Source organism: Psychrobacter sp. Ps1, from assembly GCF_022129425.1.
GTDB lineage: Bacteria > Pseudomonadota > Gammaproteobacteria > Pseudomonadales > Moraxellaceae > Psychrobacter.
The window spans coordinates 1-51,405 of the sequence record NZ_JADQAN010000022.1; the positions used below are offsets into that span (position 1 = coordinate 1).

Sequence of the window (51,405 nt, forward strand, 5' to 3'; positions counted from 1 at the left end):
ATGCTTTGTACTCAACAAAAAACTTGGTAATCCGCCTCTTCAGTTTGATTTGCTTATTTCAAGTTGAGAGTGGGGTAGTAATTATCAAAGTGCAATGTTTGACCTCGTAAACCTTTCATTCCTCACCTTCCTTTACCAAAAGTATGTAAAAGTCGTTTTGATAAAAACCACAAAAAAGCAGACGATGGTTGTAACGGTCTGGTTTTTATTGAACGATAAGTACTTCAACAATAAATAATTTAACGATCAGTCATATTGGCGATATTTGAGGCATATAGGGAGTAGGGTATGAATGTTTTGATTAGTGGTGGTTCAGGGTTTTTGGGAAGTGCTTTTAGTCGAGAGCTAATGGCACGATATCGCGCGCAGAATAAAGACGTGACGATTACTTGGTTAACTCGTGATAGCAGTCAACCACATCCCGATGATATCAATATGATGACTTATGACGAGCTTGCGATGTCTGATATGAGCTTTGATGTCATATTGAATTTGGCAGGTGCTGGGATTGCTGACTCTCGTTGGAGCGATGATCGTAAAGAGCAGTTGATGGCGAGCCGTATCAAACCTACTCAGTCGATATTGGATGTTATCGCACGTGCTAGTACCAAACCCAAGTTACTGGTGAGCGGATCAGCGATTGGCTGGTATGGCACGCAGGGCGACAAGCCACTGACTGAAAACAGCGATTATGAGACGGATTTTGCTCATACACTATGTGATGAATGGGAGCAATTAGCGCTTAAAGCGACCGAACACGATGTTCCTGTGGCTATCGTCAGAACAGGGGTGGTTATTCATCCTGAGGGCGGAATGGTGGCTAAATTATTACTACCCTTTAAATTTGGTGTCGGTGGACAGTTGGGTGATGGACAACAAATCATGAGCTGGATTAGCCGTGAAGATTGGGTTAGTGCGGTCATCTTTATTATTGAGCAGCAGCTTAAACTTACTAAAGAATCAGACGTTAATCACATTGAAAGCTTAGCCCAAGACAATGCGCCTATTAATGATAGCACTATTAAGACTGCAAACAGTACCGCAAATAATACAAATGCAGTCGTATATAACCTTACTGCTCCGAATCCTGTGACCAATCATACTTTTACCAAAGCACTTGGCTCATGGCTACATCGCCCAACCTTTTTTACTTTACCAGAGTTTTTGCTTAAGCTGATGTTTGGCGAAATGTCGACCTTACTTATCGATGGTCAAAAGGTGCTGCCACAAGCGCTATTGGATGCAGGTTATTCGTTCAAACACTCGACACTCCAGCAAGCATTAGGAAGTCAGAAATAGTTATATAGCAGTTGTTTCATGTGAAACATTAGAGTTTATTTTCTGATAATCACTTATCAAACCGTATTTATGTCTAAGGGCAGTCCATGCGTTACGCATTTTTCTTCACTATCTTTTTGCTATTACAGCTGTTCAGTCTGGGTACAGTATTAAGTATACAGTGGTGGCTCCAGCCTTGGATGACGCCAACATTGCAAACGACGATATGGGTCAGTGTATTTATTATTACTAATGCTCTACTAGTATTGAGCGTAAAAAGAGCATTTGCCAACAGTTATCGTTGGATTAGTGGGTGGATGCTAATCATGCACTTTATGATACTGACGGCGTTGGCAGTGAGTCTATTTTACGGAGGGTATCTGCTAGTAGTTGCTTTATCAGGTAGTACGTTGCACCAATCGAATGAGATGGCTATAGGGCTAAGAGTACTAGCACTATTCCTATTTATCGGACTATTTATTTATTCGTTATATAGTGCCTATGCTCCTGTTATACGCAAGCTGTCTATTAATATAGATAAACCTTTAACCAAGCCGCTACGCATTGCAGTCGCTAGTGACTTGCACATAGGCCGATTATTTGGTGTAAAAGCCATAGATAGATTGCAACAACTTATGATTCGCTCTGGTGCAGATATGCTGCTGATGCCAGGGGATATTATGGATGATAATACAGAGGCCTTTAATGAATATCATATGGAGCAAAACCTAGCAGAATTGTGCAGTAGTCTGCCACGTGGTGTCTATGCGACATTGGGTAATCATGATTTGTATGGTCATGAGCGACCTATTAGCGAAGCGCTGCAAAATGCAGGTATACAATTGTTAAACGATGAGGTGCTCTGTATCGAGCATGAGGGTCAACCAGTATGGTTAGTTGGACGTTTTGATAATCATAAACGTCAACGTGTAGCAACTACCGATCTGCTGACGCAAGTAGATACGTCGCAGCCAGTGATATTGTTAGACCATAGACCGAGTGATATAGATAATCACAGTCAATTACCTATAGATTTACAAGTCTCGGGACATACCCACAACGGTCAAGTATTCCCCGCTAATTTCATCGTCAATGCTATTAATAGATTAGGCTATGGCTATGAGCAGATTGGTAAAGGACACTTTGTCGTGTCCTCTGGCTATGGTTTTTGGGGCATTCCCTTTCGATTGGGATCGCGCTCAGAGATTTGGTTGATTACGCTATCTGGTAATACCAATTAATCAGTTATACAAATCATTAATTAGCTGGCTAACTAAATAACTAACGGTTTATGCAGCTAACTGGGATTGTGTATTGATGATTTCACGTACAAAGCTGCTAAAGCCATGAATAATATTGCTTGTCTCTTGTCCAAGACCTTGATGAACACTCATAAAGTGTATAAAGCCATGCGGTGCTCCAAGCACAGTATAGGTCTCTACAGCAACGCCATAACCTCTCAGCTGCTTTGCATAAGCAAATGCCTCGTCACGTAATACATCGAGCTCAGAAGCTACAATGTAAGTTGGGCAAACTTTACTATTATCACCCAGCATAGGTGAGTTCAGTATATGTAGACGAGGCAGCGGACTATTTTCCAAACAAGCAGCATCAAATACTGCTACATCAGCATGATCTAATAGTAGACCCTCACCATATAGCTCCCAACTAGGATAATCTGTCTCAATATCAGTGACTGGATACAAGGGCATTTGCGCTAGAGGTTCGGGTAGTTTTTCTAATAGATTAAACATTTTCTGACCTTCTATCCCTAGGTCTGCCCATGCGCTTTTGCTCGGTGCTGTCAGCTGCTGCGCAATTAAAGTTGATAGACCACCACCTGCGCTATCACCTGCCAAGACGATACGAGAGGGTAATGCACCTAATTTGTCAGAGTTTTCAACCAACCAAGCATATGCAGTGATACAGTCTTTTAATGCTGCTGGAGCGGGACATTCAGGGGCTAAGCGATAATCGACACTAACCACAGACCAGCCAGTCTGCTCACAGACCGCATGACAGAACTCATGATGTGTATCGACATCACCAATGCAGAACCCGCCACCATGAAAAAACAGCATGACTGTTTCATCAGGATTATGGATACGTTTTCTTCTAAAACCAGATTTTTTGCCGCCTGCTTTATAACAACGAACAGTCATGTCGCCATCATCTGCATTGGCAATCGTTTCATCTTTCCAGCTAACAGGTGAATCACTTTTTTTAGTGAAGGGCTTTATATTGCTTAGCATAGTAGTACAGGCTTGCTGCCATACTCTAGGTGATTGCATGGCTACCGCATCAGCAGTAAACCTCTCACGCAATTCCGGCATTGGAGTTAGTTCTAACGGTGTTTTAAGGTAGCTATTTACTGCAAGGATAAGACGCAGATGAGCGTTTGCATGCAAATATTGTTTTGAATTAGGACCTTTTAGGTAACCAATCACCCCTTCTAAAATAGGGTCTGGTAAGTAACCGAGACTTTTCATTGCATAGTGCAATGTATGCGGCTGGTAGTTTGCTACAGGGTTATAAGCGAGTATTTTTTCTTTAACGCTCAGACGTTTTTCTAATGAGTCATACGTTTGTGCATCTTGGTTCGATGACTCTCTTGACGCTGGATTTTCTTTTGACGCTAAGTGCAATGTCATCAATGCTTTATTAAGCAAAGTATTGATAGATAAATTTTTTGAATTAGACATAACAGCTCTCATAAATGATTTTTAGCGTGCATTTGAGTGTGGGCGATAATATTTATAGCAATGATAAAATAGCTAGCAGAATAATAGCGTATCGTTTGGTAATAGCTTGATTAATAAGCGTAAAGCAATTGGAATAAATAGTGGTTTTTTGTTCTTTTTGTGAGCAAATATTGAGATTTATTGACATGGAGTAAAAACGTTAGATGCATCTCTTTAACCAGACTTCACGAATATTTGTCGTAAATGGTAAAAATTCCTTTGCTCTAGGCTTGAAATTTGTCCTTATCACCTTTATCAAGCAGCTATTGAAGCGTATTAAAAAAACAATGAGTTAGAAACATCGAGCATTTAATAATGGCATAGTAGGACCAGTAATTATTCGGTCTACTGTGCCGTCTCTTAATATTCATTATTGAAATTTCAAGGAGCTATCATGAGCGAGCAAAACCCGAACCACGAAAATCTTGACCAAAATGTGGCACATGAGAATATTGATCACAATGACAGTATCTTAGAAGAAACCATGAAAGAGTTTGATCCACAGAATAATTCAGGTGAAGAAACGACTATCGAAAACGAAATCAACCTTGATACTTTCAAAGCGCGTATTGCTGAGCTAGAAGGCGAAGTAAAACAAGCCAAAGAAAGTACTGCACGCGCTAATGCTGAAGCTTACAATGCGCAAAAACGCATGGAGCAAGAAGCGGATAAGAGCAAAAAATTCGCACTACAGAAATTTGCTAAAGAATTGTTAGACATCGTTGACAACTTAGAGCGCGCTATCGAAAATGCCGATGCCAATGATCCAGTCGCTGAGGGTGTGCAATTAACGCACAAAGCATTGGTTGCAGTATTGACCAAAAACGGCGTAGAAGTGGTCGATCCACAAGGTGAAAAATTCAATGCTGACTTCCATGAAGCAGTGGGTATTGACCCAGAAGCAGCGGCAGATACAGTGGGTACGGTCTTACAAAAAGGCTATAGCCTAAACGGTCGTCTATTACGTCCAGCTATGGTTCGTGTTGGTCAGTAATATTTTTAGGGCTAAACCCTACTAATATGAAGGTTTTTCAAAAAAAATGACATGAAACATAGTTTTTGCGTGATTATTGCCTTGAAAAATACGACGGGTAAACCGATATATAGCAACAAGTGACCGACTACGGTCTGGATAAATAAGTATTTATAGTTAAAAACAAATTAGGAGCAATTGATTATGGGTAAAGTAATTGGTATTGATTTAGGTACTACTAACTCGTGTGTAGCAGTAATGGAAGGTGACAAAGTTAAAGTCATCGAAAATGCTGAAGGTACGCGTACAACACCATCGATCGTCGCCTATAAAGATGACGAAACGCTTGTTGGTCAGTCAGCTAAGCGTCAAGCAGTAACCAACCCAAGCAACACTTTGTTTGCGATCAAGCGTTTGATCGGTCGTCGTTTTGATGACAAAGTCGTGCAAAAAGATATCGGCATGGTTCCTTACAAAATCGCTAAAGCAGACAACGGCGATGCATGGGTAGAAATCAACGGTAAAAAGCTTGCGCCACCACAGGTTTCTGCTGAAATCTTGAAAAAAATGAAGAAAACAGCAGAAGACTATCTTGGTGAGAGCGTGACTGAAGCAGTTGTAACTGTACCTGCTTACTTCAATGATTCACAGCGTCAAGCAACCAAAGATGCGGGTAAAATCGCTGGTCTTGATGTAAAACGTATCATCAATGAGCCAACTGCTGCTGCACTTGCTTATGGTATGGACAAGAAGCAAGGCGATAGCACTGTTGCTGTATATGACTTGGGCGGTGGTACTTTTGATATCTCAATTATCGAAATCGCAGACGTAGACGGCGAGCAACAGTTCGAAGTACTAGCGACCAACGGTGATACTTTCCTAGGTGGTGAAGACTTTGACTCAGCATTGATTGATTTCTTAGTGGCTGAATTCAAAAAAGAGCAAGACGTGAACCTAAAAGGTGACTCTCTTGCGATGCAGCGTCTAAAAGAAGCGGCAGAAAAAGCGAAGATTGAGCTATCAAGTGCACAAAGCACTGAAGTAAACTTGCCATATATCACTGCTGATAGCAGTGGTCCTAAGCATTTGGTTGTTACTATCAGCCGCTCGAAACTAGAGAGCCTAACTGAAGAATTAGTACAACGTACAATGGGTCCTTGTAAGACTGCACTTGAAGATGCTGGCCTAAAAATTGGCGACATCAACGATGTAATCTTGGTTGGTGGTCAGACTCGTATGCCACTAGTACAGCAAAAAGTACAAGACTTCTTCGGTCAAGAGCCACGTAAAGACGTGAACCCTGATGAAGCAGTTGCAGCTGGTGCAGCGATTCAAGGTGCCGTATTGTCTGGTGACAAAACTGACGTATTGCTACTTGATGTAACGCCATTGACTCTAGGTATCGAAACGATGGGCGGTGTCATGACGCCAGTTATCGAGAAGAACACCATGATTCCTACTAAGAAATCACAGGTATTCTCAACGGCTGAAGACAACCAACCAGCAGTAACGATTCAGGTATATCAAGGTGAGCGTAAAATCGCTAACCAAAACAAAATGCTTGGTCGTTTTGACTTGACGGATATCCCACCAGCACCACGTGGCCTACCGCAAATCGAAGTGTCTTTTGACATCAACGCTGATGGTATCATGAACATCTCAGCAACTGATAAAGGTACTGGTAAAGCACAAAGCATCCAGATTAAAGCGGATTCTGGCTTGTCGGACGAAGAAGTCGAACAAATGGTTCGTGATGCAGAAGCCAATGCTGCTGAAGATGAGAAGTTCGCTAACCTAGCGCAAGTTCGTAACGAAGCAGATGGTCGTATCCATGCGGTACAAAAAGCGCTGAAAGAAGCAGAAGATAAAGTGACTGATGAAGAAAAATCAACAGTAGAATCTGCCATCACTGAGCTTGAAGCGGCGGCGAAAGAAGACGATCATGACGAAATCAAAGCTAAGCTTGAAGCATTAGACAATGCATTCTTGCCAATCAGCCAAAAAATCTATGCTGATAGCGGCGCTGGTGCAGAAGGTATGGATCCTAGCCAGTTCCAACAAGGTGCAGACGATGCTGGTAGCAACAAAGCTGATGACGACGTCGTTGATGCTGAGTTCACTGAAGTAGACGAAGATAAAAAATAATACGGCTATTAACTAGTTAAATTAAAAAACGCATCCTTCGGGGTGCGTTTTTTTATGGCTATTTTTCCTATCGGTTACTATTTCTGCTAGCTATTTTTTTATGAATAAGATGCGTGCTTATAGTTTAAACGCGCTTACTATGAGCACTTCATAGGTTAAATTAACCACGAGCTGTCCTGTTTCATTCTTTTCTGAGAATTGCTGCCAATAGTCTGACTCAAATTGCTGTAGACGCGATTTGGTCCATATAAAGGTTTGAGTATCTTCTGATTTAACTTGCGTTTGATTGGTCGATACACCAGTGAGTTTCATATGCTTTAAGATAGCGTAGGGGGTAGGAAATGGTAAATCAAAGCGCTTAATAGAAAGTTCGATATTCTCAAAGCCATCACTATCTAATGCCAATTGCCATTCGTCAATATCTGGGTAGTGAAGTCCTTGGCCAGTAAGAGTTTTAATTTGCAAAAAGTTATTTGGCGTAAAAGTACTAAAGACCAGTTGTCCTCCAGGTTGTAGACGCTGCGCGGATTGTGTGATGAAACTCAACGGACTATCAAACCATTGCACGGCATTGGCACTGACTATCAAGCTATGATTTTCTGCTAAATCTATCGTTTCAGCATCACCAATCATTACGTCAGCAGCAGGTAGTATTGATTGCAATGTAGCACTCTGCTCAGTACATAACTCATTAATGAGCCAGTGCTCGCTTTGTATATGATTAGCGAGTAGGCGCGTCATCTGACCTGTGCCTGCACCCACTTCCAACACACTACTTTGTTTGGTATGAGCAATACTGTCTAATAAATAATGACAAACGGTCTGTTGAATATTGGCATGCTGGTCATAGTCGCTTGCATTGGCAAAGTGGCGAGCGATGGTTTGTTTTCTAACACTGAGGTCATCAGCTGTGTCGAATGTTGTCATAGGCTTCATTACATCCAAGTGCGCCAGTTATCTATCAATAGTAGGAGTAAAGTTTGTGTCAAACGATAAGGTTACAACTGCTGTATCAGTCGCTCGCAGTCTTCGTTAGTCAGTTTGGCATTCATAACTAAACGAATGCGAGCAGTGTTTGTAGGCACAGTAGGTGGCCTGATAGGCAGCGCGTAAAATCCAGCTGCTTGCAACTGTTGCGCTTTGGCAAGGGTACTCGCGTTATCACCCAATATATAAGGAACGATAGGGGATTGATAATATATCTCTTGCAAAATTGGCGATACACGGTGCCGTGGGTCAATGGCTTGGCTAAGCGTGGTAGACAACTGTGCTAGATGCGCACGTTGGTCAGTTAAGGTTGGCATCTTTGCTAAAATAAATCGTGTCCATGCGTGATTGATAGGAGGGAGTGCAGTACTAAAAATCAGTGGACGCATGGTATTGATCAGCCATTGTTTGACGACTTCATCACACATGATATAAGCACCCATTGAAGCAAATGCTTTACCAAAGGTACCCACCAAGTAGTCAATATCCGCTAAGGTATGCGTTTCTTCCGCCAATCCTAGACCTGTATCGCCAAGCACTCCAACAGCATGTGCTTCATCGACATACAGCTCAATACGAGCATCTTTGGATTTTATTTGTACTAGTTGAGGCAAGTCGGCACGGTCACCATCCATACTAAATATACTCTCGGTGACAATGATGATGCGTTCAACCGTCTCGTCTGCTTGTTCAATAAACTTGGCCAAATGCTCGTAATCGTTGTGACGGTAACGACGATAGGTGACAAGTTTACTTTGGCTCAAGCGCATCCCATCGATAATGCTGGCATGTACTAGCTTGTCAGCCAAAATGAGCGTCTTGACTGGCAAAGCTGTCAATGCTGGCAAGATACCTAGGTTGGCGTGGTAGCCACTGTTCAACACCAGCACCGACTTGGATTTGGTTAAACTCTGTTTTTCTATAGCACTGTGATACCAGTTTTGCAGCTCTTCTTCTAGAGCTTCTAACTGTATATCATTGCCTGTCAGTAGACGTGAGGAAGTGGCACTCATTTTAGGAGTGTGCGTAGTAGATAGCTGTCCCACTTGAACTAGAAACTCAGCTTGCAGCTCGGTATCGCCGCCTAGACCCAGATAGTCATTACTCGCAATATTGAGTAAAGCCTTAGCTTCCCTGACGACGTATCGTCCGTCGTGCTGCAGGTTTGGTAATTGACGATGCTGCTGCTTTGCTTTTAAGTCTGCAAGTGCAGTTTGCAAACGCTCAGTGATGGAATTTTGCATTTTCTCTCTCTAATTATTGTTATATCAGCCATATTTAGCCGATTTGTCTAGCAAGAAAACTGTGAAATGAGTACGGATTATTGCATAAACTGGGTGGATGTAACAAAAGGTTTCATATCTAGGCCTTTGTAACCCGAGCACTGACAAATGCTTTCAAATCTTAACTCTCATACCATTAAACACTGACAGAGTGTCTGAAATAGTTTGTTACTATGTACCCATCGTTAGCAAACAAGGCGATACGGCCAAATGGTCAATACAACTAAATAACTTGTTTGTCCAAATTTACTTGAAGGAGCTAATAATGAAAACTCTACAAAAAACTATACTTGCACTAGCAACTGGTTCTTTACTTACTGTAGGTGCACAAGCTGCCGTTAATTATGGTAACGGCTATACAGGTCAACCGTATGTTGGTGCTAAGATTGGTCAGTTCGATAATGATGTAAGCGGCGACGATCCAACTGCGTATGGTGTGTATGCTGGTTATAACTTCGATCCTAATTTTGGTATGGAAGTTGAATATGTTGGTTCAGATGATGCTGATCTAGACAATAATGCTGGCGATTATGATACGAAAACTTATGGTGCGTACGGTACTTATCGTTACACGTTCCCAAATACTGCACTGTATGCCAAAGGTAAGCTTGGTATCGCTAAAACAGAGCTAGAAGCTGATTTTAACGACGGTAGCAGTGATTCAGTGAGTGATACTGGTATTGCTGGTGGCATCGGTCTTGGCTATGCGGTGAATCCTAACTTCAATGTTGAAACAGAATATGCCATGATGGATAGTGATGCAGATACTAAGCTGCTTACTGTTGGTGCTAACTTAAAGTTCTAATTATTTAGAAAACAAGCTTTTAGCAAACAGCTATAATAAAGAAACGATCACTTTAAGTGGTCGTTTTTTTTCGCTTAAAATTTATGTTAAGGACTTTAAGTTAGTAATTTATAAGCATCCAATAAGTAATATATCATTATCGTTAAAGCGTTGTTATCCTTAAAAATGTGCTACATTAAAAACTGGAATGATAAAGATAGGAATGGTGGCAAGGATGGAGATACTTTGGATGATTGAACCTTGGCATTGGTTAGTATTGGGCTTCTTATTACTAATAGTCGAGATGTTTGTACCGACGTTTGCCAGTCTGTGGTTTGGTGCCGCTGCCATCATCGTTGCAGCGCTATCATGGCTGTTGCCTATTTCTGTCTCTGTTCAGATTATCGTCTGGTTAGTGCTCTCTGCTGTGTTTTTGCTAGCTTGGTTTAAGTTTATCAAACCGTTGTCAGTAGATCGTACCAAAGCTGGGCTAGGCGGTAGTGTCATAGTTGGTGAGGTCGGAATGATTATCGTGTCACCGCAGCTAGATAAAGCTGGCACAGTTAGATTTAGTGTTCCTATCGTTGGTGCGGCTGAATGGATGTGCCGTACGAGAGGGGAGCAGGTGGCAATCGGCGATAGAGTGGTAGTGACGGATATCGTGGGTAACGAGCTGATTGTGAGCAGTACAAAAGCGCAGGCAGCGATGCATAAAAGTATGCAGGTATAATAATAAGGGATGAGTTATGGAAAGCTTTAGTATTGTCATGGTGGTATTGATTGCACTGGTGGTATTCACCGTGTTTAAAGGCGTACGTATTGTACCGCAAGGTTATAAATGGGTAGTGCAGAGACTGGGCAAATATAGCCAAACGCTAGAGCCTGGACTCAACCTCATCATCCCTTATGTAGATGATGTGGCTTATAAGGTAACGACCAAAGACATCGTACTTGATATTCCGTCACAAGAAGTCATTACTCGTGACAACGTCGTTATCATTGCAAACGCTGTCGCTTATATTAATATCGTGCGTCCTGATAAAGCGGTCTATGGTATTGAAGATTATGAATACGGTATCCGTAATCTGGTGCAAACATCGCTACGTTCGATCATTGGTGAGATGGATCTTGATAGCGCATTGTCTAGTCGCGACGAGATCAAAACCAAGCTAAAACATGCGATTTCAGAAGATATCGCAGATTGGGGTATTACCCTTAAGACGGTAGAGATTCAAGACATTAACCCTTCGCAGACCATGCAAGCATCCATGGAAGAGCAAGCAGCGGCAGAGCGTTTACGCCGTGCAACCGTGACCCGTGCTGATGGTCAAAAGCAAGCTGCTATCTTAGAAGCGGATGGTCGCTTGGAGGCTTCACGCCGTGATGCTGAAGCGCAGGTGGTACTAGCCAGAGGTTCTGAAGAATCGATTCGTTTGATTACTAGTGCGATGGGTGAGGAAGAGATGCCGATTGTATACTTACTTGGTGAGCAATATATCAAGGCGATACGAGAGTTGGCTGAGTCCGATAACTCCAAAATGGTGGTACTACCAGCAGATATCTTAAGTACCGTAAAAGGTATGGTCGGTGATAAATTAAAAGTTTAAAAAGCCACAGCAATAATAAAAAAAGACCTCGCTTGAGGTCTTTTTTATGTTTAATAATTGAGGAATGACTCGCTAACTTAGATAACTTTCGAAAAGCGGTTTTGATGTTTCTTTTCTAAATATTCATCAAATACCATGGCGACGTTACGGCCAAGCAAGCGACCTCTAGGTAAGACGCGGATACCTGCTGCATCCATATCAATCAGTCTATCGTCTTGCATAGCGCCCAACTGCTGAATCTCATTAATAAAATAGGTGATGGCATCGATACCAAATTTTTGATTCACATCTTTAAAATCGAGATAGTCATGACATAGTAGGTTCATGATGACGTACTCACGCAAGCGGTCTTTGATAGAGGTTTTTATATACTTTACCGCAGGCATGACAGTCGGATTGATTTTAGCCATATCAATCTTGGCTTGATAGCTCTGTAGATCAGTATCGTTTTGCAACATATAGCGCGTATTGGCATTAGAAATTTGACTGATTGATGAGACACCAAAACCTAATAAGTCACAATCTCCCATGATGGTGTAACCCTGAAAGTTACGATGTAATTTGCCTTCACGCTGTGCGACAGCCAATTCATCATCAGGTTTGGCAAAATGATCGATACCGATATATTGATAGCCAGCTTCGGTCAATGTGTTAACAGTACTGCCGAGCATCGTCAGTTTGGTAGCTGGGCTTGGCAAGTCTTCATCTTTTATCTGACGCTGAGCTTTAAATCGCTCAGGCAAATGCGCATAGTTAAAGACCGACAGGCGATCTGGCGACATCTCGATGATACGATTTACGGTTTTGTCCAACGTATCAGGCGTTTGATGCGGCAAACCATAAATCAAATCAATATTGATAGAGCGAAAACCAAGCTCACGTGCTTCTGTTAGCACGCTTTCAATAAGCTCTGCTGAGTGCACACGATTAACGGCGATTTGCACCGTTTCATCCAAGTCCTGCACGCCTAAGCTAATACGGTTGAAACCGAGATTACGCAGTATCTTTAGAGTGTTTTCACTCAGCTCACGAGGGTCAATCTCAATAGAGTAGTCACCTTCATCTTCTGGCAAAAACTCAAACTGAGCTTGTAAAAACTCCCACAACTGCACCATCTCTTCGTCACGCAAAAACGTTGGTGTACCACCACCCAAATGTAGCTGTTTGACTAATGGTTTGTCGCTGCCTTCTGGCGTAGATAACAAGCGGCATTTATGGGTAATTTCAGCAATCAAATACTGTAAGTAATCGCCAGAATCGCTATTTTTTTTGGTAATGATCTTGTTGCAAGCACAGTAGTAGCAAAGGTGGCGGCAAAACGGTATGTGAAAATATAATGATAAGGGAGCACGCGCTTCACGATTTTGCAGGATTTTTGTCTCAAGACCAATAGCTTCAAAGCTGTTTGTTTCAAGGTTATCTGGTATTGGTGCGAACTCTAGAGCTGTCGGATAAGAGGTATAACGTGGCCCTGAGCGATTGTACTTATTGATGATTGCTTCATCAAATGCTGGTAGCTGCTTACTCGTAATGCTGCCGCGTGTACTGGCATAAGGGTTGTCAGGTTGCATAACAGGGCGCACAGTCGTGGGCGGCTCGTCCGCACGGTTGTAGGGCTGCTGAGTGTTCTGTTCTGAATAGTCTGTCATGCGATATTCCTCGTTTTTACTCTAGATACTGCTGGTTTTTATATGATCAATGATTTCGGATTTGGTGTTTATTTTTCGCTTGTATCAACGATTAATAATAAGATTCGAATACATCATTGGCAGCAGTATGTATCGCTAAATGTATAATAGATAGTATAACAAATCCTTGTTAGCAGTGGGGTGGTCGGTGAGTATTCTTAATTATTGAAGTAGAGCGTTATTTATACATAAAAAACCTCAGAACGACGCTGAGGTTTTGATGATTCTCTCTACACCAGCAATAAAACACGACGTTTGCGCGTTGATAAATAATACTTTATTATCAATGACACTCTGTATTAGGAAGATGCTGATGTCGTTTGCCCAAGTCTATACCCGTTCGGTGGTTGGTCTGCATGCTCCCAAGGTCATCATTGAGGTGCATCTATCGCAAGGACTGCCTGCATTGACCATCGTTGGGCTGCCTGAGGCCGCCGTGCGTGAGAGTAAAGACAGGGTGCGCTCCGCCATTCTCAATTCAGGTTTCCAGTTTCCTAATCGCCGCCTCACGATCAATTTAGCCCCTGCTGATCTACCTAAAGATGGCGCGCGTTTAGACTTACCAATTGCTATTGGTATACTGGCAGCAAGCGGACAGCTTGAGCCAGAGGTGCTATCAGGATTTGAATTTATTGGCGAGTTAGCGCTCAATGGCCAGTTGCGACAAGTAACTGGTAGTTTGGCAGTCGCACGAGCAATCAAAGCTGAGAAATTGGCAATAGCGTTGTCTCAGGTAGCAGCGAGTGAACAAGGACAAAATAATTCAAATAACTCAAATAACTCGCCGCCGACAACTCCGCAACTGATCGTGCCGATTGATAATGGTCATGAGGCCAGCCGCGTTGATGGCGTAACGATACTAGCTGCTCAGAGTCTAAAAGCAGTTTGCGACCATCTGCAGTCGCTCGTTGACCCAGGTGCAAGCTATGAGAGTTTAGCCGTGGTACAGCCAAGTCCTGCACAGCAGCATGTTGGCTATCAAGTGGATTTAGCTGATGTCAAAGGACAGCACCATGCTCGGCGCGCGTTAGAAATTGCCGCTGCGGGTGGTCATTCATTGTTATTTACAGGACCACCAGGTTCTGGCAAGACGCTTATGGCGTCACGATTGCCAACAATATTGCCAGACTTAAGTGATGAAGATGCGCTAGAGGTTGCCAGTACCTATTCGGTGGCAGACAGCGATTATGATTATGGGACGCGGCCATTCAGACAGGTGCATCACACAATATCAGCTGTGGCGTTGGTCGGTGGTGGTTCACGGCCAAAACCGGGTGAGATTACGCTAGCTAATAAAGGAGTATTGTTCCTTGATGAGTTACCAGAGTTTGATCGGAGCGTGCTTGAGGTATTACGTCAGCCATTAGAAGCCAAACAAATTACCATTAGTCGCGCTAACTCTCAAATGACTTTTCCGGCGAACTTTCAACTGGTTGCCGCGATGAATCCTTGCCCATGTGGCTATGATGGCGATACATCAGGACGTTGTCGCTGTCGACCTGAGCAGATCAAACGCTATCAAGACAAATTATCTGGGCCTCTCTTAGATCGTATTGATTTGCATATCACTGTGCCTGCATTACCAATTGCCGATCTGCAAAATAGTCAGGTAGGTGAAACCTCCAAGCAAGTACGGGCTCGGGTAGTGGTCGCGCATCAGCATCAAATGCAGCGCCAGCAAAAGGTTAATGATGAGCTTAGCCCTAGCGAAATCGATGAATATATCCAGCTAGGCGACAATGAAAAGCAGTTATTACAACTTGCTCAGCAGCGCTTGAATCTGTCCGCTCGTGGTTATCATCGGGTATTACGAGTGGCTCGTACAATCGCTGATTTGGCTAACAGTACGGATATCAACAGCGCCCACGTATCTGAGGCGCTGAGCTATCGCAGCAAAGCGTAACTTCTGTTTGGGCAAGTTACACTATAATGATTCGATAAATTCTTTATAGACTAAAATCTATCTTTCATAATCCAAGCAACCAAGTCAGCAAAGTGGTCAAATGCTTCGGTCGGATTTAATTCGCGAATATCTTGCCCGTAGTTGTAACCATAAGACAGGCCGAGCGTGTCCATATTGGCGCTCTGTCCAGCCAACATATCGTTTCTAGAGTCTCCAATCATCACTGCCTGATCAACACTGACATTGAGAGTCTCACAAACGTGTAGTAGGGGCGCTGGGTCTGGTTTTTTGACAGCTAAACTGTCACCGCCCATCACTTCACTAAATAAGTCTTGCCAGCCAAACGAGTGCAATATTTTTGGTACAAATCGAATGGGTTTATTAGTGACTAAAGCAAGTGTATATCCAGCTGCGTGTAGTTGTTTTAGTCCGTCATCGACATCTGGATAGGCAACCGTTTTACTACCACTAAGATTCTTATAAGCCTCAAAAAATATTTGCTCTGCGTGATCGGCCTCTTCGACCGTTAGCTCACCTTCTGCTACTTCCGTCTTACCAACCAAAGCGCGTTCTACGAGCAGGCGTGAGCCATTTCCTATCCAGTTACGTATTGTCTCGATAGGGTAAGTATCTTTGCCTAATGTGGTTAGCATGGCGTTGGTTGCGTCGGCCAAATCGGGTACGCTATCAATGAGCGTTCCATCAAAATCAAAAATTAAAAGCTGCTTGTTCATTGTTCCTCACTATTGAAAATCGTTATATTTATTATATTGGCCATACCTTAGCACAGTAGCGTTCTGAGACCAGTCAATTTAGTTACCTGTTGTGCTTAATGTCTTGAGCAAATGTCTTGAGCATTAGCATCTATTCGACATCTTTATAGCGTTCACGATGCTCTTTCTTCATCCTTAAATACTCTTCATTCTCACGGCATTCATCCCATTTAACTTTAAAGATTCGTGCGGATTCTGCTTTAACTGGGTCTTCCTCTTGTCGTGGCAACTCTTCGCGACCATGAGCGCCGCTTTGACCTTTTTTATCATCGGGTACCGCGCCTTTATATTTTTTGCCACCTTTATGATTGGCATAGCGACGAGCGCGGGTATAGCCCATTTGAATAAACTTGCGCGCCATATCTGCGCCGACGAAGTCATCGTCAGCCAAGTAATCTAAAAACATCTGATAGATAGCCTCACTACTCTCGCGGGCGATATCGGGAGTCGCAAAGCGCCAATGAGGTAAAATCTCAGACTTATAAGGCTCTACCAGTAATACGCCTTGCTCACCGCGACCGACACGGTACAACTCAGGCTGAGCGCGCAAATCCAAACTCTTATAATCCAAGTCGTAATCAAACTCTCTCATATCTATGACCTATTATTTTTATCTATTCGTATATGGTTATTGAGTATACTTAGCCAAGCTGTTTAGAAAAAAGCACAAAAATGTTATGCAACCGTGACAGTAGGTATTTAGCATCAAGAGCGTTCAGTAGAAATAGTTATGGTAAAGTCAACTGTGAGACGTATGAAGGCTATGAGTATGATGAATGCAATGCCACGAGAGATACTATGTTGAGAAATAAAATAAGTGTAAATGAGCTGAGCCGTTTGCGATTACCCAAAAATATACTGGTAGCGTGGCTATTGCTAACGACAAGCGTACTGGCCAATACGACTGCCCACAGCGCGTGGTTTGAACGTTTGATTCCGCAAGGTGAGACGTATACGGTACGCGAGATAGATCGCGATTTAGCATTTGTGATAGATGGCTTTATCTACGATGCGCGCACGTCTTGTTTTTTGGCAGTGGGCGACCGAGTGATATTTTTTGAGGGGCGTCACGGTATTGATTACCGCGCAACTATATACGACTTGGATTCGCGTGAGCGCTGTAATTTACTATTACGTGGTCGTTTTTACGAATAGTAGTCGGCTATACGAATAAGAGCAACATATGAATAGAACGAACGCTAAAGAGTACGGTAAAATTTAAACATAAAAAAGCCCCGAACATTGCTGTTCAGGGCTTTTAGAATTCTATTAACGAATGGTGGCTCGAGGCAGGATCGAACTGCCGACACACGGATTTTCAATCCGTTGCTCTACCTACTGAGCTATCGAGCCGTCTTCGTTGAGGCGCTATTAAACTAAATATAGGCTCAGCTGTCAAGCAATTTTTGCATTTTATCGAATAAAAGACGATAAATAATTAGATATTAGTAAAATTAACCGTTTTAGTGCTCAGTTTAGTCTTTTACACGCAACAGTTCGTACTCGCTCATGATGCGGTGAATATCAGCGTCAGCAGGGACAAATTCACGTACGCCTTTTCTAACTTCGCAATCATAGACCAGTTTAATAAACTTGGCATCGATAGCACGTTTACGGTTCTCTGGATGCACGGTGAGATATTGCAGGCGCTTGGCATTGGTCTGCCCGTCATCGAAGCAGGCGACCGCAGCGATAGGCTTATCATTGAACATCCCGACATAGAGGTACTGTCCACGTTTAAACCCTTGCTCAACGATATTCAATACCTCAAGACCGTCAGGCTGTGCATAATCACTATCGTACAACGCTTGCAAGCGCTCTGCTAGCTCGTTGTCGCGAGCAGGTTTTTTGATAAGTGGCGCATCCAAACTATTAATGGCGATCGCTTCTAAAGGCATAGCAGTTCCTATAAATAGAGGGTTTCTATAGTATAAATAAGCAGTATGAGACAGCACGATGTCATAGCGTGCAATACCGTAAATAAGGGTCTTTAAAGTCGGCGCGAGTCATGATTGATAATACTGAACACACTATTTTAGCAGAATGACGTGATTTTGTGCGTGGTTTACCGCTTGGTCGTGGCAGTAAATGTTAGGGTTTGCTATGATGAGGCTATATAATATTTAGTATGTATAAACCCTAATATGTTGATATCTTTTGTATATATCATTTTCTAATATAGTTTTTGCTAAGGTCTGACCCAGACACTAGTAAAATATTTTGGGCAGGTTTTTGCCTTATTTATTGACCGCTTTTCACTGATAAAAAACTGATAGAGAGTAGCCATGACAGCCAATGCAACGACGACTGCTGCCACACCTGAGCAAACTGAGTCAAAAAACGTAAATCTATATGGTCGCCCTGAACGTATCGCGACCGTTGAGCGTATCACTGCCGAAACGCAAATCACCTGTACCGTTAATTTAGATGGTACAGGTAAAGGCACGGTAGACACTGGTGTGCCATTTTTGGATCATATGATTGATCAAATTAAGCGTCACGGTTTGTTTGACTTAGATATCAAATGTACCGGTGATACGTTTATTGATGACCATCATAGCGTCGAAGACACTGGTATTACCCTTGGTCAAGCGTTCAATAAAGCATTGGGTGACAAGAAAGGCATTCGTCGTTATGGGCACTTTTATGCGCCGCTAGATGAGTCATTGACCCGTGCTGTCGTCGATCTGTCAGGGCGTCCTGGTTTGCATATGGACATTCCATTTACGCGCTCGCACGTCGGCCGTTTCGATGTTGACCTATTCAGTGAGTTTTTCTACGGGTTCGTCAATCACTCATGGATGACTGTGCATTTGGACAATCTAAAAGGCAAAAACAGCCATCATCAGATCGAATCAACCTTTAAAGCCTTTGCTCGTGCGTTACGTATGGCCTGTGAGTACGATGAGCGTGCGTTGAACACCTTGCCATCGACCAAAGAGGCTTTCTAAGGCGCATTTAAGGCTCTTCTACGGTGTCATTCAAGCTTGGCGTACTAGTTGTACAGCCTGCGCTTGACTTCCTTGTAGCAAAACCTTATCTACACCCGCGATAATAGAAAGGGCAATAGCCAACAATATAAATGGTCAATAATATAAATAGTACAGTAGTCAAAATATTTAAAAATGAGAACCAATCGATGACTAAAGTAGCACTATTAGATTATGGTATGGGCAACCTGCACTCTGCTAGCAAGGCCCTATCGGTAGTCGGGGCAGAAGTCTCTATCACCAATGATCCAAAAGTCGTTGCGGCGGCTGATAAAATCGTTTTCCCTGGTGTGGGTGCGATGCGTGATTGTATCGCTGGCATGCATGAAGCAGGCATTGATGACGTCATACGCCATGCAGTGTTTAACAAGCCTGTTATGGCCATCTGTGTGGGCATGCAGGCATTGTTTGAGCAGTCAGCTGAAAATAGTGGCACGGACTGTTTGGGCATCTTAAACGGCACTGTAGAAGCGTTTGACCCTATGTGGAAAGACAAGCAGGGCGCAACGATAAAAGTACCGCATATGGGCTGGAATACCATCAGCGGTATGGATTTTGACCATCCGCTCTGGCACGGTATCGAAGACCACGCGCATTTTTATTTTGTGCATAGTTATTACTGTGATCCTGCCGATAGCTCGCAAGTGGCAGCGGTATGTGACTATGGTCAACCGTTCTGTGCCAGTGTAATCCAAGATAATCTATTTGCCACCCAGTTCCATCCAGAAAAGAGCCATACTGCTGGCTTGCAACTGCTCAAGAACTTTGTAGAGTGGAATGTGTAAATAGTTGATAAACGTGAAGTGAATATTTAATTTAGTAGAAGGTAGATTATCAGTTGTATAATCTGCCTTTTTTATGCTCAGCCATCACTTTGTAGCTGCTATTCTTTAGCTATTATAGTTTAGCCATCATGGTTTAGTGATACGCTCAGTTATTTTCTACTCGCTTATACTTGGAATATTTCAGTGGATTTTACTGCCTTTAAAATGAATGTTGTGGAAACAACGGGCCTTGCCAAAGATGCCTTACATATCTATGTCGGTGTCGGTGTTTATCTGCTGTGTCTGGTTGTGCTGCGTCCTATTATCAAAAGCCAAGGTATTCGGTCATTTATTGCTCTGATCGTCGTGACTTGCATTGCGCTGTTGGGTGAGTATTTGGACAATCGAGATACGATTGAATCGCTAGGCTTGACAGGCTTAAGCCGTGAACAGATTACCGCGAGCATCCGTGATTTGATCAATACTTGTATGTTGTCTTATGTGCTCTTTACGCTGAATAAGTGGACGACTATATTTCGACCAACCAATAAATCGACTTCATTGACCAAACGCCATAAAAAAACGGACTATTAATTAGTCCGTTTTTTGTTTCAAGCGAGTAATCTAATTTGGATAACCTCGAATAGGAGCTATAGGATAGAATAGAAATAAATTATCCATTTTTCTTCTTCTACATTTATCCAAAAATTCTATTAATGAATCTTCGTTTTCTAAAAAGTCATTGAGCTGTTCAAAAGAAATTTCATAATATTCTTCATACTCAACATACCTATGATTTGGCGGACTAACTGGAAAAGATAAGTAATATTTATTAGTAGTGGTTTCTTTACCTAGCGAGTATCTTTTTTCTCTACTGATTTTCAAATTTTCAAATTCGTAACGCATAGAGGCCTCACGCAAAGTCATATTATAGAGCCAAACTATCTCTCATCATACAACTCACGCACCACTTCACCAATCGCTGCAATACCGTCAGTTAGCGTCTGCTCGTCAGCCGCGATACTCATACGAATACACTCGTGTGCATGCTGATAATCGCTAACATCGACCCCAGGGAAGAAGTATTCACTTGGCACTATCAGCGTGCCTTTTTCTTTGAGACGCTCGTATAGCTCAAGGGTGCTAATTGGCAAGTCTTTAAACCATAACCATAAGAATATCGCGCCCTCAGGCTTATGAATGACCAACGGATAATCGCCCAAGGCTTCTTTTAACAGCTTAACGGCAAGGGTCGCCTGCTTTTGATAAAACGGCTTAATGTCGTTATCTGACAATTGCTTGATACGGTCATTCTCGACCAATGGTGTGGCAATCGCTGCACCAAAGCGTGTCGGTGCTAGATTGACCACGGCATTCATCGCGCTGACAGCTTCGATCACTTTGGCATCGGCCACAATAATACCAGTACGCATACCAGGCAGACCAATTTTCGACAGGCTAAAGCACAGAATCGTATTATTATCCCAATTCAGGTGCGCGTCAGAGTAGATGATATTGGGGAAGGGCATACCGTAGGCATTATCGATGATAAGCGGGATGTCATAGCGTTTGGCAATCTCGGCCAAATGCGCCATTTCGTCATCGGTTAGCACGTTGCCAGTCGGGTTGGTCGGGCGTGAGCAGCAAATCGCGCCGATACGCCCTTCCTTTAGCGCTGGTAAGTTCTCTAACACCTCAAAATCCACACGATATTTAAAGAAGCCTTCCTCGCCATCATGCGTCACTTCATCGATATGCGGTAATACCGCGGTGAAATGCTGACCTTCCACATGCACATCGCTATAGCCAATATACTCAGGGGTCAATGGCAGTAGAATGGACTTGTCGATAGATTGGTTCTTTTCATCTTGACTGTTTTCATCAACGAAAGCACCACCAAACAGATTAAATAGATAGAAAAACGCATTCTGTGAGCCATTGGTCAGAGCGATGTTTTCTGAGGTGAGGTTCCAATCATAATGACGGTTAAAGAAGCCAACCAACGCATCGATAAAGCCAGCATCCCCTTGCGGATTAGAGTAGTTCGCCATACTGATAATCGCGCTACTATTGGCTTCGCCTGCATCATTATCAACACCCAGCGCCTTATAGGTTTCCAAAAATAACTCATTAACGGCATCAATTTTGGCAGGGTTACCACCGCCCAGCATATTGACAGGCTGATCGCTTTTTAGCGCGTCGCCCAGATCATCCATCAATTGTGAGATGCCAGTGGGCTGGGTAAATTTTTGACCGAACTTTGAGAATTTCATAAGGCTACCATGCTGTTTGGGAGGGTGTTATAAGTGGGTATTTAACCGATAAAGTTGGGCTAGTATAGCAAATGAGGGCTATAAAATAAGCAAAGTGCAGAGTAGATACTGACTTATATGGCTATACGCTCTATGAAGTAAAAAATGCCATCTAAATGAATAGAAGGCGTTGCGGTTTGAGGTCTTAGAAATAAATATTTTTTAGCTAACATTGCTTTACGCTACAGCTCACTAAGCTACATCTTCAAGCAGGGCTAAAAAACATAGCTTTGTAGGTTTTTATACTGCTAATATACTTAAGTTTATTATTTTCACAGAAGTTAGCTGCTTTTAAAGACTAAAGGATGTATCTATAGATGAGATTTATACAGCAAACAGACAAAAATAAAATAAATACTAATACATATCCAGCCTTCGGTTTATTCAGGACGACTTGGGATGACTATGGGATAAAGTGTGAATTTATTCTTACATATTATTTGAATGAAAATGAAAGTACAGAAATTGGATTGACTAAAATTATATTTAAAGAGAGTCCTTCAAATCACCTATTTCCTAATTTTGATGGATCAGGCAGCTTATATATTAGTTTAGGGCAAAGATTAAGTTTTTATAAAAATTTAGCGGAAGTTGTTGGTACAGAAGAGTCGATAGAAGTCCTAGGAAAGCTAAATGATATTGCATGGCAGTCTCAAAAAATTGAGCCTTTTGAAAGTGATTCTAAGTTTAGGAATGCTTTGCTTAGAGAAAACTCTGCTAGAGATACTCTTAGGTTTGGAAAGCAGGTGATCCTAGGAGAGGCTTTTAATAAAAGCTTTTCCTTCAAATATACTACTAAGACTGCGGGTGCTGAGCAACCATTTATTATAAATGTGGATTTTGATGAAACAGATCTTTTACCACATAGAATAGTAGGTATTATTGGACGTAATGCTGTTGGTAAAACCAATTTAATGGGGAGTTTAGCGAGGGATTTAGTGCAGGTTAGGAGAGTATCGCAAAATTCTATTAACCAAAAAGAAGAGAGTTTTTTAGGGGACAGGCCTATATTTAATCGAGTTATAACAATCTCTTATAGCGCTTTTGATAAATTTGTTATACCTAGTAACCCTCAGAATAGCTATGTATATTGTGGAATTAGAAATAGTAAAGGAGTTTTATCCAAGAATTCTTTAACTCAAGATTATAAAGATAATATATTAAGAATTCAGAATCTTGACAGAGAGGAGTTTTGGGTTTCTTGTATGTCTCATATATTAGAAAATCATAATGATGATTTTGTTAATAAGCTTAGGTTAGAAGTTTACGCCCAGCATGATATTGAAGAAGATACTTTGGCTTTGTTGAGTTCTGGACAGTCCATTTTAGCTCATTTTGTGACAGCACTGGTCGCAAGGATTCAAGAAAATACTCTGGTTCTATTCGATGAACCTGAGACGCATTTACACCCTAATGCTGTAGCGCACTTATTCAATGTCTTAAACAGGATCTTAATCGAACATCAATCATTTGCAATTATTGCAACGCATTCACCAATCGTTATTCAAGAGATTCCTAAAAAAAGAGTAATCCTTCTATCGAGAGAGGAAAATAATACTTCTGTTATACCAATGCATTTTGAGACCTTTGGTGAAAGTATTTCAGAGTTAACTAGACATGTTTTCGACACTGTTTCAATTCCACATCATTACAAAAGAGTACTTCAAAGGTTAGCTAAAAATATGTCTTTTGAGGAAGTTAGTAGTTTGTTCCCAGATGGTTTAAGCTTTAATGCTAAAGCATATTTATTAGCTCAGTATAGTGAGAATAAATGAAAAATTTAATATCCCCACCTCGTACAATACCTTATTTACAGCTTTATAAAAATATAATTAGTGCTAAGAAAGATACTATAAAAGGTAATCCTAATACTGAGAAACTAACTTTAAAATCTTTAGAAACTAAAGTTACAGCACGTTATAGTCTATTCGAGCAAGCTATAAATAATAATAATTTATTTGGTTTTGTTGAAGATGCTAGCTTATTAGTACATAAAGAAATATTAATAGGCTGTTATGAAGGTAGAACAAAGAAAGTAAAAGAAGTATTTACTTTGATTGAAAAAAATCAATCTGCAGGGTTTCTTAGGGTCTGTCCTTATTGTGGAATTACTCTACCTAAAACCTATGATCACTACCTTCCCAAAACTTTATTTCCTGAACTATCTGTACATGCTTTAAATTTAATTCCTTGTTGCGGCACATGTAATGGGATAAAAGGTGATGTCTGGAAGAATGAAACACATATAGCATTTTTGCACCTTTACAGTGCTATTATTCCAAATGAAGAGTTCTTAAGTGTCGAGTTGTTTACGAAACCTTCAGCTAATTCTATAGGAGCAAGGTTTCAATTACATAAACCAGAAGATATGGATAATGATATATGGAATATTTTATCCTATCACTATGAAAATTTAAAATTGCTCGAAAGATATAATGAGCTTGCGAATGATGAAGTCACGCGAATATTTACTAGTTGTGTATGCCATTTAAATGATGGTGGGAATAGTATTGCTGGTTTTTTAGTTCCGTTAGGAAAAAGTGAAGAGTCCTTATATGGTTTAAACTATTGGCTTGCTATTTTAATTAAGGCTTTATCATCAAATGTCATTTTTGAAACTTTAGTGGCTAATGCTGTAAATAAAAACCCTTAACTAATTAATAAGGGTTTTTGATAGGCGAAACACTAACTAAAAAGAGCTCTACCTTGATAATACAGAACCAAGAAAACCCCTATAAAGGGGTTTTCTTGTATAAAGCTAAAATCTAATACAATTAAATCATCGCCCTAACCCTAGCCATAATCCCGCGTCCAATCACCAGTCTCACATAAATAATAGCAATAGCAAACAGCATTAAGATTAATGCCACACCGCCAATCGCCAAGCTCGTCCACGGCACACTAAATTGTAGATTAAACCATTGAGTGATAGCAGCCCATGCACCCACGCTGGCGATGACAACTGCAAATGTCGCCGCGCTAATCCCAAGCACACCCAATTCTAAAATATTGAGCATATACAGGTCGCGCTTTTGCATACCGAGCAATCTAAATGATGCGCTGTCTTTCATACGATCTTGCGAGGTAGATAGTAGCGAGCTGATCAGCACCATGACGCCAGTGAGTAGAGCAAGCAAGGTGAATACATAGACCAAGCGGCTCATTTGTACCACCAGCTCTTGAATTTGCTTTGCAATGGCAGTGCCATCAATCGTAGTGACAGCAGGGAACTCGCGTACCAGTTTGCCTTGCAGTTCTGGAATGGCACTCTCTGACACGTGAGCAGTGGCAAACTGAATCTGCGGGGCAGCGGACAGCACCGACGGCTCAAACAAGAAGTAAAAATACGGGCTTGGGCCACGCTCGTAGCGCGTGCGAATACTGGTAATCTGCCCGATGATTTCGATACCTTGGATGTTAAAGCGTACCTGATCGCCCATACCGACATTGAGCATACCTGCAGCAGTGTCCAAGATAGACAAAGGCTTGATTTGTTCATTTGTCGCATCGATAGGGGTGTATAGCGCGTCATCTGTGAGCGATTCAGTGATGTATTCGGTCTCCATCACCGTATCTGCATAGCTCAAATTAAAGACACGCGTGGGATCATCAAACCCATCAGCAGGCTCGATATCTTTTGCCGCCACATCATTGGCTGTCTCCACACGCGCACGAATGACGGGATAATAAGTGACAGGCGCTTCAATGATTGCATCAATATCGTCATGTTGATCGCTCTGCACGTCGAGCAAAAACAGATTGGGCGCGTCTTCAGGATAGGCATTGATAAACTGCGCATTGATACTGTGATTGAGTGTCGTGATGAGCGTCAGCACCGCCACCGATAGTGATAAGGTGACAAAGAACAACGCAGATTGGTTGCCTTTACGCGCAAGGTTATGAATGGCAATACGCTGCATCCAACTAACTTTGGTATTGCTTGCTAACTTGTTAAGCAGCCAGAGCCACCCACGCGCCAATAGCCAAAATATCGCTACAAAGCCAATCAAGCCGCCCAATAGCTGTGCGCCTAATGACAGTGAGCCAACTTCATAAGCAAAGAAGGCATACAGTCCTGCCAGCACCAAGCCATACCATAGTAGCGGCACGCGTCGATACCAAGGCAAGTTTTGCGTTTGCGTGCTCGCCCCTTGATTGAGTAGGGTAGCGGGTTTGGTCATGTTAAGTGCGCTTAGACCACGCTGCGCAATCAGTAGCGTCAGGGCTAAGGCAATCACAATGGTTTTGATGGCACTGATTGGGTTAATAGCGAGACCGACATCGACAGGCAAGATAGCCACCAGATACGGCTGACCGATTTTGAGTAAGCCCAGACTAAGGGCAACCGCTGCGACACAAGCAATGACGGTCGTGACGATAAGCAATTGATAGTAGCTACGTTTAAGTGAGCCCAGCGGCTCGCCGAGCGCCAATCGAATCGCGTTATTGGACTGCTGCTTACTGACAAATGCACTAATGACGCCATACATAGCAACCGCAGATAGTAGCAACACCGCAATGACTAGCAATTTTAAAAACATCAGCACATTATCAGATATACGCGAGACAGAAGTATCTGCGGACTCTGCATCAGAGAGCTCGATATCAGGATAATTGGTCAGGATATCTGTAAGCTGTTCACGCTGCGTGGTTATCAGCTCTGGATCGCCTGCCATCTCAATACGATAGTTTATGCGGCTGCGTTGCCCCAATAGGTTGGTTGACGGGAGTGCACCTTGTTTCATCAACACACGCCCACCAAAACCAAAGGTAGTCAGCGGACGGTCAGGCTCTTTGGTCAGTACATCACTGATCGTAAACTGCGCATCGCCAATGGTGATACGGTCGCCGATATCGGCCTGTAGACTACTGAGCACTTCTGGTGCGACGATCACACTGTCAGATGTTAGCTGATCCCACAGCGGCTGCCCCGAGGCAAGTTCCGCTGTGCCGTATAAGGGATACGACGGCGAGACGGCTTTGACGCTGGCAAGCAAGGTTTGCTCATCATTGACCAGCATGGCGCTAAACTGATAGTCATACACGGTCTGTGTATTAGGGATAGTTTCTACCTGTGACAATACTTCGCTTGGCCAGTCTTGTTTACTGTTTAGGATTAGATCCCCACCAACGAGCGCGCGCTGATTGTCATTGATATAGCTATCGACAGACTGCTGCACAGAGTCGAGGGTCAGGTAAGTTGCAAGTGATAGGGTCAACGTCAGTAGAAACAACACAGGATACACCCAACGCTGCCACCAGCTACGGCTGAGTGCTTGCGAGCCTAGAGTTTGAAAACCTAGAGTACGGGTAAATAGTTGACTAAGGATGCCGCTAGGATAACTGGACTCTTGATGCATACTGGTAGCAGTCTTTTTTGTATCAGGCAATTTGTTGTCTGTGGGCTTACTATTCATTAAGATACAATCCAGTTATTCATGTAGGTACAATGCGGCCATCATGCATAGTGATGACGCGATCTGCCATCTCGGCCAGTGCAGGGTCATGGGTAACGACTACCAGTGCCGAGCCAACCTGTTGGCGTAGATCTAATAGCAGCTGCATGACTTGATCGGCATTTTGCTCGTCTAAGTTGCCCGTTGGCTCATCCGCAAAGACAATCTTTGGGTGCGACACCAGTGCTCGCGCCACCGCTGTACGCTGCTGCTCACCACCTGATAATTGATTGGGTAAGCTGTGACGTCTATGACCTAAGTCGACCGCATCTATCAGCTCGTCTACCCGTGATGGGTTTGGACGTCTGGCAATATCAAGTGGAAAGGCGATATTTTCAGCGACGGTCAGTGTGGGCAGTAGATGAAATGACTGAAAGACAAAGCCCATATCTTGCTGACGAATGACGGCTAGCGCATCTTCGTCAAGGCTGCTAAGCATTTGACCTGCCAGCGATACCGTACCGCTATCGGGATAGTCTAATGCTGCGAGTAACCCTAGCAGAGTAGATTTACCCGAGCCTGATTTGCCCATGATGACTACAAACTCACCAGCGTTGACATAGATATCCACGTCTTTGATGATGGACAGCTTTTGCTCACCGACTTGTACGGTTTTATTTAACTGTGAGGCGGTCAGTAGTGCTTGTGTCTTAGCGTCTGCTTGTGGCGTTGCTGTGGCAGTCGAAGATGATAATGTCATTACAGTATCTCGTTAAATAGTCTCATTTGTCTTATTTTTTGTCGTATTGTCTTGAGCCGTTGCAGCTGTGTTATCGGTATCGGCTGTTTTTAACTCTTGTAGTTCTTCTAGTTCATTTAATTTAGGCTCTAGAATAGGCAAGATATTGTTGTTAACGATAATCTCGTAGCCCTCTTTAGTCGGGTGAATCGCATCCGCTTGGTTAAGCTCTCGGTCACCGCCGACGCCTTCTAAGAAGAACGGAATAAGCGTCAGGTTCATGTCTTTCGCAACACGAGGATAAATGTCTGAGAATGCCGCGACGTATTCACTGCCTAGATTGTCATAGATCGACATACCGCCTAAGATAACGACACTACCATTGTCTTGCAGGTGCTTAACCGCAGTGCGAATATTGGCTTCAATGGTTGCTACATCGATACCACGTATCGCATCGTTAGCACCGATAGTCAATATGGTGATGTCGGGTTTGGTTTGCGATACCCAGTCCAATCGATTGACCAATCCCGTACTGGTTTCACCGCTTAGACCTGAGTTGATAACTTTGGCGTTAGCATAGCCCATCTCTTGTAGACGATCTTCTAACTGAGCAGGGTAGTTGTCATCTTTGTCCACTCCCAAACCTTCTGTCAGTGAGTCACCAAGCGCTAAAATAGTCAGTGATGAGGATTTGACCTGTTGATCAGTTGATGCTGCGTTTTCAGTTGCTACTGGAGTAGTGCTGGCTTGACTGTTGGTCGCTTCAGTACTGGTACTCTGCGTGTCAGTAGCAGATGTCGTTTCAGCATCTTTCTGACAGCCACTGATAGCCATTACAGCTGCGAGCATAGCGATAGCAGGCAAACGCTGAGCAAAACGAGAGGGAAGTTTCATCATGGGTGTTATGTCCTATATGCAATCAAACCAGTGTCTAGTCAAATCCTATCTAAACCAGATACAGTATCAGTCGGATAAATCGTCAGGATCGTTCAGTCTAATATTGGTAGTACTTTCACTCACCTTCCTTGTATCCGGATTATATTGAGTATCCAGATTATATTAAGTATCTAAGTTATATTGAACTGACTATAGCAAAATAAGACAGTGACCTATATTGGCCTAAGGTTAATTTAAGGCCGCTTTATTGCGCGTTAGCAATCATAGCCTTGTAGACCGCAAAAACTGATAGAAATGAAAGCTGATAGTAGTCAAATATATTTGCCATCTACCATTACTGGACGACTAACAAGCCAAGCAATCACGACGTTGACAATCATCAGTATCAACATAATAAAAAGCGGCATACTCCAGCTACCAGTCATTTCATGCAGCCAGCCTGTACCCAATGGTCCAAAAAACGCAATGACATAACCAACTGCTTGAGCCATACCAGACAGCTCGCTTGCCTGATTGGTCGTATAGGTACGCATAGAGAACAGCATCATGCTCAAGGTGAAAATCGCCGAACAGCCCATGCCCATCATGCCTGACCATAGCCATGCCAAGTCAGTCGATAGATAGCTGACACCCAATATGCCAACGACGTTTAGCACAGCGGCGAACACTGCTAGCGCTTGGATGGGGCGGCCACGATTGACTAGCCAAGTTAAGCTTAAGATAGAGACTGGTGCCATAAACTGAAATACAGAACCCATTTGTCCAGCACTGACGGCAGATAGCCCTTTACTCACCCAAATCGATGGTAAAAAACTGGCAACGGTATAAAATAATAATGACTGTAATCCCATAAAAATAGCAATCTGCCACGCAAAGGTAGTGCGCCACATAGAGATATCAGAAGAACCTAACGCCGCAGGGATGATCGCTTGATGGTTAGATGAACCCAACCGTACACGTAAGAACAGCCAGATAACAAAGGCAAAAACACCTAGTATTGTCCAACCGCCTAATGCCCACTGCCAACCAACTTGCTCCGATAACGGTAGCACCACGCCTGCGACGATACCTGCTGCTGTGGTCATCGTAAGACTGAACAACCCTGTAATCAGCGGAATATGTTGCGGGGTACGCTGCTTAATGACCGGTGCTGCTAAAGTATTAGCGAAGCCGATGGCAAGGGTAAGCAACAAAGTACCAATTAAAAACCCACTCCACGTCGGGATAGCAGTACGGATAATCATCCCTACCGTTAACAACCCAATCATGGCAATCAGTGTGTTTTCTAGTCCGAATCGCTTACCAATTGTTGGAGAAATCAGCGCACCTACAGCAAAGCTCAGCATAGGCACTGCCCCTAGCCAACCTATCTGAAATTCAGAGATATCAAGCGCGTCTTTTACCACTGGGGCGATAGAACCTAGCGCGACGATAGGTGCGCGCATATTGGTAGCTAGCAGAATCATGGCACACAGTACCAACCAAAAGGTAAAGCGTGAGGAGGGCAGGCTAGATGAAGCAGATAGATTGGACGAGGTAGACATAGCAGCACAACGATGACAGCGAAAAAGAACACGTTATTAAACAGCGCCAAAAAATTGCCGCTTATAAAATAACACCAGAGAGCATTTACTCAGACACGTACCTAGACGGTAATCGATATCGTAAATTAGACCGAAAAATATATGTAGCGCGTAAGACATACATTCGCTGAACTGACTTTGCTAAATTGGCAGGCAAGTTGGTCAAAATGTATGTGTGGTTACTTCGAGTTACGGCTTTAGAACAGTGATAATAAGAGATGGCGGTAATGACGAATCTCAAACAATAAAAATAGCGCCAAGTCACTTTTGAATGACTTGACGCTATTATAAGAACATATGTCAGGTAAATGCTACCAGCGTATGGTAACCAATAGGCTATTAAACCGATTTACCCAATTGAGCAGCTCTTAATGCATTCTCTTGCTGTTCAGCGATTAGTGAATCGCACTTATTGGGATCATTACCACAAAACGAGCAATTTTCATCGCCCATCAATTTGGCAACACCGCCACAAGATCCTCTAAGCGGCTTTTTTTTGACCATATAACCGACGCCCATAAAAATGAAAAATAGGACAAATACGGTGAAAGTAATGGCAAGCATAGGAAGCAGTTGGCTAAACATAGAGGAAACCTCATTTTAAAAAATAGGGCAGTTATTATTAGTGCTGTCTAAGTCCATGACAGCTAAGCACCGTTGATAACAACTGTATAATAGTATAGCAAATTTTAGTGCAGCTCGTTGTGCGTTAACGTATTCTCTTGTTTCACATCTATCACTTAACAGTGGATTTTAGAGTGTGCCATCTAGAGCTTGGAGAACGTTTATAGCTTTTTATCAGCACGTAACGCTTTCATCGCTGGTGTCTGTACCACTTGCCAGTCGTCAATATTATCGTCAGCAGCTTCGTTGGACATATCGTCAGAACCCTTTGCTTTTACATCGTCAGCTAGTACCACGAACATGGCCGCCAGATTTTGCGTTTTAGCGAGGTCTAGTGCTTTGTGATAAGGCATCGCGGTAAGGGCAGTTGCCCACGCATCCGCCAATGCAACCGAATCAGCTGCGACAGTAACTGAAGGTGCGCCGCCTGCAATAGGGTTACCCGTTGTCGGATCGATAGTATGGCTATAGCGTTTGCCATCGAATATGACAGAGTTGCGATAGTTACCAGAGGTCGCTAGATGCATTTGGCTAGCCGTATTCTTTGGTTGGCGAATAGCAGATATGGTTTGACGTTCGCTGACCGTACTGCCTTCAATAGGGGCGTCAATCGCAATTTGCCATGGCTGCTGCTGGTTGTTCACACCAGAGGTGGCTATTTCACCGCCGATCTCAACCATATAATTACGAATTTGATAATCATCTCTCAACACATCAGCGATGACATCGACGCCATAACCTTTGGCAACAGCAGAAAAATCTAAACCAACGCCATCTTTGGTTTTATAGATGGTGTCGTCTTTCTTTATGATGCTCTCAAAATCGACTAATGCTTTTGCTTGAGCAATCTCTACTGCGGTCGGTGGACTTTGTAAACGCTCGACCGTCATGGTACTCCCAAAGCCCCAGGTGTTTACGAGTGGCATAACGGTAGGGTCAAAGGCACCACCAGATTGCTGATAGACAATTTGTGATACATCTAGCACACGACTAAAATCAGCATCGATAGTGATAGGTTTGTCTTTGCCCAAACGATTGAATGTAGATATCGTTGAGTCATTTTGATAAGTAGACATGCTATCGTTAATTTGTTTTAGACGCTCGTCTACCGCAGCTTGTATGGCAGCTTCGTCCGCATCATCAGGCAACTGATAGCTAATATGATAGCTCGTCCCCATCGTCTCACCGATCAGATAATTATAGTCTGGGGTTTGCTGGCAAGCGCTGAGTCCTAAAGTACTAGCAAGGCTGACGACGCCTACTAAGGTAAGGTGCAGAGGTTTTTTGGAAGATGAGCTGTATATAGTGTTTTTCATAATATTTTCGGTATGGCGTAGAAATGAGTAGGGTGTAAAACAAGCCACGCTTATTTTACACCCCTTGAACCCAAAAATACTAATGAAGGCACCATTCAGCGACAATTCGTTCGGTTGAGCGGATTATTTTACTTGTGACTCACGTATGAGTTTATAGAGTTTTGGCGGAGAGACGCGGTTGACCCGTGTGGCCAGTTTTTCTTTGCGACCAGCGACGATAATATATTCTTCTTCCTTGGCGAGCGCCTTCACAACTTGTTTAGCAAACTCAGTCGCAGTTAGACCATTATTGGTTGCCTCATCCATCGTACCTTGTGCGCTACCATCGCCAGTCAACGCATTGATAGAGATGTTGGTCTGAATAAACCCGGGGAATATTGTGGCTACTTCGATACCTTGGTCATGTAGCTCAGCGCGCAAGCTATTTGCCCACATATGCAGTGCCGCCTTGGCTGCTCCATAAGCGCCGCGATATTGTGTACCTAATAGGCCTGCCACACTCGAGACCATCACGACTTTGCCGCCACCTTGTGCAATCATGTCAGGCAGTACCAGTCTAGTAAGGCGCGTCTGAGCAAAATAATCTATTTCCATGATTTGACGCTCGACCTCTTCATCGGTATCCATGATAAGTGCGCGTTGACTGATACCGGCATTATTAATCAGCCAATCGATCTTTCCTGCTTGAGCTATTGCCATCTCATAAGCGGATTTTGCTTGACTGGAATCACTGATATCAAAGGGAATGACAATATGTGTGTCAGCACGCTTGCAGCGTTGTTTGACTGTGTCTAATCTGTCCTGATCGCGTCCACTTAAAATAATCCGAGCACCTTTTTTGGCAAAGGCTATGGCAAGGGCTTCTCCAATACCGCTAGAGGCACCTGTAATCCAAATAGTTAAATCTTTGTATTTCGTTTTCATAAGAGTCCTTTCTCAATGTTTAGATAGTCCATCATATAGGATAATAAAGCGACTCTACTAGCTAGATTTGTAGTCTGCAAAGGCACTACTATGTGTAAAAATCACACAAAAAAAAGAGCCTCAATTGAGCCTCTTTTTTTATTCTTAGATTTGTGCTGTCAGATTAAGTCTCTAACTTAACCACCGAAATCATCAAGCATGATGTTTTCGTCTTCCACGCCCATGCTGTGTAGCATGTCGATTACAGCAGCGTTCATCATCGGTGGCCCACACATGTAGTATTCACAGTCTTCTGGGTTTGGATGATCTTTCAGATAGTTTTCGAGCAATACGTTATGGATAAAGCCTGTTGGACCTTCCCAGTTATCTTCTGGTAATGGGTCAGACAGTGCAACATGCCACTCAAAATTATCGAACTCTTCTTCTAGCTGATCGTAGTCTTCAACGTAGAACATCTCACGAATAGAACGAGCACCATACCAGAAGCTAATCTTACGATCAGTGTTCAAACGTTTGAGCTGATCAAAGATATGTGAGCGCATTGGAGCCATACCAGCACCACCACCAACAAAGATCATTTCAGCTTCGGTCTTCTTGGCAAAGAACTCACCATAAGGACCTGAAACCGTCACTTTGTCACCAGGTACTAAGCTAAATACCCATGAAGACATTTTGCCTGGTGGAATACCGTCAGGACCACGTGGCGGTGGACTTGCGATACGGATGTTAAATTTGATGAGGCCTTTCTCTTCAGGATAGTTGGCCATTGAGTAAGCACGGATAACAGGCTCATCAACTTTTGAGACATAGTTGAAGATACCGAATTTTTCCCAGTCTTCTCTATATTCTTCATCAACCACAAAGTCTTTGTAGTGCACTTCATGCGGTGGCGCTTCCAACTGTACATAACCACCAGCGCGGAAGTTTACTTCTTCGCCTTCTGGAATTTTTAGTACCAGCTCTTTAATGAAAGTGGCAACGTTATCGTTAGAGATAACTTCACATTCCCATTTCTGTACATCAAAGAACTCAGGATCAATCTCAATTTTCATGTCTTGCTTAACAGCTACCTGACAAGCTAAGCGCATGTGATTGCGGATTTCACCTTGAGTAAAGTAGCCTTCTTCGGTGGGCAAAATAGAACCACCACCTTCAATAACGCGGCAACGACACTGCGCACAAGTACCACCACCACCACAAGCTGAAGATAAAAATATACCTTCGCCCGCTAGCGTTTGTAGTAGTTTGCCGCCAGCTGGTGTCACCACATCATTATCGGGATTATCATTAATATGGATAGTGACATCGCCTGAACTGACCAGTCTTGAGCGTGCCGCCAAAATAATAGCGACGAGGCCCATGATGATCAAGGTAAACATAGCAACGCCACCAATCGCCGTAGCGTAATCCATGGTAGGTATCCTTAATCTATGGGGTAGGGGTGTGGGGGCATAATCTATGCTGTACCCAAACCTCTACCGAATAAATGAATTAAATAAGTCAAATAGCTAATGAAAGCTTTGAGCTTAGCGGTTTAGATGGACATACCACCGAACGACATAAAGCCGAGCGACATAAGACCAACCGTGATAAAAGTAATACCAAGACCACGTAGCGGTGCTGGAATATCTGAGTATTTTAGCTTTTCACGGATACCCGCCAATGCTGTAATAGCAAGTGCCCAACCGAAGCCTGCACCCACACCATAGACAACAGATTCACCAAAGTTATAGTCACGCTCAACCATAAATAATACACCACCTAAGATGGCACAGTTTACGGTGATTAGTGGTAAGAATACCCCAAGCGCGTTATATAGACTCGGTACAAACTTGTCCAAGAACATCTCTAGGATCTGTACGGTGGCTGCAATCAAACCGATATAACTTAGCAATCCTAAGAAGCTCAAGTCGATATCAGGGAAACCTGCCCATGCCAGCGCACCATCTTTTAGGATGAACTGGAATAGTAAATTATTTAGTGGAACGGTAATTGCCATCACGACAACAACCGCAACACCTAGACCAATCGCTGTAGAGACTTTTTTGGATACGGCCAAAAAAGTACACATGCCTAAAAAGTAGGCAAGCGCCATGTTCTCAATAAAGACTGAGGTTATAAATAAACTAACATAATGTCCCATTAGTGACCGCCTCCATGTGCCATGCCTTTAGACTGCGGCTTCATTACAAACTCAGCTTCTTCAACTTGTTCTGGTTTCCAGATACGGACAACAGCGATGAACAAACCAATGATAAAGAACGCTGATGGTGGTAACAGTAATAGACCGTTTGGTATGTACCAACCGCCATCAGTGACTGGCTGTAGAATCGTAATACCGAACCAAGTACCAGCACCTAATAGCTCACGGATAGTTGCGACGAATAGCAATACTGCTGAGTAACCAAGACCGTTACCAATACCATCTAAAAAGCTTGGGATTGGTGGGTTGCTCATCGCAAATGCTTCAGCACGGCCCATCACGATACAGTTAGTGATAATCAGACCAACGAAAACTGACAAACCTTTACTGACGTCATAAGCCACTGCTTTTAGTACCTGATCAACCAAGATAACCAACGAAGCAATAATCGTCATCTGTACGATGATACGAATGCTTGATGGAATCTGCTTACGGATGATTGAGATAAAGAAGCTTGAAAATGCCGTTACCAAGGTCAATGCCACACACATGACCATAGCGTTAGCCATGCTGGTGGTGACAGCCAATGCCGAACAGATACCAAGGATCTGTAGGGCAATAGGGTTATTATCAAAGATAGGCGTGGTTAAAATGCTTTTAGTGTCAGCCATGTTATGCCTCCTTGCCGTTTGCTACTGGTAGCTTGGCTGCCAATTCGGTTTTAGGTTGAGCTGCCGGCTTTGATTGATTTGCTTGCGTGTCTGCACCTTCAACCGTTTGGCCGCTCTTTTCGCGTAGCGTATCTAGATAAGGCTTATAACCTTGCTCACCTAACCAAAACTGAATCATATTGCTGACGCCGCGGCTAGTCAATGTCGCACCGCTGATGCCATCAACCCAGTTTTCTTTTGGGTTACCAGCTTTGGTTACACCAGTGGCAACGTTACCATTCTCGTCATAAGACTCGATACCGCTCCACTTTGCACGCCATTCTGGCTCTTCGATACGAGCGCCAAGACCTGGGGTTTCTTTATGCTCGTAGAAACTGATACCTTTGATGGTATTCATATCACTTTCGAGCGTTAAGAAACCATAGATAGTGCCCCATAGACCGTAGCCCTGAATTGGCAATACAACCGTTTCTGGCTGACCGGCGTCATCATTTTTGACATAGACCTTGGCATATTTTGGCTTACGACCAATACCAGCAGGATCGTTGTCACCCAAGTCTTCACTTAGAGCTTGGTTTTTTGTCGCTTGACTGGCGTCATAAGCATTACGATCAGGGATGCCAGCAGTTTTTAGCGCGTCGTCATCGAGATAAGTACCTTCGTTTAAATCAATGATTTTGACTTCAAAATCTTTAAAACGTTCGGCGACATCATCTGCTGTATCAGACTCAGCGTCATACATATCAGCCGCAACTAAGATGTTTTTGTTGCGGTCTAAACGAGCATTTTCAACTTGCGCAGGCTTTAGACCAACAGCCACTGCTGAGACCAACACTGAACACACCAAGCATAGCGTCAAAGCCACACTGATGGTTTTCGCGTTATTACTTTTGGGCTTGGACATAGCGAACCCTCCGAGCGGTTTGGCGTTTGATATTTGCTTGAGTCACAAAGTAATCAAACAATGGAGCAAATAAGTTGGCGAATAGAATGGCCAGCATGATGCCTTCTGGGAAAGCAGGGTTGATGACGCGAATCAATACGGTCATAAAACCAATCAAGATACCGTAAGCCCAGCGGCCTTTGTTTGTATGTGCAGCTGATACTGGATCGGTTGCCATAAATACAGCACCGAAAGCAAAGCCACCGATAACTAAGTGCCAGTAGAACGGCAAGCTCATCATCATGTTGTCTTCAGAGCCAATCATGTTGAACACAAGAGACGTCGCAATCAAACCGACCACACAACCTGCCATAATGCGCCAAGAAGCAATACGCGTCCATAGCAACACTGCCGCACCCATTAGGATGGCTAGTGTCGATACTTCACCGATACTGCCTTGCATGTTGCCTAAGAATGCATCGCTCCACGTGATGGCATTACCATAGACGTCGACGAAGTCCTGAGGAACCACACCAAGGGCTGCAAGGCCAAGAGGCGTCGCGCCTGAGAAACCATCTACTGCCGTCCATACTGAGTCACCAGACATATAGGCTGGATAAGCAAAGTATAAGAATGCACGACCCGATAGGGCAGGGTTAAGGAAGTTTTTACCAGTACCACCGAACACTTCTTTTGCGACGACTACACCGAAGATAATACCTAGGGCAACTTGCCATAAAGGAATATCAGGTGGTAGACATAATGCAAATAGAACCGAAGTCACAAAGAAACCTTCGTTGACTTCGTGTCCACGGACGACAGCAAAGATAATCTCACAGAGAATACCTACCGCAAACGTCACGATATAAATAGGCAAAAACTGCATCGCACCATAGACGAAACTTGCCCAGATACTGTCTGGGTTATAGCCTGCCATGCTAGTGATCACAGTACGCCAGCCTTCAGGCTGTAAGCCAAGCTGAGCGATAGCGGTTAGTGCTTGATGACCAATGTTGTACATACCCCAAAACATTGCTGGGAACGTACATAGCCATACGGTAATCATAATACGTTTTAGGTCAATCCCGTCACGTACATGCGATGAGGCATAAGTGGTTGAGCTTGGTTGACGTAAGAACGTATCAAACATCTCAAAAATAGCGTAGTACTTTTCGTGTTTGCCGCCTTTGGTGAAAGATGGCTCCATACGATCGAACATATTGTGTAAAAATTTCATCGTGGTTAGCCCTCCAGCTCAATGCGCGTTAAGTTATCACGCAAAATATCACCGAATTCATATTTGCCAGGAGATACAAAGGTGCATAGTGCCAAATCTTCTTCGTCCAGTTCAAGCACGCCTAAATCTACGGCGCTAATGATGTCTTCGACGATCAATGCACGTAGTAATTGAGTTGGTAGGTAATCTTGTGGCATGACTTCTTCATAGACACCGATTGGTACCATCGCTCGAGGTGAGCCGTTACTTGTCGTAGTAAAGTCGTACTTTTTGCCACCAAAGAACTGCGAAATATAGATAGGCAGTTTTGAGAAGCGGTTTTTACCTGGAGTAAAGAAGTGGAACGCAGGACGCTCACGGCCTTCAGTCAATACGCTGATCTGATTGTGAAAACGACCCAGATAGGCGATGTTTTCAAACACTTTGCGACCGGACAATACTGAACCTGAAATGATACGGTTCTCGCCAGCAGCCAGTTTACCTTTGGTTAATGCAGTAATATCAGCACCACGCTCAGTCATAACCAAATGCGGGTTAGTGACAGCAGGTCCTGCTAAGCTCACCATGCGGCGCGTATATAGACGACCTGTTGTAAACAATTTACCGATGGCAATCACGTCTTGATAACCAATCGTCCATACGGTCACACCGCGGCTGATAGGATGCAAAAAGTGAATGTGCGTACCAGCAAGACCAGCTGGATGCTTACCAGCAAAACCATGATACTCAGTGACGTTATTCGCTGCAGTTTTTGCAACTGGCGTCAGTTGAGTATCGCCATGATGGCAGACAAAGGTCTTTGGACTAAGCGTAGATAATACAGCAAGTCCATCATTGAACGCTTGTAGCTGCTCATTGATCACAAGCATCGGGTCAAAGGCAAGTGGATTGGTATCCATTGCTGTGACAAAGATGGCATGTGGACGAGCGCCGATTTCGGGTGCGCGGCTATAAGGACGTGTACGGAACGCGGTCCATTCGCCAGAGGCAATCAGTTGGGTTTCAACGACTTCAGAGTCTAGGTCAGCAAGCTGCTGTGAGTCATAGCGCTCAAAGTCTACTTCTTCACCATTTGGGTCGACCGCAATCACAAGACTCTCAAACACTCGACGTTCGCCACGTTTAACAGCGACGACCTTACCGGCAGCAGGGGCAGTGTAGATCACGCCAACACGTTTTTTGTCTTCAAAAACGGGCTGACCTTTGGCTACAATGTCACCTTCTTTGACATTCATAGTGGGCTTCATGCCCACATAATCATAGCCAACAAGTGCTACATGTGTCGGTTGGTGCTCAGATATCTCGCGGGAGGGTTCACCAGTGATGGGCAAATCCAAACCTTTTTTGATGGTAATCATAAGCGAAAACTTAGTCCATAGTCTAAAACGATACCAGACGTCCTGTTTGGTATATCGGTAGCATGAACATTTATATCACTCAATAAAGCCTTCAATCGTCTATTTCCTTTATAGTGAAATAGGGATGAAAGCTCTGTGAAGACAATACATGATCATAACTACTAGTAAGAGTATTAACGCTGACCTTAGACTCCTTAACAACACGTTAATGTCTTATTCGAATTACCAAAGTGGCGACTGGCTACCAAGGTGTATGCTAAAACCGTTTCATCGAAATCAATCGCTACAGCGCATGGCTAAAAGAGACTGGTTTAAATACAAATGGCTTTATCACACGTTTCATTGAAATTTAAAACTTGTAACACCAGTATGTTTGACCATCTCTCGCTCACTAATACCGTCTAAAAGTATTCGATAGAGTAAGAGTGTGGCCAAATAACGATCTATTAAGGTAGATGATATACTGGTTAAAAGACAAACTAGCTAAGCAACTGATAAGCAAACCTCACTTATTATAAGCTGCTATAGTTTTAATCGTAACGGTTTTAATATAGTTAGCTAGTGATAGGGACTTGCAAGACATCTAATTAAGGTTAAATACCGCAGAATCGATGGTTTAGAGACTATTGGTTGAGATTTTTTCAGATAGTCCTTTTTAGCAATTTCTTGGCCAATATTTTATTGGCGTATTGAGCGATTGCTCGATCCATCCTGATCACCATGCTGTATTAGTGAGTTGTAACAACTCAACAAAAAGCGTAACACATGGTTACTATCACATAGAAACAAATAAAAATTTACCTAGGATTATACGCTAAATTGACCTAAAATTGCCAGTCAGTAATAGAATTTAACGATTGTTGGTAGTGATTCTACGTACTAAAACTTATGGTTATGATTGTCTAGTTTCTGTCTTTCTTATTTGTATTCAAACAGATTGCTAACTTAGCGATGTCTTGGTTTTCGATCTGTCCATAATTTATGCTACTTTTAAGCAGCGTTTTCTCTCGTTATTTGACGCTTCGATAACGTTTCATTCTCAAAATTTTAATTTACTAAATTTATTGCCAATCTTGTGCTTTATAAGGAATGCTATATGTGTGCTGTGCCTGTCATTATCCCGGCTATTGATTTAAAAGATGGTAAGTGTGTACGTTTAAAACAAGGCCGTATGGAAGATGATACGGTGTTCTCTGATGACCCAGTTGCCATGGCAGCGCGTTGGGTAGATGAAGGCGCTCGTCGCTTGCATTTGGTCGATTTGAATGGTGCTTTTGATGGCGTGCCAGTACATAGACAAGTAGTCAATGATATCACCAAAGCCTATCCGAACCTGCCTATTCAGCTAGGCGGCGGTGTACGCAACATGAACACTATCGAGCAGTATATTACCGCAGGTTTGACGTATATCATCATCGGTACAAAAGCCGTTGAAGATCCTGATTTTGTCGCGGAAGCTTGCCGCGAATTTGCAGGGCATATCATCGTCGGTATCGATGCCAAAGACGGTATGGTAGCCACTCATGGCTGGGCAAACGTGACAGATACCAAAGCGACCGAGCTTGCTAAGCGCTTTGCAGACGTCGGCGTGTCATCAATCGTTTATACTGATATCGCTCGTGATGGCATGATGCAAGGCGTTAACGTTGAACAAACTGTTAATTTGGCGCGTGAAGGCGGACTACCTGTGATTGCATCAGGTGGCGTTACCGATATGAAAGATATTGAGCTGTTAAAGCCGTATGGTGATTGTATCGAAGGTATCATCACTGGCCGCGCTATCTATGAAGGCACGCTGAACTTGAGCGAAGCACAGCTTTATTTAGATAGCTAAAAACCGCCAAAGTTAGTCAGCTAAAAACAGGCAACTAATTATCAGCAATCAGCTAAGCGAGAAAAATCCGTAAAAAATAAAGGATGCTTATGGCCACTTACATTGACCGTTCAATAATACGCAGTTCTATAAAAGCGTGGGGTCAAATGGTGTTGCTACTAAGCATCCTTTTTTCGTTTTCAGCGCATGCTGCCAGTGAAGAAATTTCTGGTATCGCAGCAGCGCTAGGCGTAGAGACGACTGAAGGTGTAGAAACGACAGAGGAAATCGTATCTAACGATAATTCCGCCACATCAGAAAATGAGACATTAACAGGTGACACTACAGAACCTGCCAGCTCATTGCCAACGCCTGCTCCACCGCCAGTAATCAGTGGCGAAAGCACTAATAATGCTCAAATTGAAACCACACCCACACCGCAAAAAGACAACGATATTCGTCAACGTATCAGCGGTATTTTCTCTGAAATCGAAGGCTTACAAGCCGTCAATATTAGTGTCACCCAAGGGGTCGTTACCCTAACGGGAGAAACAGCCAACGAAAAAAAAGCACAGCAAGCGATTAACTTAACCAACCGACTAACAGATGTCGTCACTGTAGAAGACAGAATTAACCGCACGCTAGATGTTCAAGAGAATGTTTCAACGGTCTATCAAGGTTTAAAAGCACAGGTGACTAATCTTGTGAAGGCGCTACCGCTACTATTAGTTGGCATCGTTATATTTGCCTTGGTAGCATGGTTTGGCAGTTGGTTATCTAATCGCAAAAAGATGTGGCAACGTCTAACACCCAATCCATTCGTCGCTGAGCTGTTGTCACAAACGGTCAAAGTCATCTTTATTATCTTTGGTCTTATTTTAGGACTAAGTCTAATAGGTGCAGAGACTATTTTAGGCACATTGCTTGGTGGGGCAGGTGTCATTGGTATTGCGGTTGGTTTCGCAGTCAAAGATACCATTGAGAATTATATCGCTTCACTAATGCTGAGCATTCGCCAACCTTTTCGTGCCCGTGATCATATCGTGATTAATGGGCAAGAGGGTATCGTGGTTCGCTTGACTTCACGTGCGACAATACTGATGACATTAGATGGTAATCAGCTGCGCATTCCTAATGCTGAAGTCTTTAAAGGTACCATTCTAAATTACACCAAAAACCCTGAGCGCCGATTTACTTTTGAATTGGGCGTTGATGCCAATGATGATCCATTAGCAGCAATCAAAGTCGGATTGGATGCGATACATACGCTGGCGTTTGTGTTGAATGAACCAAAGGCGATTGCGGTCATTACCAATGTGGGTGATTCTAATATTGTTTTGGAGTTTCAGGTTTGGGTAGACCAATCAGAGACTGACTTTGCCAAAGCACGCAGTATCGCCATTCGTGAGACCAAGCATGCACTAGAAGATAAAGGCTTTAGCTTACCTGAGCCTATCTATCGTCTGCGCTTTAACAATAAGTTAGAAAAAGCCTTTGAACATATGCAGAACAGTGCCAACAATACTAATAATGTTCAATCTGATATAACGATTACGCCGACGATTCCTGAATCTGCTGAAACAAATCAGGTCAGCGAGAGTCATACGGATGACCAAGATAAAAAACAAGCCAAGGCTCGAGCCAAAACCATTCTGCAAGGTCGCAGTGCTAATGATGTTCTCGATGCCCGTCCTGACGATAAGCTGATGGAAAAAGTCGAGCAAGAGATTGCTCAAAGCTCAGATGAGACGGATTTATTGAATAATAATAGTCCTCAAGAATAGGTATTAGACATTAAATAAGGTTTAGGCATAAAAAGTGCAACAGAATCTATATTTGATGGTTATTCAAATACGGGGCTTTTTATGGAAATGAAACACGTCATTATCTTTGCAGTAATTGGTATTGTGGCATTACTCGGCTTCAACATCATCAATGGCAATAGTCGCGAACAAAATAGAGAGATCGCAGCCAGTAGCGTAGCGGCTGAACAGCCTGATTCTACAGTAGCTACCTCTGATACAGATATTACTAGCCAGCCACTTAGTCAACAGCCGAAAGCTATCGTAGATAGTGCTACTAGCAAAATTGATCAAGCGCAGCAAGCCGAGCAAGACCGTGTAGAGCAATTAGACGATGCGCAATAGGCACAATAAATAGCTATATCATCTATAACTCAAAAGTACACAGCATAAAAAAGGCTAACGATTACGTTAGCCTTTTTTATTGTATTACAACACCAGTATCTAAGTATCAGTCTAAACTTAGCTTTTTTTGGCAGCACCTCTGCGGTTACTGCTTCTTTTCGCTGGGGTTTTCTTAGGCTGCTCTTTCTTCGGTTGACCTTTTTTGCTTTGGTTCATTGCACTAGATTGCAATTTAGCCTTCAAATCAAAATCAATCTGTAGCAGATCCATATTGACACCCGCAACCTTCACTTTAACTGAATCGCCAAGTCCAAATAGCGTGCCTTTATCTTTACCGATAAGCTGCTGTTGCTGCTCATCGTAGACAAAGAAGTCATCGCCAACGTTTGAGATATGAACCAAACCATCGATATATAAGTCAGTCAATGTGACGAATAGACCAAAGCTAGTAACCGTAGTCACAACGCCTTCGAACTCTTCCCCGACATGATCGGTCATATAATGACACTTGAGCCAAGACTCTACATAACGTGATGCTTTTTCTGCACGGCGTTCTGTATCTGATGTTTGTGTACCAGCGCCTTCAAGAGAAAAATCCATAACAGGTTGTTGGCTGTTGGTGACTTTTGCCTTAATCGCGCGATGCAGCATCAAATCTGGATAACGGCGAATGGGCGAGGTAAAGTGGCTATATTCGTCATATGCTAAGCCAAAGTGACCAATATTGTCAGGTGCATAGTTTGCTTGCATCATTGAACGTAGCAGCATGCTATGAATACTGATAGCATCTGGTCTATCTTTAGTCGCTTCGATAATTCGCTGATAATCCGCTTGCGTTGGATTCTCTTCTGGGAATGGTAAGCCAAAGTTTTTTGCATATTCATGAATACGCATCGACTTCTCATTATCAGGCTTATCATGGTTACGATATAAAACTGGCAGCTCATGCTTAAGCGCGAAGTTTGCCGCACAAGTATTGGCAAGCAGCATACATTCTTCGATTAGTTTCTGAGAGTCGCCACGAGTACGTGGTAAAATCGCTTCGATTCCGCCTTTCTCGTTGAACTTAATATACGTTTCAACCGTTTCAAATTCCATTGCATGACGTTCTTCACGCTTTTTAAGCAGTAGCTCATACAATTGATGTAACGTATCAACAGATTTTTTAACGTCTTTATTACCTGTCAGTGATTTAGGTAATCTCTTATCATTTGGGTTCACAAGATAATCGTTTACTTGATTATAGGTGAGACGGGCTTGTGAGTGCATCACTGACGGATAGAACTCATATCCAGTTACTTTACCGGCGCGCGATATCTTAATATCAGCAACCATACATAAGCGATCTAGATTAGGATTAAGTGAACATAGACCGTTAGATAGCACTTCAGGCAACATCGGAATCACGCGATGCGGGAAGTATACCGAAGTACCACGCTCATAGGCATCTTGATCAAGTGGTGAATTTGGTGTCACATAATAGCTGACATCCGCAATCGCAACCACAACACGGTAGTTACCACCAGAACGCTTTTCAGCAAATACAGCATCATCAAAGTCACGAGCATCTTCGCCATCGATAGTGACAAGCGGTAGATGACGTATATCTGTACGGCCTTTTATGTCTTTCTCAGTTGGCTCTTGATAGTCATCAGCTTGCTTAAGCGCAGCTTCGCTAAAATCTGATGGAATATCATAGTTGAGCAGGGTAGTCTCAATAATCAATTCACGATCATTATCGTCAGACAGCACTTCAGTGATTTTTCCAGTGGCAAATTCATGCTGGTTTGGCCAGTCAATGATATCGACTTTAACAGGAGCGCCTTGTTTGATATTTAGCGCCTGAACATTGTCATCAGTAACCGTAATCGGTTGATGATTGTTCGGGCTACCAAGCTCGACACAATAGCCGTCTTCATCACGAGCAAGTGTACCGATAAAGTTGTTTTGGCGACGTTCGACAACATCGACGATACGCCCTTCGGTACGTCCACGATTGTCTGTCGAAGTGCCGACAGCTGCTACCGTGTCGCCATTGAATACCCAGCGCATTTGTTTTTCATGTAAAAACAAATCTGGCATATCACTTAGCACCACAAATCCAAAACCTTTTGGATGGGCAGAGACTGTACCTGAGACGATATCTTGCTTGGTCACCGTACGATAGCGATAAGGACGACCATCACGATTTACTTGTCCATCACGCGCCATTGCTTTTAGGCGATTGCCCAAAGCATCAAACTGATCAGGGTCATCAATGTTAAAGGCTTTTGCCAATTGTTGATGCGTAACTTCCCCATGCTCATTAATCGTGCTGAGTATCAGCTCACGACTAGGAATCGGGTTGTCATATTTTTTTGCCTCACTTGAGGCGTTTGGATCATTCCAACTCATAAATTACCGTATCTATTTTTAAAATTATTAATAGTGGCTATCTTAACACGAACGACGTTGCAATATCTTGCGTCAATTGTCTTATGTGTATTCGGTAGCAGGAAGCGATCAGTTTTCTGACGACCGCTATAGGGATAAATCAGATATCTATGTCGACACTGCTAGATTGGTTAGTGATCTTTTTACTATCCAACTCTTTTGAGACTTCTAATACCGTAGTCTGATTCGATTTATCCAAGTATTTTTGTGCTTTATCTACTTCAGTGGTCAGTGTATTGACCGTTTGCTTCATATTCTCTAGCGCTTCAATTTTGTAATTACTAATCATATCCATAGTGTCATAGACATTATTGAAAGCATTTTGCAGTTTATCAAGCTCAATACTACTGCTAGTCGCCTGCTCATGGATTTCACCTGACTGACGTTTGAGCATCGCTGAAGTTGATTCAATCAAACTACTGGTCGTTTTATTCAAGGCAGTGATTTGATCCAATACCAATTTTTGATTGGTCATTGCTTGGGCAACAACAACAGCCGTGCGTAAAGCTGACACTGTGGTCGTGGTTGCGCGATCGACACCTTTGATCAGCTCTAGGTTATTACGGCGAATAGTATCAAGCGCCAAGTAACCTTGTACATTCACGGCTAACTGAGTTAGAAAGTCAGTGTTTTTTTGACGGACATAGAACAACATCTCTTCTTTAATAATGCGCGCTTTTTCAGGATCTGTTGCTTCTATCGCATAGACCTTTTGCTCAAGTTGCTCATCGATCTTTTTGCCAACGTAGACATACTGGCGAATAGACTGCATCAGCTCCCACATATTGACTTTTTCTTGCTCAATCATCGCATTATCTTTGAGCAATTCGTCTTTACCATTATAGAGACTAGTCACAACGGCATTGATGTGCGACTGCGCTGACTCATACTGACGAAAATAATCTTGTACTTTATTACCGAACGGAATGAGACCGAACAGCTTGCGTGAGCTGGTCAGCTCTTTTTTGCTCGGATCTAAGTCTTCGACAATCCCGCGTAGTTCCGTTAGCGATTTAGCAATAGGAGAGTTGTCGAATAAACTGTCATTAAGACTTTTTGCGGGCAAATCTAGCATTCGATTAGAGACTTGTGCAGATTCACGAATCTCTTTGGTACCTAGATTATGAATAGACTGCACATTCTGTCGAAACTCATCGCTATGCACAGAGTTGGTCAGCACATGATCAACAAAAGCATCAACCTTGGCATCGAGCTCAGGAATTTGGCTTTCATCCAATTTGACCATCTGATCTGCTTCACTTTTCTGTATTTCTTTGACAGGTTCAGGCGCTGTTAGAGAGATACTAGGAGTTGTAGCGTTTTCTGGTGGTGTCAATTCTTGCATGAAATATCCTCTGATATCGGAGAAGGGAAGTGTTTTTTGGCAACGACTCTGACAGCCGTGATATACATTGTTTTTATTTATACACTTAGCTTTTGTACACTTATAAATTGTTTTTAGCTCATACTGATTTTGATCAAATGATCACTAGTTACTGCTAAATACTGAATAGTAAATATAACTAGATCTTTAGATTACCTTGTAATCATAAAATTGAGAAGGTAGGTTTTGTAAAATAGCGTCAGTCAATGATGCTAGGCTATTTATGTTCAATATAGCTATTTTCATTACAGCAGTTTTTGAGTCCAAATAATAAAAAACCATCAATATCCCGCAGCATATTGATGGTTAGAGTTATAAATAGCTATATAGACTAACAGCCACCACTCAAAGCAATCCAATAGACAGATTACTTTTTCTTAGTGGGTCCAAGCAGCATACCCATCTGACGACCTTCCATCTTAGGGTACTGTTCGACGTTTGAGATATCAGCAGTATCTTCAATGATACGATCAAGTTGTTTGCGACCGATATCTTGGTGCGCCATTTCACGTCCGCGGAAACGGATGCTAATTTTAACTTTATCTTGATCTTCCAAAAAGCTCACGATTTTTCTCAGTTTAACCTGATAATCGGCCTCTTCGGTACTAGGACGTAGCTTCATCTCTTTAAGCTGAGTCTGCTTTTGGTTTTTCTTAGCTTCTTTAGCCTTTTGCTTTTGATCATAGAGGAAATGCTTATAATCCATGATCTTACATACTGGCGGCTTAGCTTCAGGAACTAATTCGACCAAATCTAGATTTTCATCACGTGCCGCTTTCATCGCGGTTGCGATATCAACCACGCCCATTTGCTCGCCATCTTCTTTAACGAGACGGACTTCTTTGACATTGATATCTTCGTTGATGTTCAAACGGTTGGACTGTTTAATAGGTATTACTCCTCATCTGTTTTTGGGGTCTGTCGGCCTTTTTTACTGACAGCGGTCTGTACTAATGTAATAAATTCAGAAACACTCATCACGCCAAGGTTCTCACCTTCGCGAGTTCGGACGTTGACACTGCCCGATTCGACTTCTTTATCCCCTAATACTAGCATATAGGGAATACGTTCTAATGTTTTCTCTCGTATCTTAAATCCAATCTTTTCGTTACGCAAGTCGCTAATAGCGCGCAAACCTGCATTTTTGAGCTCGCTAACCACGTTTTCACATGCATCAGCTTGTTTATCAGTGATGTTCATGACCACAACTTGCTGCGGTGCTAGCCACACTGGCATCCAACCAGCATAGTTTTCGATCAAAATACCGATGAAACGCTCGAACGAACCTAAGATTGCACGGTGCAACATAATAGGTACTTCACGATCGTTCTGTTCATTGACGAATTCTGCATCGAGACGCTCAGGCATGTTTGGATCAACCTGAATAGTACCGCACTGCCAAATACGTCCTAATGAATCCTTTAGACTGAACTCAATCTTTGGACCATAGAATGCACCTTCGCCAGGTAAGTAATCCCAGTCTAGCCCTGAGCTATCAAGCGCATCTGCTAGCGCTTTTTCTGCAAAGTCCCAAGACTCATCACTACCAACACGTTTTTCAGGACGGGTAGACAGTTTCATAATAATATTGTCAAAGCCAAAATCTTCATAGACGGCAAGCGTTAGCTTAATAAAATCAGCAACTTCTTGTTGAATCTGTGCCTGCGTACAGAAGATATGCGCGTCATCTTGAGTAAAGCCACGCACACGCATCAGACCATGTAATGAACCTGACGGCTCATTACGATGACAAGAACCAAATTCAGCCATACGCAGTGGTAAGTCACGATAAGACTTTAAACCTTGATTAAACACTTGCACATGACAAGGGCAGTTCATCGGTTTTACTGCATAATCACGGTTTTCGCTAGAAGTCGTGAACATATTGGTTGCATAGTTGCCCCAATGTCCTGAACGCTCCCACAAGCTGCGATCAACGATTTGAGGTGTCTTAATCTCTTCGTAGCCGTTATCGTATTGTACTTTGCGCATATATTGCTCAAGTACTTGATAAATCGTCCAACCATTAGCATGCCAGAACACCATACCTGGCGCTTGCTCTTGCATATGAAATAGGTTCAGCGCTTTACCGATTTTACGATGGTCACGTTTTTCTGCTTCTTCAATACGCTGGATATAAGCTTTTAGCTGTTTCTTATCAGCCCACGCAGTACCATAGATACGCTGTAACTGCTCGTTTTTTGCGTCGCCGCGCCAGTAAGCACCTGACATTTTGGTCAGTTTAAATACTTTCAAAAAGCGAGTGTTTGGCACATGCGGGCCACGGCACATATCGACGTATTCTTGATGATGATACAAGCCAAACGCTTCTTCACCTGGCATATCATTGATAAGCTTTAGCTTATAGTCTTCGTTACGTGATTCAAATATCTCAATCGCTTCGGCACGTGGCGTCATTTTTTTGATAACGTCATAATCTTGCTTGATCAGCTCCATCATGCGTTTTTCAATCGCTTCCATATGCTCAGGCGTAAACGGCGTTTCACTAAAGATATCGTAATAAAAACCATCATCAATGACAGGACCAATGACCATTTTCACATCAGGATATAACTGCTTAACAGCATGACCTAATAGATGAGCACATGAGTGACGGATAATATCGACACCGTCGTCGTCTTTTGGCGTTACGATTTCAACATTGGCATCAGCGACGATAGGATCATGAGCGTCTACCAGATGACCATTTACACGTCCAGCAACCGTCGCTTTAGCGAGTCCTGTCCCAATACTTTGTGCCACCTCCATGACTGTTGTATGACCGTCAAAGTCTTTTACACTACCATCGGGTAAAGTAATCGCTACCATAATCTATTCGCCTATTATTGGGTCCGTTGGCAGTGATGATTGCAACCATCAATCATATAACCGTGAGACCACATCAATTATATCTAATCATCGTGATATGTTGTGAAAGGGACGCATTACCTAGAGTCTTACTATGACTATATATGTTGGGGCTGATGTAAGGCTTAAAGCCAGTTAATCAATAGCCTTGCAACAAAATGCATTTCGCTATATGAATAATACAACAGCCAACATATATAAGTAATGCAGCAAAATACCTATTATAGCAAAAACCGTCTCTCAACACTAGATATCAAGGGATTGCGTGGCGACTAATATAAGAGCCATATCTTATGATAAAGGTAGTATCAAATACTGCACTATATAGAACAATACATTGAAAGCATCATATGACCCCAGATAACTTAGCTCCTATATAGTGCTATTTATATGAATATCAACATTGAGAAATATGAGAGGTAATTTGTTTAAGGAAAATACTCAAGAATGAGAGGGTAAATAAGTCCAGTTATGAAGATCAAACAAGCTTATCTTTAATGGAAAGTTATGAAGATCAAACAAGCTTATCTTTAATGGAAACTGGTGAATTAAATCGTATTGCACGCCAGTATTTAAGAAATAAAGAATATCAATTCTATAACCCATTGAAAGAAATGCAGATTTCTTTATCTATTAAAATAAGATTAAAAACATTAATAAAACGGGTTGACACAAAAGTTAAACCGTCTATAATACGCACCTCATCAAGACGAGCTGGAAGTAGCTAGTGTGTGATTACACACTGATAACCCAGTTAACTT

Annotated in this window: 44 protein-coding genes and 1 tRNA gene; 18 read left to right on the forward strand and 27 right to left on the reverse strand. The window is 42.8% G+C overall.

Going from position 1 to position 51,405, the window contains the following annotated elements:
* Nucleotides 1-288: 288 nt before the first annotated feature.
* Nucleotides 289-1,299 (forward strand): TIGR01777 family oxidoreductase, encoded by a 1,011-nt coding sequence (locus I3249_RS10875; protein ID WP_238069972.1) that lies wholly within the window; start codon nt 289-291, stop codon nt 1,297-1,299.
* A gap of 86 nt (nt 1,300-1,385) precedes the next feature.
* The gene (locus tag I3249_RS10880) at nt 1,386-2,519 is read left to right on the forward strand and encodes a metallophosphoesterase (protein WP_238069973.1); all 1,134 of its coding nucleotides are present in this window, start codon (nt 1,386-1,388) and stop codon (nt 2,517-2,519) included.
* A 48-nt stretch (nt 2,520-2,567) separates the two neighbouring features.
* On the opposite strand, the gene I3249_RS10885 is transcribed toward I3249_RS10880, so the two are convergent.
* Nucleotides 2,568-3,980 carry an alpha/beta hydrolase gene (locus I3249_RS10885; protein ID WP_238069974.1) on the reverse strand — a complete coding sequence of 471 codons (1,413 nt, stop codon included), beginning with the start codon at nt 3,978-3,980 and terminating at the stop codon, nt 2,568-2,570.
* A gap of 433 nt (nt 3,981-4,413) precedes the next feature.
* On the opposite strand from I3249_RS10885, the gene grpE reads away from it, so the two are divergent.
* Both grpE and dnaK read left to right on the forward strand, forming a co-directional pair.
* On the forward strand, nt 4,414-5,013 hold the full coding sequence (gene grpE, locus I3249_RS10890; RefSeq protein WP_238069975.1) for a nucleotide exchange factor GrpE: 600 nt from the start codon (nt 4,414-4,416) through the stop codon (nt 5,011-5,013).
* A gap of 183 nt (nt 5,014-5,196) precedes the next feature.
* Nucleotides 5,197-7,137, forward strand: coding sequence for a molecular chaperone DnaK (gene dnaK, locus I3249_RS10895; RefSeq protein ID WP_057762214.1), 1,941 nt, complete (start codon nt 5,197-5,199; stop codon nt 7,135-7,137).
* Between the two features lie 117 nt (nt 7,138-7,254).
* Here the strand turns inward: dnaK and I3249_RS10900 are convergent, their stop codons facing one another.
* A complete protein-coding gene (locus tag I3249_RS10900) occupies nt 7,255-8,064 on the reverse strand; it encodes a methyltransferase domain-containing protein (protein ID WP_238069976.1) in 810 nt (269 codons plus the stop codon).
* Between the two features lie 71 nt (nt 8,065-8,135).
* Complete coding sequence (locus tag I3249_RS10905; RefSeq protein WP_238069977.1) at nt 8,136-9,368, reverse strand: 8-amino-7-oxononanoate synthase; 1,233 nt, start codon at nt 9,366-9,368, stop codon at nt 8,136-8,138.
* Between the two features lie 304 nt (nt 9,369-9,672).
* On the opposite strand from I3249_RS10905, the gene I3249_RS10910 reads away from it, so the two are divergent.
* The 3 genes from I3249_RS10910 (at nt 9,673) to I3249_RS10920 (ending at nt 11,798) form a co-directional block, all read left to right on the forward strand.
* Nucleotides 9,673-10,212 carry a porin family protein gene (locus tag I3249_RS10910; protein ID WP_102078619.1) on the forward strand — a complete coding sequence of 180 codons (540 nt, stop codon included), beginning with the start codon at nt 9,673-9,675 and terminating at the stop codon, nt 10,210-10,212.
* Between the two features lie 229 nt (nt 10,213-10,441).
* Entirely contained in the window at nt 10,442-10,921 is a 480-nt protein-coding gene (locus I3249_RS10915) for an NfeD family protein (RefSeq protein WP_057762204.1), read from the forward strand.
* Nucleotides 10,922-10,937: 16 nt separating this feature from the next.
* Nucleotides 10,938-11,798 (forward strand): SPFH domain-containing protein, encoded by an 861-nt coding sequence (locus tag I3249_RS10920; protein WP_057762202.1) that lies wholly within the window; start codon nt 10,938-10,940, stop codon nt 11,796-11,798.
* 77 nt (nt 11,799-11,875) lie between these two features.
* Here I3249_RS10920 and hemN read toward each other — a convergent pair whose 3' ends face one another.
* Nucleotides 11,876-13,447, reverse strand: coding sequence for an oxygen-independent coproporphyrinogen III oxidase (gene hemN / locus I3249_RS10925; RefSeq protein WP_238069978.1), 1,572 nt, complete (start codon nt 13,445-13,447; stop codon nt 11,876-11,878).
* Between the two features lie 352 nt (nt 13,448-13,799).
* On the opposite strand from hemN, the gene I3249_RS10930 reads away from it, so the two are divergent.
* Nucleotides 13,800-15,389 (forward strand): YifB family Mg chelatase-like AAA ATPase, encoded by a 1,590-nt coding sequence (locus tag I3249_RS10930; RefSeq protein ID WP_238069979.1) that lies wholly within the window; start codon nt 13,800-13,802, stop codon nt 15,387-15,389.
* Between the two features lie 50 nt (nt 15,390-15,439).
* Here I3249_RS10930 and I3249_RS10935 read toward each other — a convergent pair whose 3' ends face one another.
* Nucleotides 15,440-16,123 (reverse strand): phosphoglycolate phosphatase, encoded by a 684-nt coding sequence (locus tag I3249_RS10935; RefSeq protein WP_238069980.1) that lies wholly within the window; start codon nt 16,121-16,123, stop codon nt 15,440-15,442.
* Between the two features lie 130 nt (nt 16,124-16,253).
* Nucleotides 16,254-16,754 carry a DUF4385 domain-containing protein gene (locus I3249_RS10940; RefSeq protein ID WP_238052691.1) on the reverse strand — a complete coding sequence of 167 codons (501 nt, stop codon included), beginning with the start codon at nt 16,752-16,754 and terminating at the stop codon, nt 16,254-16,256.
* A 206-nt stretch (nt 16,755-16,960) separates the two neighbouring features.
* Between I3249_RS10940 and I3249_RS10945 the strand changes: the two genes are divergently transcribed.
* Nucleotides 16,961-17,317 carry a hypothetical protein gene (locus tag I3249_RS10945; RefSeq protein WP_238069981.1) on the forward strand — a complete coding sequence of 119 codons (357 nt, stop codon included), beginning with the start codon at nt 16,961-16,963 and terminating at the stop codon, nt 17,315-17,317.
* Nucleotides 17,318-17,439: 122 nt separating this feature from the next.
* Here I3249_RS10945 and I3249_RS10950 read toward each other — a convergent pair.
* Nucleotides 17,440-17,515, reverse strand: a tRNA-Phe gene (locus I3249_RS10950).
* Nucleotides 17,516-17,637: 122 nt separating this feature from the next.
* Nucleotides 17,638-18,060, reverse strand: coding sequence for a PanM family protein (locus tag I3249_RS10955; RefSeq protein ID WP_238069982.1), 423 nt, complete (start codon nt 18,058-18,060; stop codon nt 17,638-17,640).
* A 387-nt stretch (nt 18,061-18,447) separates the two neighbouring features.
* Here I3249_RS10955 and hisB point away from each other — a divergent pair, with 387 nt between their 5' ends.
* From hisB to I3249_RS10970, 3 genes are all read left to right on the forward strand, one after another.
* The gene (gene hisB / locus I3249_RS10960; protein WP_220455963.1) at nt 18,448-19,113 is read left to right on the forward strand and encodes an imidazoleglycerol-phosphate dehydratase HisB; all 666 of its coding nucleotides are present in this window, start codon (nt 18,448-18,450) and stop codon (nt 19,111-19,113) included.
* Between the two features lie 188 nt (nt 19,114-19,301).
* On the forward strand, nt 19,302-19,937 hold the full coding sequence (gene hisH / locus I3249_RS10965) for an imidazole glycerol phosphate synthase subunit HisH (RefSeq protein ID WP_238069983.1): 636 nt from the start codon (nt 19,302-19,304) through the stop codon (nt 19,935-19,937).
* A 204-nt stretch (nt 19,938-20,141) separates the two neighbouring features.
* Entirely contained in the window at nt 20,142-20,510 is a 369-nt protein-coding gene (locus I3249_RS10970; RefSeq protein ID WP_238069999.1) for a hypothetical protein, read from the forward strand.
* A 30-nt stretch (nt 20,511-20,540) separates the two neighbouring features.
* Here the strand turns inward: I3249_RS10970 and I3249_RS10975 are convergent, their stop codons facing one another.
* Both I3249_RS10975 and I3249_RS10980 read right to left on the reverse strand, forming a co-directional pair.
* Entirely contained in the window at nt 20,541-20,843 is a 303-nt protein-coding gene (locus I3249_RS10975) for a hypothetical protein (protein WP_238069984.1), read from the reverse strand.
* A 14-nt stretch (nt 20,844-20,857) separates the two neighbouring features.
* Complete coding sequence (locus tag I3249_RS10980; protein WP_238069985.1) at nt 20,858-22,189, reverse strand: valine--pyruvate transaminase; 1,332 nt, start codon at nt 22,187-22,189, stop codon at nt 20,858-20,860.
* A gap of 356 nt (nt 22,190-22,545) precedes the next feature.
* On the opposite strand from I3249_RS10980, the gene I3249_RS10985 reads away from it, so the two are divergent.
* Together I3249_RS10985 and I3249_RS10990 are read left to right on the forward strand one after the other, a co-directional pair.
* Nucleotides 22,546-24,003, forward strand: coding sequence for an AAA family ATPase (locus I3249_RS10985; protein WP_238069986.1), 1,458 nt, complete (start codon nt 22,546-22,548; stop codon nt 24,001-24,003).
* Nucleotides 24,000-24,881 (forward strand): HNH endonuclease, encoded by an 882-nt coding sequence (locus tag I3249_RS10990; RefSeq protein ID WP_238069987.1) that lies wholly within the window; start codon nt 24,000-24,002, stop codon nt 24,879-24,881. The genes I3249_RS10985 and I3249_RS10990 overlap by 4 nt, the downstream gene beginning before the upstream one ends.
* Nucleotides 24,882-25,002: 121 nt before the next feature.
* Here I3249_RS10990 and I3249_RS10995 read toward each other — a convergent pair whose 3' ends face one another.
* From I3249_RS10995 to I3249_RS11055, 13 genes are all read right to left on the reverse strand, one after another.
* Nucleotides 25,003-27,645 carry an FtsX-like permease family protein gene (locus I3249_RS10995; RefSeq protein WP_238069988.1) on the reverse strand — a complete coding sequence of 881 codons (2,643 nt, stop codon included), beginning with the start codon at nt 27,643-27,645 and terminating at the stop codon, nt 25,003-25,005.
* Nucleotides 27,646-27,664: 19 nt separating this feature from the next.
* Nucleotides 27,665-28,384 (reverse strand): ABC transporter ATP-binding protein, encoded by a 720-nt coding sequence (locus tag I3249_RS11000; protein ID WP_238069989.1) that lies wholly within the window; start codon nt 28,382-28,384, stop codon nt 27,665-27,667.
* A 12-nt stretch (nt 28,385-28,396) separates the two neighbouring features.
* Complete coding sequence (locus I3249_RS11005) at nt 28,397-29,260, reverse strand: arylesterase (protein ID WP_238069990.1); 864 nt, start codon at nt 29,258-29,260, stop codon at nt 28,397-28,399.
* A 311-nt stretch (nt 29,261-29,571) separates the two neighbouring features.
* Nucleotides 29,572-30,804, reverse strand: coding sequence for an MFS transporter (locus tag I3249_RS11010; protein ID WP_238069991.1), 1,233 nt, complete (start codon nt 30,802-30,804; stop codon nt 29,572-29,574).
* Nucleotides 30,805-31,182: 378 nt separating this feature from the next.
* The gene (nqrM, locus tag I3249_RS11015; RefSeq protein ID WP_238069992.1) at nt 31,183-31,428 is read right to left on the reverse strand and encodes a (Na+)-NQR maturation NqrM; all 246 of its coding nucleotides are present in this window, start codon (nt 31,426-31,428) and stop codon (nt 31,183-31,185) included.
* A gap of 200 nt (nt 31,429-31,628) precedes the next feature.
* A complete protein-coding gene (locus tag I3249_RS11020) occupies nt 31,629-32,783 on the reverse strand; it encodes an FAD:protein FMN transferase (protein ID WP_238069993.1) in 1,155 nt (384 codons plus the stop codon).
* A gap of 123 nt (nt 32,784-32,906) precedes the next feature.
* A complete protein-coding gene (locus I3249_RS11025; RefSeq protein ID WP_101204728.1) occupies nt 32,907-33,707 on the reverse strand; it encodes an SDR family oxidoreductase in 801 nt (266 codons plus the stop codon).
* A 176-nt stretch (nt 33,708-33,883) separates the two neighbouring features.
* On the reverse strand, nt 33,884-35,119 hold the full coding sequence (gene nqrF, locus I3249_RS11030; RefSeq protein WP_102078341.1) for an NADH:ubiquinone reductase (Na(+)-transporting) subunit F: 1,236 nt from the start codon (nt 35,117-35,119) through the stop codon (nt 33,884-33,886).
* A 122-nt stretch (nt 35,120-35,241) separates the two neighbouring features.
* On the reverse strand, nt 35,242-35,850 hold the full coding sequence (gene nqrE / locus I3249_RS11035; RefSeq protein ID WP_011281361.1) for an NADH:ubiquinone reductase (Na(+)-transporting) subunit E: 609 nt from the start codon (nt 35,848-35,850) through the stop codon (nt 35,242-35,244).
* Nucleotides 35,850-36,521 carry an NADH:ubiquinone reductase (Na(+)-transporting) subunit D gene (locus I3249_RS11040; protein WP_057762168.1) on the reverse strand — a complete coding sequence of 224 codons (672 nt, stop codon included), beginning with the start codon at nt 36,519-36,521 and terminating at the stop codon, nt 35,850-35,852. The genes nqrE and I3249_RS11040 overlap by 1 nt, the downstream gene beginning before the upstream one ends.
* Before the next feature lies 1 nt (nt 36,522).
* Nucleotides 36,523-37,425: a Na(+)-translocating NADH-quinone reductase subunit C gene (locus I3249_RS11045; protein WP_057762167.1), complete on the reverse strand. Its 903-nt coding sequence runs from the start codon at nt 37,423-37,425 to the stop codon at nt 36,523-36,525.
* Nucleotides 37,406-38,641, reverse strand: a complete 1,236-nt coding sequence (locus I3249_RS11050) for an NADH:ubiquinone reductase (Na(+)-transporting) subunit B (protein ID WP_057762164.1) — start codon at nt 38,639-38,641, stop codon at nt 37,406-37,408. The genes I3249_RS11045 and I3249_RS11050 overlap by 20 nt, the downstream gene beginning before the upstream one ends.
* 5 nt (nt 38,642-38,646) lie before the next feature.
* A complete protein-coding gene (locus tag I3249_RS11055) occupies nt 38,647-39,999 on the reverse strand; it encodes a Na(+)-translocating NADH-quinone reductase subunit A (protein ID WP_238069994.1) in 1,353 nt (450 codons plus the stop codon).
* A gap of 1,096 nt (nt 40,000-41,095) precedes the next feature.
* Between I3249_RS11055 and hisA the strand changes: the two genes are divergently transcribed.
* The 3 genes from hisA (at nt 41,096) to I3249_RS11070 (ending at nt 43,959) form a co-directional block, all read left to right on the forward strand.
* Nucleotides 41,096-41,833, forward strand: coding sequence for a 1-(5-phosphoribosyl)-5-[(5-phosphoribosylamino)methylideneamino]imidazole-4-carboxamide isomerase (hisA, locus tag I3249_RS11060; protein WP_102091064.1), 738 nt, complete (start codon nt 41,096-41,098; stop codon nt 41,831-41,833).
* A gap of 89 nt (nt 41,834-41,922) precedes the next feature.
* Nucleotides 41,923-43,596 (forward strand): mechanosensitive ion channel family protein, encoded by a 1,674-nt coding sequence (locus I3249_RS11065; protein WP_238069995.1) that lies wholly within the window; start codon nt 41,923-41,925, stop codon nt 43,594-43,596.
* Between the two features lie 81 nt (nt 43,597-43,677).
* A complete protein-coding gene (locus I3249_RS11070) occupies nt 43,678-43,959 on the forward strand; it encodes a hypothetical protein (protein ID WP_102094880.1) in 282 nt (93 codons plus the stop codon).
* Nucleotides 43,960-44,076: 117 nt separating this feature from the next.
* Here the strand turns inward: I3249_RS11070 and rnr are convergent, their stop codons facing one another.
* From rnr to thrS, 4 genes are all read right to left on the reverse strand, one after another.
* On the reverse strand, nt 44,077-46,353 hold the full coding sequence (gene rnr / locus I3249_RS11075; protein ID WP_238069996.1) for a ribonuclease R: 2,277 nt from the start codon (nt 46,351-46,353) through the stop codon (nt 44,077-44,079).
* Nucleotides 46,354-46,492: 139 nt separating this feature from the next.
* On the reverse strand, nt 46,493-47,737 hold the full coding sequence (locus tag I3249_RS11080) for a toxic anion resistance protein (RefSeq protein ID WP_134292655.1): 1,245 nt from the start codon (nt 47,735-47,737) through the stop codon (nt 46,493-46,495).
* 406 nt (nt 47,738-48,143) lie between these two features.
* Entirely contained in the window at nt 48,144-48,647 is a 504-nt protein-coding gene (gene infC / locus I3249_RS11085; RefSeq protein WP_057762155.1) for a translation initiation factor IF-3, read from the reverse strand.
* Between the two features lie 23 nt (nt 48,648-48,670).
* A complete protein-coding gene (gene thrS, locus I3249_RS11090; RefSeq protein WP_238069997.1) occupies nt 48,671-50,605 on the reverse strand; it encodes a threonine--tRNA ligase in 1,935 nt (644 codons plus the stop codon).
* 536 nt (nt 50,606-51,141) lie between these two features.
* On the opposite strand from thrS, the gene I3249_RS11095 reads away from it, so the two are divergent.
* Nucleotides 51,142-51,372, forward strand: a complete 231-nt coding sequence (locus I3249_RS11095; protein ID WP_238069998.1) for a hypothetical protein — start codon at nt 51,142-51,144, stop codon at nt 51,370-51,372.
* The last annotated feature ends 33 nt before the right edge of the window (nt 51,373-51,405 follow it).

Coding starts and splice junctions, on each gene's coding strand:
- I3249_RS10875 (WP_238069972.1), top strand. CDS start 289: ATGAATGTTTTGATTAGTGGTGGTTCAGGGTTTTTGGGAAGTGCTTTT.
- I3249_RS10880 (WP_238069973.1), top strand. CDS start 1,386: ATGCGTTACGCATTTTTCTTCACTATCTTTTTGCTATTACAGCTGTTC.
- I3249_RS10885 (WP_238069974.1), bottom strand. CDS start 3,980: ATGTCTAATTCAAAAAATTTATCTATCAATACTTTGCTTAATAAAGCA.
- grpE (WP_238069975.1), top strand. CDS start 4,414: ATGAGCGAGCAAAACCCGAACCACGAAAATCTTGACCAAAATGTGGCA.
- dnaK (WP_057762214.1), top strand. CDS start 5,197: ATGGGTAAAGTAATTGGTATTGATTTAGGTACTACTAACTCGTGTGTA.
- I3249_RS10900 (WP_238069976.1), bottom strand. CDS start 8,064: ATGACAACATTCGACACAGCTGATGACCTCAGTGTTAGAAAACAAACC.
- I3249_RS10905 (WP_238069977.1), bottom strand. CDS start 9,368: ATGCAAAATTCCATCACTGAGCGTTTGCAAACTGCACTTGCAGACTTA.
- I3249_RS10910 (WP_102078619.1), top strand. CDS start 9,673: ATGAAAACTCTACAAAAAACTATACTTGCACTAGCAACTGGTTCTTTA.
- I3249_RS10915 (WP_057762204.1), top strand. CDS start 10,442: ATGATTGAACCTTGGCATTGGTTAGTATTGGGCTTCTTATTACTAATA.
- I3249_RS10920 (WP_057762202.1), top strand. CDS start 10,938: ATGGAAAGCTTTAGTATTGTCATGGTGGTATTGATTGCACTGGTGGTA.
- hemN (WP_238069978.1), bottom strand. CDS start 13,447: ATGACAGACTATTCAGAACAGAACACTCAGCAGCCCTACAACCGTGCG.
- I3249_RS10930 (WP_238069979.1), top strand. CDS start 13,800: ATGTCGTTTGCCCAAGTCTATACCCGTTCGGTGGTTGGTCTGCATGCT.
- I3249_RS10935 (WP_238069980.1), bottom strand. CDS start 16,123: ATGAACAAGCAGCTTTTAATTTTTGATTTTGATGGAACGCTCATTGAT.
- I3249_RS10940 (WP_238052691.1), bottom strand. CDS start 16,754: ATGAGAGAGTTTGATTACGACTTGGATTATAAGAGTTTGGATTTGCGC.
- I3249_RS10945 (WP_238069981.1), top strand. CDS start 16,961: ATGTTGAGAAATAAAATAAGTGTAAATGAGCTGAGCCGTTTGCGATTA.
- I3249_RS10955 (WP_238069982.1), bottom strand. CDS start 18,060: ATGCCTTTAGAAGCGATCGCCATTAATAGTTTGGATGCGCCACTTATC.
- hisB (WP_220455963.1), top strand. CDS start 18,448: ATGACAGCCAATGCAACGACGACTGCTGCCACACCTGAGCAAACTGAG.
- hisH (WP_238069983.1), top strand. CDS start 19,302: ATGACTAAAGTAGCACTATTAGATTATGGTATGGGCAACCTGCACTCT.
- I3249_RS10970 (WP_238069999.1), top strand. CDS start 20,142: ATGAATGTTGTGGAAACAACGGGCCTTGCCAAAGATGCCTTACATATC.
- I3249_RS10975 (WP_238069984.1), bottom strand. CDS start 20,843: ATGACTTTGCGTGAGGCCTCTATGCGTTACGAATTTGAAAATTTGAAA.
- I3249_RS10980 (WP_238069985.1), bottom strand. CDS start 22,189: ATGAAATTCTCAAAGTTCGGTCAAAAATTTACCCAGCCCACTGGCATC.
- I3249_RS10985 (WP_238069986.1), top strand. CDS start 22,546: ATGAGATTTATACAGCAAACAGACAAAAATAAAATAAATACTAATACA.
- I3249_RS10990 (WP_238069987.1), top strand. CDS start 24,000: ATGAAAAATTTAATATCCCCACCTCGTACAATACCTTATTTACAGCTT.
- I3249_RS10995 (WP_238069988.1), bottom strand. CDS start 27,645: ATGAATAGTAAGCCCACAGACAACAAATTGCCTGATACAAAAAAGACT.
- I3249_RS11000 (WP_238069989.1), bottom strand. CDS start 28,384: ATGACATTATCATCTTCGACTGCCACAGCAACGCCACAAGCAGACGCT.
- I3249_RS11005 (WP_238069990.1), bottom strand. CDS start 29,260: ATGATGAAACTTCCCTCTCGTTTTGCTCAGCGTTTGCCTGCTATCGCT.
- I3249_RS11010 (WP_238069991.1), bottom strand. CDS start 30,804: ATGTCTACCTCGTCCAATCTATCTGCTTCATCTAGCCTGCCCTCCTCA.
- nqrM (WP_238069992.1), bottom strand. CDS start 31,428: ATGTTTAGCCAACTGCTTCCTATGCTTGCCATTACTTTCACCGTATTT.
- I3249_RS11020 (WP_238069993.1), bottom strand. CDS start 32,783: ATGAAAAACACTATATACAGCTCATCTTCCAAAAAACCTCTGCACCTT.
- I3249_RS11025 (WP_101204728.1), bottom strand. CDS start 33,707: ATGAAAACGAAATACAAAGATTTAACTATTTGGATTACAGGTGCCTCT.
- nqrF (WP_102078341.1), bottom strand. CDS start 35,119: ATGGATTACGCTACGGCGATTGGTGGCGTTGCTATGTTTACCTTGATC.
- nqrE (WP_011281361.1), bottom strand. CDS start 35,850: ATGGGACATTATGTTAGTTTATTTATAACCTCAGTCTTTATTGAGAAC.
- I3249_RS11040 (WP_057762168.1), bottom strand. CDS start 36,521: ATGGCTGACACTAAAAGCATTTTAACCACGCCTATCTTTGATAATAAC.
- I3249_RS11045 (WP_057762167.1), bottom strand. CDS start 37,425: ATGTCCAAGCCCAAAAGTAATAACGCGAAAACCATCAGTGTGGCTTTG.
- I3249_RS11050 (WP_057762164.1), bottom strand. CDS start 38,641: ATGAAATTTTTACACAATATGTTCGATCGTATGGAGCCATCTTTCACC.
- I3249_RS11055 (WP_238069994.1), bottom strand. CDS start 39,999: ATGATTACCATCAAAAAAGGTTTGGATTTGCCCATCACTGGTGAACCC.
- hisA (WP_102091064.1), top strand. CDS start 41,096: ATGTGTGCTGTGCCTGTCATTATCCCGGCTATTGATTTAAAAGATGGT.
- I3249_RS11065 (WP_238069995.1), top strand. CDS start 41,923: ATGGCCACTTACATTGACCGTTCAATAATACGCAGTTCTATAAAAGCG.
- I3249_RS11070 (WP_102094880.1), top strand. CDS start 43,678: ATGGAAATGAAACACGTCATTATCTTTGCAGTAATTGGTATTGTGGCA.
- rnr (WP_238069996.1), bottom strand. CDS start 46,353: ATGAGTTGGAATGATCCAAACGCCTCAAGTGAGGCAAAAAAATATGAC.
- I3249_RS11080 (WP_134292655.1), bottom strand. CDS start 47,737: ATGCAAGAATTGACACCACCAGAAAACGCTACAACTCCTAGTATCTCT.
- thrS (WP_238069997.1), bottom strand. CDS start 50,605: ATGGTAGCGATTACTTTACCCGATGGTAGTGTAAAAGACTTTGACGGT.
- I3249_RS11095 (WP_238069998.1), top strand. CDS start 51,142: ATGGAAAGTTATGAAGATCAAACAAGCTTATCTTTAATGGAAACTGGT.